The sequence below is a fragment of the Oceanobacillus sp. B139/18 genome, assembly GCF_055524595.1.
Map to the genome: position 1 here is coordinate 57,672 of NZ_JBVFXI010000004.1, position 57,671 is coordinate 115,342.

The following is a 57,671-nucleotide window of genomic DNA, read 5'->3' on the forward strand; positions in this document are numbered from 1 at the left end:
TATACAGAGGTCAGCCGCAGCGAGCGGGAAGCTATTTTTCAATCTGTTCCGGGCCAGGCTTTTGGAGAAATCGTTGTGAAATATTTAGACGGTCCTACGGAAAGACCAGGTCGCGGCAGCGTTCATCATGTAGCGATTCGTGTAAAAAGCCATGAAGAGCTTCAATATTGGGAAGAACAAGTCAAGGAACGCGGATTCCGTTCATCGGGCATCGTGGACCGTTTCTACTTTAAAAGCTTATATTTCCGCGAGTCCAATGGTATTTTATTTGAAATCGCGACAGATGGTCCAGGATTCACTGTTGATGGGGATGTGGAGCATTTGGGGGAAAAACTTGATTTACCGCCATTCTTAGAAGAAAAGCGTGCTGAAATTGAAGCAAATCTAGCTCCGATTGAATAGAAAAAAACAGCAAAGAAGGAAGGTTTCATACGGAACCTTCCTTCTTTGGCTATCCATCATTTAGCAATCGGAATAAGCTCTGTTAAATGATTGATTTCATATGTAGGCTCCATTCCTGTCAAGTTTCCCTTATGGTCGGGATTAAACCAGCATGTATCAATTCCATAGTTTATACCGCCCTGCATATCAGAGGTTAAGGAATCTCCGACCATTAATGCGTTTGCTTTATCGGTGAGTCCAAGCTTGGAAAAAGCATAATCAAATATGCGATAATCCGGTTTTTGAAAACCTGTTTCCTCTGAAATAATTACCGCTTCAAACGTGTTATGAAGCGGTGAATTTCCAATCTTAGGTAATTGCACATGCTTAAACCCGTTCGTGATAATCGCGGAACGCTGTTCAGGAAGCGAATCAAATAAGATGTCAGCACCATCCACCAGGTATATTTCTTTGCTTAAATTTTCAAGGTAAGCATGGTTAAATGCTGTTCCATCCAAAGAAAGACCATGCTTTTCAAATAATCTTCTAAAGCGTTCTGTCCCTAATTTTGTTATCGACAGCTTTCCTTGCTCCAATTCGCCCCAGAGCACATTGCTGATTTCCCGGTAGCTGCTCCGATAGTCTATAAGTCCATTCGGCAATCCAAAGGCTTCAAATGTTTTTTGTAAAGCCCCTTTCTCTGATTTGCCAAAGTCAAATAATGTATCATCCAAATCAAAAAATATTACATCGTATTTCATTGCTTTGTTCCTCTCCCTTTTAAGCATCTTACTTGTTCATTATAGCAATTATGGAGAAAAGTTACAGAGTTTGGCGAGAACAGGAGCGGAAATTAAAAATAAACAAAAACAGCCGAGCCGGTGGTTATCCCTAAAAGTTAGAGTTGTGTTATGCAGCTGATTGGCTGGATTGAGTTCGGTATTCGACTGGACTCAGCCCAGCCAATTTCTCTTTTGCTCGTTCATGATTATATCAGTAGATATATTCTTCAATCTGTTTTTTAATTCTTCATAACTTACCAATTCTTCTCCATGGTACATTTCTTGCTTTAAAATACCGAAGAAATTCTCCATCGAAGCGTTATCTGCACAGGTTGCTTTGCGTGACATGCTTTGGAATACTTTATTTTCTTTTAAAGTCTTCACCCATTGGTTGTGTTGATAATGCCAGCCTTGATCGGAATGAAGCGTGGTACGGTAGGTTGCCCGATTCTTTAGGATCTCCATCGTTTCTTTTAAAGGTTCCATGACAAGATCTAACGTTGGTCACTTCTTGATTTCATACGCAATAATTTCTCCGTTGTAAAGGTCAAGAATCGGATTTAAATATAATTTCTCTTCTCCAAGACATTTGAATTCTGTAATATCTGTTACTAGTTTTTGAAGAGGAATAGGTGTGTCAAAACAGCGGGATATTCGATTTTTCGTCACTTTACCAATCTTTCCCTTATAGGAATTATATTTGCGGGATTTCCGCATAAATTTCACACATTTTAAACCTAATTCTCGCATAATGCGATACACTTTTTTATGATTAATTTCATGCCCTAATTTCTTTAATTCTTTCGTGATACGTTTATAACCATAGCGTTCATGAAACTTTTTAAACAGGAATGTAATGCGTTCTTTTATTGCTGTATCCGTGTCTTCTCTGCCAAAATGCTTTACGTGATAATGGTAGGTTGCTTCAGGAATACCTACAACACAAAGTATATCTTTTAATCGGAATCCTTCTTCTTTGAGTTCGAATGCCACCTTTGCTTGTGCTTTTCGTAGAAGGCATTCGGATCCTCCCGAAAAGCTCTCAACTTTTTTAGGTATGCATTTTCTAGTCGCAATAATTCATTCTCACGTTCTAATTCTTCTTCGCGTGTTAACTTCTTTTCTTCCTTTTTCTTCTGTTTATTCGGTTTTTTAGACATAGAAGGTCGCCCCTTTGGTCTTGGTTTCAGGCCTTCTATTCCTTGTTCACGCAATGATTTCATCCAGCGTACAATTAAGGAATGGTTGTTCAAATGAAATCGAACAGCAGTTTCTTGATAAGAAGCACCTGTTTCTAACATAAATTGTACCGCATCTAATTTAAATTGAACAGAATACTCCTCCTTCGTCTTTCTTCGTTTCAATCCACCCATTCCCTGTGATTTATAGGAGCTTACCCAATTTTTTATTGGACTAGGGCTAGACATATTATATTTTTTTGCCAACGATATATATCCAAGGTTCCCATACAAATACTCAGTGACCAATTTTATTTTAAATTCTTCATTATATTTGGCCATAAAAACACCCCCAAAAATTAGATTTTTCTACTCTAACTTTCGGGGGTCGGTACCGCCTCTTACATGTTAAAAGGAAGCACGGCCGTTTTTAAAAAATTTTTCACTGAGTTTATCGCAGTAATGGGCTCTGTTTGGATTGCCCCTGCAGAACACAGGTCCTCAAGACGTCTGAGACAACGTTTTTCGATAGGACGATTCCTCGCTCCATCGAAAATGTTTATGCGTCAAAAAATGCCCGCTAAAGGAAATTTCCCTTCATTTAAAAGGCTGTAATGCCAAAAAATGGCCGGTCTATACATATTCGTGATATTCGTTGGGATCCTGTCCTTCTACACGGCCGTCTTCCCCTTTATCCAACGAATCAATTGTTTTCATATCCTCAGGAGATAATTCAAAGTTGGTGCTATTGATATTATCTTTTTGATGCATTGGATTGCTTGATTTTGGAATAGTAAATACGCCAGCCTGATAGTTCCAATTCACAATAATTTGTGCCGGAGTTTTATCGTATCTATCCGCAATTTCTTTTATTGTGGCATTTTCCAGCACGTCATTCAGATAACCCCGGCCAAAAGGACTCCAGGCTTCCGTAAGAATGCCCCGTTTTTCATTTTCTTCAACCTTGCGGTTATTATGAAAATACGGATGACGTTCTACCTGATTTGTAGCAGGCGTCACACCTGTTTCTTCGATAATGTTATCTAAATGTTCGGGTTCAAAGTTAGAAACACCGATGGTTCTGATTAATCCTTGTTTCTGAGCATCGACTAAAGCCTTCCAAGCGTCTACATATTTGCCGTCTTTAGGGTTCGGCCAATGAATTAAATACTTGTCAAAATATTCTAGACCCATGCGGCGCAGAGATTCCTGAATAAAGATAAATGCCTTATCGTATTCATGGTGCGAGCCGGGCAATTTCGCACTGATTAAAATTTCTTCTCTTGGGAGTGCAGATCGACGCACGGCTTCCCCGACAATACCTTCATTGTTATAGTTTGTAGAAGTATCGATTAAACGGTATCCCAGGTTCAAGGCGTTTAAAATTTCAAATGTACCCTGATCCCCGTCAATACCAATCGTGCCTAGTCCTACGAAGGGAAGTACGGAACCATCATTTAGAATAAAACCGTTATGACTAACAGTCACAATCTCATCTCCTTTACAAACTTTGTAATGTAAGCTGAGAATGATAGATGTCTGCCATTATGAAAACAACAAGCTGCCTTCAGCAACAGAGCTTCCGGTCAATCATCAAACTCAGGTCACATTACCCGTATTTCATGTTTACATCTCTTGCTAGGATGTCCATAATTACTATACCCAATTTAAAAAAATCCTACACTAATTCGGTACAGATTGTTGGAATGAGGAGATCTTCGTAATCAATCATTATTGTCACTTAGCAAAAATAACAGCCTTCAGTTTTTCCGGATCATCTGACTTAATGGCGATCTTGGAATATTCCTTTTGAATCCCCATAAATAAAGTTGCTTTAACTGGATTTTTCATTTTTAAAATCATATCTGGATAAACCTGCTCAAAATCCTTTGCGATAAAATCAATGGTATCCTTTTCTAATTTACTTTTCAAAACAACAGAATCCTCTACTATGCTCTCAATATCCTGAAAATTAATTTTGACCCGTTTTAATATTCCGAATGATACATAGAGAGCCTTTTCATCTGTATATATTGGATTCAGGCGGATGGATTGAATACTCGCTATCAAAAAAATCACCGAATAGATATTAAGAATCAATAAAATTATAGAAATAACAATAGACTTTTCGTGAAGCCACCAATGAATAGCGAGCGTTTCCACAATAATTGCATGAATCATCATAATCTGAAAGGCGATAAAGTTTGATTTTTTATGGAGTGTTATCCCGTTTGGCGGTGTCTTTTTCCAAGTGAAAAGCGCATAGTAAAAAACCAAAAACTCCGAGCAAATCACATGGATAATCGGGTTATTCTTTACATAATGGTCCACTGCTTTTGGGAATGAAAAAATAACTGGCAATGCGCTTGTTTTCACTTTTTGTATGATGTTAGGAAGGTATCGGAAAAAAGCGATAACAAATAAAAGCTCAAAAAGCACCAATGCTGCTTCTGCACCTATCCCGACCCAAGTAATTGTTGCATAAGGGCCTAACAAGTGAGAGGGAATAAGAAGTCTTGCTATTATACAGCCTGCTGCTGCGAATAAAACAGCTGTCTTGATAGAGAATTTCTTTCTATACAGCATGAAAAATAGTGGCCCGATAATAACTAAATCAATTAACGAACCTAAAACAACCGGATTAGTCTCCGGCGGTAAAACCTCAGCTCCGACCGCTGTTTGATACAGCATATAATTACTGACCAAAATGAGACTGAGTATCAGCAGCCACAGATACTTACCTTTTTGAATCACATTCATCAACTACACCTCTTCTACAATGGTATTTAAATGGCTAAGTATTCGATCTAAATGTTGCAAATCCTCTAAAGGAAGCTGCCCATAAACATGATAATTGATGTCATCGTTAAGCTCTTGCAGTTTATCAAAATACAATTCTGCCTTCGGTGCCAAATTTAAAATGATTTCACGACGGTTCTCTTTATTAATATGACGCGTGATATATTCCTTCGCTTCCAATTTATTCAGCAGCTGGCTAACGGCGCTCATAGAAGTGTTTAAATGCTGGGATAAATCTTTGGTGGAAGCAATTCCGTTTTGAATCAATTCTAATAGTAACACTTGTTTTGCGGTAAGCTGGTTATCGAGTTCATGCTCATATCTGCTGGCGAGTTGGATATTCAGCTGATTTTGTGAAGCATTGATTTTTTGAATAAGCTTTATTTTTGAGTCCACTATAAAACACCTCGCTTTATAATTAAGTTATCTTAACTATAAAGCAATTTAAATAAAAAGTATTTTTAATTTAAGGGCTCATGTGTAATGAAAATAATTTTGAAATTTCATGTAATATATTCTATACTTTGTTAAGTGACTAAATGTGTAGAATACTAATTAGATTAATATATATGTTAGAAATGCTTCACAAAGATATTGGAGGAATAGAAATGATTTTTGGTGTGTTAAAGGATAATAAAATAGGAGAATACCGTGTGGTGTTAACTCCTGTTGAGGCGGCTGCCATTAAAGAAGATGGACATACCGTTTTAGTTCAAAAGGATGCTGGTTTTTCAGCCGGCTTTACGAATGAACAGTATGAGCAAGAAGGTGCGGAGATGGTAGATACAATAGAAGAAATGTACAAGCGCTGTGATTTTCTTGCCAAAGTAAAAGAAATAGAAGAAAGTGAGTATGGATTATTAAGAGAAAACCAGATTGTTTATACATGTATTCATCCGGCGGCGCATCCGGAGCAAGTACAGGCTATTCTCGACAGCAAGAGTGTTGCGTTTACTGCAGAGGATTCCCATCGTTTTGGCTCCGTCAATTGTGAAGCAGCTGGAAAGCAGGGTGCGTTGATGGGGTTAAATGCGATGCTGACAATCAATGGCGGAAAAGGAAAATTTGTCAGCGGTCTAGCTGGCGCTCCCGGCATGAAGGTACTTATCCTGGGAGGCGGACTAGTTGGAAGGTCTTCCCTGCAGGTTCTGCAATCTTTAGGCGCCTGGTGTACAGTGATGGATGTAAATTACGGGGTACTTAGAGATATCGGCAGGACATATAACGAAAAGGTAAATACGCAACTATCCACAAAGCAGAATATTAAAAAACTGCTCCCAGAAATTGATATGGTGATTAACTGTGTGAAGTGGCCGAAAGAAAATAAAGATTATTTAATTGACCGGGAGATGCTTCACTTAATGGAAAAGGGTTCTGTTATTGTAGATATTAGTAATGATGAAGATGGTGCCATTGAATCCTTCCGCGAAACAACACATGAAGATCCGATGTATGTTGAAAATGGTGTGGTGCATTATTGTGTAAGTAATATTCCGGGAGCGATTGCGAATTCTACCTCAGTAGCTTATGCAGCTTCCGTGCTTCCGCATATTCGTTCTATTTTAAACCATGGCGTGAAGGAGGCCTGCATTCGTGACGGCTTTTTGAGAAGAAGCTTAACAGCCTATAAAGGCTACTTAACACATGAAGAAACAAGTGCTATTCAAAATCGGCCATGGGCACGTCCGGAAGATGTACTCCAGCTGCAGGAGGAAGAAATAGACTTTGCGCCGCCGGCAACGCGGACAAGATCAACTAACTTTTTAAAGATTTAATACAACCAAGAAAAGGGGAGACTAGATGACGATAAACACATTATTAGTAGATTTTGCGTGTGCAAGTATTCTTATTTTATTAGGAATGTTTCTGCGCGCAAAATTGAAATTTATTCAACGAAGTTTTATTCCTGCAAGTTTGCTGGCGGGATTTCTGGGTCTGGCATTGGGACCCAGTTTTTTAAATATTTTGCCGCTTTCCGAACATATTGGTTCTTATGCGGGCGTTATTACGATATTAGTATTTGCGGCAGTAGGGATTAATGGTTTTTCCTTTTCACCGGGCAATATGAAAAAGGATCTTAACCGGATGGGCGCCTATGCGATTTATAAGATTTTGGGGATTGCTCTGCAAATCGTTATCCCAATTGTTTTTGCCATTATCGTTATTTCAAAATTTATTCCAGAGATCAATTACGGGTTTGGATTACTATTAGCAGCCGGGTTCTATGGAGGTCATGGAACAGCTGCAGCAATCGGAACAACCTTTGAGAACCTAGGCTGGGAAAATGCAACGGATTTAGGCATGACAGCGGCCACCGGCGGGATGCTTATTGGTATTTTGGGCGGGCTCATTTTTATCAAATGGGCAACACGAAAAGGCTATACGCAATATGTAAAGGATTTCTCTGAAATTTCGGAGGATTTAAAAACAGGATTAGTAAAGCCTGAAAACCGCACCTCGATGGGGAAGGATACCGTATCGCCTATCGCACTTGACCCATTGGCTTTTCATGTCGCGTTATTGGTGGTTCCTGCCGGATTAGGATATTTATTAAATAACTATATTGCAGAGACCTGGAATTTAGAATTTCCGACATTTACGATTGCATTTATTATTGCGTTATTGATGTACCTTGTTTTGGGAAGAGGTAAAAAAGGGATTTATAAATATGTAGACAGTAAAATAGTAGATAGAATCGGAAGCTCTGCAACAGATTATCTTGTATTTTTTGGCGTGGCATCGATTCAGCTTCCGGTTGTGAGAGAGTACTGGCTGCCGTTGACGTTACTAATGCTTTCAGGACTGGTTGTCGTTGTATTGACCCTCGTCGTAATCGGGCCTGGTATGAACTACGAAAGCTGGTTTGAACGATCTATCTTTGTATATGGCTATTCCACCGGTGTTTTTGCTATTGGGCTAACACTGCTACGAGTTATTGATCCAAACAATAAGTCAAAAACATTAACTGATACTGCGATCGTTGGACCGTTAAATACGCCGTTGGAGCTATTTGCCTGGTCGGCGGGTCCGATTATGCTGATGACCGGACAGCATTGGACGTTTGTTGGTATTTATGTAGCTATTTCGATAGCATGTTTTGTTATTGCGAGGATATTTAAATGGTGGTATTGGAAGATTCCGTTGGGAGAAAGGCCGGCTGTTCCTTTGGATAGGGAGGAATGATGTGTTCTGAAATAGAGTAATAAGAGAAGAAGACTGGCTTCGTGAAAGATTCCGGTCTTCTTCTTTAATTGCTTATACCTATTTTATTTCGTGTTAAAAAATAAAATTTAAAAGCAATTCTGCTAAATAAACATTTATCATAATGGTGCTCTCAACTTTTCTTATGAGACAGCACGCTGCTAATTGAAATAATGTAATTTCTAACCTAGTTTCCTAGGGATAAAATGGGAAGAAAATAGGGAGCAATAACATGGAAACAATGATGCCGACTAAAATCATTGGAGAGCCAGCCTTAACGTAATCCATGAATTTATAGCCGCCTACACTGTAAACCATTGTATTTGCAGGCATGCCAATTGGCGTAGCAAATGCTAAAGAGCCTCCGATTACTGTTGCCATCAGTACAGCTCTTGGATCTGCTCCAATAGAAGTTGCAATGGATAAACTTATCGGTACTAATAGAGCAGTGGTTGCTGTGTTGGACATGAAATTTGTCATCACAGCAGAGAGTGCTAAAATCACAAATAATAATAAATAAGGTGATGGTGTATCTCCCAAAAAGTCTACAATAGAATGTGCAATTAATGCTCCCGCTCCGGTAACATCAATAGCTTTTGCCATTGCTAAAGAACCGACAAATAAAAGGATGGTATTCATATCAATCGATTTCATTGCGTCTTTTTCTGAGATAACTCTTGTTGCTACTAAAATTAATGCCCCAGTCCAAGCGGAAACATGCAGCGGTACACCTATGACATCTTCGAGAATCATCGCCGCTACAGTTAATATTAGAACAATAAGAGATAAATATTGTTTCCATTTGGGAACATTTGAATAATCTATTTGTTGATTGAAAATGGAGTCTTCATTCAATGCTTGTTCTTTATTATTTGGTAAAAATCGGTATCCGAAAAAACAAAAATATAAGATACCAATAATTAATATAGGTAATCCAACTTTTGCATACTCAAAAAAACCAAAAGATAAACCTATATCTTGTAAAGCTGATTGGGCAATCATATTCCCTGGGGCGCCAATCAGACTCAAATTTCCTCCCATCGCCGCTGCGAAAATTAGAGGGAGAAGTAATCTGGATCTGGAAAACCCGGATTTAGCTGCTATGCCAATGATAACAGGTATGAATACAGCTGCTGTGCCTGTGTTTGATAATAGACCTGACATAAGGCCAGTAATTACCATGATAACGGCAATTAACATCCGCTCCGTTTTTGCAAATTTGGTTATGATACTCCCAAAGTTTTGTGCCATACCTGTCTCAAAAAATGCTCCACCAACAATAAACATGGCGATAAATAATAAGACATTCGTATTGACGAACCCATCGAAAGCTTCGCCGGGTTCTAATACTCCTGTTAAAATTAATCCCACAGCAACTATCATTGCTGTAATAGATAAAGGGATTTTTTCCCAAGCGAACATTATGATAGCAAATATTAAAAATAGTAACGTAATTATTTCAGGACTCATTTTATTCCCCCTAAAGTTATAACGTTTAAAAGCTAAAACACAAAGACTGCTAAACTACTTTTTTGGCCATGATAGAAAAGTGGCTATTTGCTGTGATATATAGCTTATATTATTCTGAACTTGTGACCTCTCCATTGCTTGTTCTAGTGTTTGAACGCCGGGAATAACGGATAAGCAAACGTTGATACCGCTTTCGTAAAAACGTGTTAATAAAGAACTGTCGATACTGCCGGCGATAGCAATTACGGGTTTATTTAAGCTGCGTGCGTAATTTGCAATACTAATAGGAGCTTTACCTGACAATGTTTGAGAATCTAATTTTCCTTCCCCTGTAATAACAACATCCACTTGATGAATGACTTCTTTTACTTGAAGCGTTTCCATAAACCAGTCAGCACCATCAAATATTTGAGCATCAAGTGCTAAGCATGCAGCACCTAAACCACCTGCTGCACCTGCCCCTGGAGTATCTTGATACTTTTCTAAAATAGGGGTAATGGTACATAAGCGCTGTATTTGTTCCTCGATTTCAACAGCGTCTTCTGGTGTGATTCCTTTTTGCGGGCCGAAAATAAATGTAGCGCCATTCTGACCAAAAAGCGGATTTTGCACATCTGTTATAACAGATAATGTAATATTTTTAATCGCTGTAAAGCATGTTGAAAAATCTATATGTGTAATGTCTTTTAAAGCAGCAGCTCCCAAAGGAACAGGTTGATCAGATTCGTCTGTAATTGTTACGCCAAGGGCTTGAAGCATCCCTATTCCCAAATCATTTGTAGCACTTCCGCCAAGCGTAATGACCACATTATCTGCCCCATGGTTTATTGCATGCATAATCGCTTCGCCTACACCATATGTAGTCGTATGCAACGGATTCCTTTTATTTTCAGGAATCATTGGCAAGCCACAAATTTGAGCAATTTCAATTACCGCCGTGCCATTATTCATCAGAGCATAATAGCTTTGTATTTTTTCTCCCAGACTGCCAATAACCATACAATCTATTTTTTTCGCAACACCCGAATCAATCAATGCATCAATTGTTCCTTCACCACCATCAGCTAAAGGTTTTTGAATAACTTCTAAATTTTTAATCTCTAATTCTTTAGCTATAATGCCATTAATTTCTGAAGAACTGATACTTCCTTTAAATGAGTCTACAGCAGCTAATATCTTCATTTGTCTCCTCCTTATGAAAAAGTAAGGTACTCAGATAAGCCTATCTCAGTACCTTTTATCATTGCACTTTAAAAGAGCATAAAGAACTTTCAGGAATAAAGTATAAGCGCGCGGTTTTGGTAGGGCTGGTAATCGCGGTACCAGTCCCAACTAAGGAAATCCGCGCCTTTCAGGTTTGCCTTGCCAAGTTTTCTTTAAATATTAGAAAAATGTGAAAATAAAGGGTGCGTTAAAGTGTTAGATTTTTGATAATTGCATTTGTAATTTCTTCTGTATTACTAGTTCCCCCAATATCACGAGTGATAATACCTTGTGCAGTTGTTCGGCGGATAGCCTCATGTACTTTATTGGCTTCTTCCTGCAGTCCGAGGTCTTCTAGCATTAATGCAGCACTGGCAATCGTGCCAATTGGATTTGCGACTCCTTTACCAGCAATGTCTGGAGCAGATCCATGGACAGATTCGAACATACTAGGAAACCGCTTGTCGATTTGTAAATTAGCGCTAGAAGCAATACCAAGGCTGCCAGCAAGGGCGCTTCCTAAATCAGATAAAATATCAGCAAATAAGTTAGATGCAACCACTACCTCTAAATCATCTGGATTAAGTACAAATTGGGCAGCCATAGCATCTACTAACCATTGGTCTGTTTCTACGTCTGGATATTCTTTGCTGACACGTTCAAATACTTCATCCCATAAAACCATTCCGTATTGTTGTGCATTACTTTTTGTAACACTAGTTACCTTCTTTCTTTTTCGAGTACGTGCAAGGTCAAACGCAAAACGGATAATACGTTCACAGCCATGTTCTGTAAAAATAGAAGATTGAATGGCTACTTCTCTTTCATCTGGACGAGCGCTAAAGTTTCTTCCGCCAATTCCAGAGTATTCTCCTTCTGAATTTTCACGTACCAATATCCAATTTAAGCTTTCTGGATCTGGATGAGCGATACGATGATTGATACCAGGAAGAAACTCCACAGGTCTGATATTTGCCCACTGATCTAGCCCTTGGCAAATTGCTATACGAAGTCCCCATAAGCTGACATGGTCGGGTACGCGAGGATCACCCACAGCTCCGAAATAAATGGCATCATAATCTTTCAAAGTTTCTACACCATTTTTGGGAATCATACTTCCGTGCTCTAAGTAATAATCACTTCCCCAATTGAAGTAATCGCTTTCAAATTTAAATTTACCGTCTGATTGTTCCTCCAAGTAAGTTAATACTTTCATACCGGCTGCAATTACTTCTTTTCCGATACCGTCTCCTGGAATTACTGCAAGTTTAAACGCTTTTGTCATAACGCTTCCTCCCTTTATTAAGTTATTTATATCTTAAACAACGTATACGTTAAAGTCAATATTTATTTTATTTATTTATTTTTTGTTCATTCAACCCTTTTAATGTATTCATTAAAAAACTAGCAGATAAGATTTTAAGATCTTGTCTGCTAGTTTTCCTTGCGTAGAACATTTAAAATTTCGGTATGAGATCTGTTTCGATGCTCTTGCATAACATACTTTGCAGCTTGCTCATTTTTAGCAATCATACAGGCGATGATAGCTTTGTGTTCTTGAATGGATTGTTTTGGTAAGGGCCTTTCGTGAATCGTAAAGAGTCTTGCTCGATGACACTGATCATCAAATGTTTCATAAGTATTTGATAAACGATGATTATCAGCTAAATCTAAAATTTGGCGGTGGAATAAATCATCCAGCTTGGACCATCGTTCTAAATCTTCATTTCCTAATGCCTCTAGTTGTTCATCAATCATGTTTTGCAGTTGTTGAATATCTTTATCTGAGGCGTTCTGAGTAGCTGCTTCTGCGGCAATTCCATCAAGTGCCACGATAACACTATAAATTTCTTTTAAATCTTCTGGACGTATCGGTTCTACAACAAACCCTTTACGAGGAACTAAACGAATTAAACCTTCCGTTTCCAGGCGTACAAATGCTTCTCTTACGGGTGTTCTGCTCATTTCTAGAAATGCTGTTATTTCACGTTCTAAAAACATACTTCCTGGCGATAAAATTAGTTCGCGAACGGCAGATTTAAGTATCAAATAAGCTTGTTGAGGTAACTTATAATCTTCAATGTGATCAATGTTTTCTTTTATTTTATGTAATGGAAAATCCATAAAAAACCGCTCCTTCTTAAATATCTGATAAAATAAATGGCAGTTGCATTTGTGAAGCATAGATGTTTTTCGTGATCTATTCATATTATACTAAAGATGTTGAAATAAACAGAAGTAAGAGTATATTCTCGGAATTTCCTTTAATGTTTTATTGATTTCTCATAAGCTTAATTATGTGGAGAAATAACTAACAGATTAAGTCTGGTGCTCATATTAAAAAGAAAACTGGCACCTTCGCCAAATAAAATGTGAAAGTGTCAGCTATTTCTTTTTTAAATAAATTATTTCTTCTTTCGCAAATTCCTTTTCTCTTCCCGGCTAAGTCCGACAGTTAACTGTTCAAATAAAGTATCCCATTGATTCTGAAATGATTTATAAATAAGCGGATATTTTTTCTTCAACTGCAGAATTCCTGCCGCATAGCTTTGGTTGTCATTTTCCAGTTGCTGTTTCTGGTAGACAGGTAATTCATTCATTACCGCAATCATTTTTGCAGCAGATACTTTGCCGGTGTAGAACCATTCATATGCTTTGTAGTAAAGCAGCGCATGAGCATGCATATCACGAGACAATCTGCTGATTTCTTTTTGCAAACGTGCCTGCTTTTTGGTTTCATTATGTGCTTTTTTTATGTCACTATTATTCCGGGTAATAGCATCTGCTAAACCGATGTAAATCTCAGCCTCTTGAAATAGTGCTGCTTTATGAAAATACATATATTGTTCCATCAGTTCATTCTGCAGCTCTTTTACATCATCCGTTTCCGAAACATGCTTTAGATGCTTTTTAAATTTGGAGATGATTTTAGATAGCATAGACCAATTTTCTGTCGTAATGATAATATTAATCCAGGATAGATAGAATGCGGTAGTTGTTTTGGTATCTTCATCTTCTGCTGGTTGAGATTGTTCCATGACTTGCATGGATTTATCAAACTGATTTATCTGAGTGTGAAGATGTGCAAGCGCTGGGGCAAACATGGATGTTTGCTCTGGGAACCTCTCCAATAAATCCTCGTAGGTTTCGATAGCCTTGTCAGGATAGCCATTATCTTGGTAGATATCAGCCTTTAACGTATAGATGACCTGCAACTCTTCGTTGCTTGTCGTCAGTGGGATGATTTCTGAAAATATCTTTTCCATCTCATCAACATCGTCATTAAAACTAGCTAGTTTTAATAGCTTAAATTTAATTTCGCCGCTATCTGGTACGAGCTGATTTAATTTTTTATAGATTTCAAAGGCTTTTTGGTTATCTCCACTGTCCATGGCTTTTTTTGCATCAGCAATTAATTGTTCTGCTTCATCAAGCGGTTTGACTTCTTCTGCTTTTGTATTTTCTTCGGGTGTATGCTGTTGGTCAGCCTTCCCGGTTGAAGCAGCGTCTGTTTTTTTCTTGCCGTGTTTACGATTATTATCGTAAGCTGCTCTTTTCTCAGGATCTCTTAAAACCTCAAAAGCTTCCTGTACTTTGGCATAGCCTTCTGGGTCTGTTTCCTGCGGATGTTTTTCCAAAGCCTGCAGATATTTTTCTTCGATTCTTGCTTGACCAATATTAGCAGTGGTGCCAAGAATCTTATAATAGCTTTCATTCTTTATTTTACTCATAGTGATAACTCCTCATTATTTACGGTCGAAAAAGGATAAAGTTTCTGGCTCTATCCTTGTCGTTATATAGACTAATAAAATCCTTCTATTCATGATAGAAGGAGCTTGTTGTTTTATTTAAATAGGCGGAACATAATAATAATGCCAGCCTGAATCTTGTTATATTCCGTTTTTTATTGTAGCTTTTCTTTTCGAATCTCGCAAGGAAAGGGCGAAATTAAGAGGCAGGAATAAATAGAAATACAAAAGCTGGAAAGTTTCTTTAATCTCATGAAGATGCCCTTGACTGCAGGATGCCGGGTTTCTGCAAGGTTTGAGTACCTTATTTAAAAATGGTATATTTAAGTAAGCATTTAAATAAAACAAAAAGCGGAAAGTGGCTGAACAAGTCACTTTTTAATAGTTAAAGAAAGTAAGGAAGTACATATGCACACAGCTGGTGTAACATCGTTAAAAACAAACGGGACATTCTTCCCCCCATTAATTCAGAAAAATAATTATAAAACCGAAGAAATACAGGTGATGCAGAACACTGTTTCAAAGCTATTGGACACTTCTACCACATCAAAAAAGCCGGGCATGCTTTTAGGACATATCCAATCAGGGAAAACACGCTCCTTTCTCGGATCGATGGGGCTAGGCTTTGATAATGGCTTTGAAGTGGTGATTATTCTGACCAAAAATTCGAATGCCCTTGTCAAACAAACCTTTGAAAGGGTGGAGAGTGAATTTACGGGGTGTATTGAAGAAGATGAATTAGCTATTTACGATATTATGAAAATACCCGTAAAGCTGCGTAAATTTGAATTGAAGAAAAAGCTTGTGATTGTTCTGAAAAAAGAAAAGAAAAATATACAGCGTTTAGAAAGACTGCTATTTGACATGTACCCGGTTTTGACTGCTAGGAAAATGTTATTTATTGATGATGAAGCAGATTTTGCTTCTGTCGCGTATGACAATGTCAAAGATAAAAATATAATTGATCTCAAAGTGATTGCCGGACAAATTGATCAGATTCGCGCTCGATTAGAGAATGCTGCTTATCTGCAGGTAACGGCGACTCCATATTCCTTATATCTTCAGCCCGATGATATGAATATTCATGAGCATAAAGCCTTTCAGCCGAAGCGGCCGGCGTTTACCGAATTAGTGCCGGTGCATGATAAATATGTCGGCGGGGAAATGTACTTTGAAAAATCTAAGGAAGAGGCGCACATGGCGAGTTACCTCTACCATGAAATTCAAGAGGAAGAGCTTGAAATCTTAAGGAAAAGTGATAAGCGGAAGGTAAAGGTGAACCATCTGCTTCATAGCGAACGGTATGAAGGGATTCGCAGCGCGCTGATTCATTTTATTGTCGGCAGTAAAATCCGCAATATACAACAGCAAAAAGAAGGAGAGCGCCTTGAAAAGTATGCTTTTATCATGCACACGATCACGACAAAAGCAGCGCATCAGTGGCAAGAAGAAGTCATGCTTCATATGGAAGAACAGCTCCGCGATGCAATGGAGAAAGAAGACCCTATCTTTGATCAGTTAATTCGTACAGCTTATCAGGATTTTGCGCGCTCACAAAGGAAGGATATGTATTTTCCTGCTTTTGATGAAGTGCTTTCCGATGTGCGTGATGCTTTGATAGAGGAAGAGCTGTTAATTGAAATTGTAAACTCAGAGCAGGATGTCGATCATTTATTAGATAAATCAGGAGAGCTAAAATTACGGACGCCGCTTAACTTCTTTATCGGCGGGCAAATCCTTGACCGGGGGATTACAATAAAAAATTTAATTGGCTTCTACTATGGAAGAAATCCGCAGAAATTCCAGCAGGACACGGTCTTACAGCATTCGCGAATGTATGGAGCACGTCCGCTTGCTGACATGGCAGTTACCCGCTTTTATACGACCAGACGAATTTATGATGTTATGGAGCAGATGTATGAATTTGATACAGAGCTGCGCCGGGCTTTTGAATCTGGAGCAAACAGCGGGGAAGTTACTTTTATTCAAAAGGATAGCGATAATACGATATTGCCATGCAATCCAAATAAAATTCTATTATCAAGCGTACAGATGTTAAAGCCGGGAAAACGGATGCTGCCATCTGGTTTTCAAACGATTGCGAAAAGCTACCTGGAGAGGGAAATGAAAAAGATAGATAAGCATGTGGCGACAATGAAGCAGACAGCAAAAGCAATACATCCCAAAGATGACCGCTGCTTTTTGGTTGAAAAGGAAAAAGTCCAAGAGCTATTAGAAATGATTTATCAAACCTACGTATTCAAAGAGGGCTATGAGTGGGATTTAGAAACGTATGGTGCTGTGATGAATTATTTATCCGAGGACACGGACACGAATCGAAAAGGGCATGTCTGGGTCGTTTTGCGTCAGAACCGTAATATGGCGCGTATTCGAAAAAGCACTGGCAGGTTTGAAGATGCACCGGATACCAAACAGGATGAACTGAAAATAGCACGAAACTTAGCGCGAATTATTCCATCACTGATCTTGATAAGACAAAATGGTGCAGAGGAGCAGGGGTGGCGCGGTGGAGCTTTTTATTGGCCGGTGCTGGTTACACCGGAGGAGACGAAAACAACGGTGTTTGCCGGGAGAGGGGTTAAGGAGAGGTAAAAAGAAGGGAAAAAATAGCAAGGTGAGTATATTTTATGTTTAGTAGATTGGGTATAAAATATCCTGTGCTGTTCAAAATATAAAACAGCACAGGCAATATTTTAATAACAATCCCAATTAAAAAGTACTTTACTAAAATCTTTGTTTTTCAAATCCTCTTCAGAGATAAAGAAATTCCCGACACCGGAATCCCCCCATACAATCTTTTCGTCGGCACTGTCTATTTGCAGCAGCAATATATCTGCATCTTGATAATCTCCATAGGCGCGCGGGTCTTCCTGCGTAAAGAAGGGATAGCCGCCAAGCTTATGGCCTGTCCCGTTAAATAGCTGGAAGAATGCTTCCTCTAGCTTTTCATCATGGTTTATTTCATCGAATATAGCTGCATACATTTCATCACTGCGATAATCGCCTCCTGTGAGAGCTTCCAAGTCTGTCTCAAAAGTTAATCCCATTTCCTGCTCGACAGGGAAAAACAGCTCATCATCTGGCATTTTTACAAAAGAAAAGTCTTGGATTAATTGGGATTCATCCTGAATTACTTTTTCATGATAGATTACTCGAAACCCAGATTGATTTTGTCCATCATCAAAATCTACTCCCAGCAAATCATCATTGCCATCAATATAAAATTGCAAAATCCCTTTATGGGGAAAATGCGGTAAATGAACAGGAACGTTTTCAAAATTAATTTGCGCCAATAGTTTTAGAGGAATTCCCTCTTCATTTTTAGGGTATTCCATAGAAGCAGGGAAGTAAGGGTCACCTGCAAATTTGCTTTCGAATAATGAAGTTTTACGCTCCGTAGTAGAAACCTTTACAATTGGTATCAGTGTGTCTTGAATGAGAGAGCGGTATTGCTCGAATGCTTCAGGTAATTGTAATGATGTTTTGTCTGGCATAATAAACCTCCTGAAATTCAGTTTATTCTGTATAGTAGTTACTATAGCAAATCAGGATAATCAAAGAAAATATGAGAGCAAATAATTCATATATTGAAGGTACTCAGGGTTGTAGTAGAGAAACTTGTTGATGAGCGAAATATATTACTGGGGATTTCAGTGATTAGAGTAGAATATATTGACATATTTTTAGAGAGATTATAGATCATTTTAAAAGGTAACTGCAATTATCATGCATATCCAAAAAGAAGTTAACCGTCCTGTATCTTCCGAATATCAGGAAAGCTAACTTCGTAAATCAGATATTTTTTCTTTAATCAGCCGTCTACTACATTATAAACAGTATGTATGTCACTTTATTTGTAATACACAAAATTATCGTTAAGCATTTACCGATATATATAGCATAGTGAATTTTATCGGGATCTCTCCCAAATCGTTCTTCATTTTAGAGACAAATTAGAGCAGGGAAAGTAATTCCTAATTTATTAATGTAAGAAATCCTCGCCCAAAATGATATACTTACTACCTTTTTAACCCATCCAGAACAGTAGAGGTGAATTTATTCATTTCCTCCACGATATCAAATTGTTCTCCGAAAATAATCCAATCATAGATGGTGCCTCGCATACACCTCGTAATTAATACAGATACTTCTTCCGTCGTTAATCCTTCCTTAAATTCTTTATTCTTAATTCCTTCCTGAACAAAAGAGTTAATTACTTGATAAAGATTCCTGTTTGGGTCAGATAAATAATGATTTTTGTTAATGGTTAGCGACATTGCATTCATGTATACAGTTCTGATTAAATCTTTCCCTAACTCGTCACGTAAATAAATCATTTGGGCTTCAAAAAATATAAGAATTTTTTCACTTGCTTTAATGTCATTTGATATTCCTTTCTGAAATTCCGAATAGAAATTATCAATATCTTTAAATTTTTCATTGAAAATATCATATTTACTATTGAAATGCACATAAAAAGCCCCTTTAGATACATTACAGGTTTTTACAATTTCATCCACCGTTACATTATCAAACCCTTTTTTATCAAAAAGTTCTAGCCCAGTTTCCAAGAGTGCTTTTTTGGTCTCTAGGGCTTTTAGCTTTCTTGCTGTTATATGTGTCATAATATAGCCCCCTTTCATTTAGAATAGCATAATATTTTTGAAATGTAGAATCAATATTTTGAAAAGTCTTGACTATTTTTAATTTTACATTTATTATGTTGTTAATACATTTCGGTGACCGCGGTATTTGACTTTAGTATGTGAAATATAAATATAGAAGAAGATATGGAGGTTTAACAATTATCAAACAGTAAAATGACAGCGTTTCCATTCATGAAAATTATTTGAAGGAGGGGTTTGATGGACACAAAGAAAGTTGGTTTTATTGGGTTAGGGAATATGGGTTTTCCAATGGCAAGCAATTTACTAAAAGCGGGTTATACCGTTTATGGAGTAGATGTAAACAAAATGAATGAAAAGAGGTTCGCTGAAATTGGTGGAAATATTGGATTCACATCCGCCACACTGCCAAGTGAAGTAAATCTTATATTTACTAGCTTGCCGACGCCACCCATTGTAGAGAGTGTTTATTTAGGTAACGAGGGTCTTGTAGAGAATGGAAAAACATCATTAACATTGGTTGACTTAAGCACAGTTTCTCCAGAATTAAATAAAACGATTGCAAAAGCTGCCTTACAAAACGGGACTCAATACTTAGGCGCACCAGTAAGTGGAAGTGTAACTGGCGCAGAAGCAGCCAGCTTAAGTGTGATGGTTGGAGGTAACAAAGAAACATATGATTTCGCATTACCATACCTAAAAGCAATCGGCAAAAACATCTTTCATGTAGGAGAAGACCATGGAGTGGGAACTGTTGTTAAATTAATTAATAATTTAATGGCTGGTATCCATACACAGGCTGTTGCAGAAGCTCTATCTATCGCAGATGCAGCAGGGTTAGATCATAATATCGTTTATGAAATCGTAAATGTAAGCTCAGGACAAAGTGATGTATTTAGACGAAACTATAAAAATTTTATAGCTAAAGATGAGTATTATAAAGGAGCATTCACTACGGAACTATTATTAAAAGATTTAAGACTGGCAAATTATGTTTCCAATTCATTTGAAACAAAATTGCCTTTAGGTGAAGCGTTAGTAGACTACTTTGAATCTAATATAAAAGGTTACGAAGATAAAGATATGTCGACAGCATATCTCATGTTAACAGAACAAAAGGTTGAACCTGCTAAGTAGTTTTTAATAATTAATAACATACTATTGATTTTATGAAATAATACTAAATGGGAGGAATTGATGATATGGCTACGGTAACGTTAGATACAGTAACACATTATATCAATGGAGAGAAAGTGAAAGGACAGAATGATAAGTTTGGTTATGTATACACCCCGTCAACTGGTCAGAAAATAGCTGCTGTTCCTTATGCTTCCGATGAAGAAGTAGATGAGACGATACAATTAGCCAAAAAGGCTGCGGCAAAATGGGCAAAAGTTTCTGTGGGTAAAAGAGTTGAAGTTCTTTTTAAGTTCCGTCAATTATTAGTTGAAAATACAGAGGAATTAGCACAGTTAATAGGGAAAGAAAACGGAAAAACAATTTCTGATGCAAAAGGAGAGATAAGCAGGGGGATAGAGTCAGTTGACCTGGCAATTGGAGCGCCGCAAATACTTAAAGGGGAATATTCTGTTAATGTTGGCGGGGAAATAAATGCTTATTCCATGAAACAGCCGCTTGGCGTTGTAACATGTATTTCTCCTTTTAATTTCCCAGTTATGGTACCGCTTGCAATGAGCGTGATGGCGGTAGCAGTAGGAAATGCAATGATATTAAAACCATCCGAAAAAGTTCCATACTCTGCTATATTACTCTCGGAGCTATGGGAAAAGGCTGGTTTACCTGCTGGTGTTTGGAATGTTGTAAATGGGGATAAAAATACGGTCAATGCCATTATTACACATCAAGATATTCAGGCGATAAGCTTTGTAGGGTCTACAAAAGTAGCTGAATTTATTTATGAAACAGGTACGAAGCACCATAAACGTGTCAATGCTTTTGGCGGTGGGAAAAACCATATGGTTATTATGCCAGATGCCGATATTGATAAAGCAGTCGATTCCTTTCTAGGTGCTGCTTACGGTTCAGCATCGCAACGCTGTATGGCCATATCCGTAGCGATGCCAGTAGGGCGAAAGACGGCAGAAGTATTTACAGGGAAGCTAAAAGAAAAAGTGGAGAAGCTGAAAGCTGGATCTTATGATGATGAGACAGCTGACTTTGGTGCAGTAATAAGCGCCGAAGCAAAACAAAGCATTTTAAGTGCTATTGATGAAGCAGTAAAAGAAGGAGCTAATATTGTTGTAGATGGAAGGAACCCTGATGTGGAGAACAAGGAAGGATTTTATCTCGATGCTACGTTATTAGATAATGTTACTTCTGATATGAATATATACAAAGAAGAAGTATTTGGTCCGGTACGTACAATCACTGCAGTCGATTCAATTGATGAAGCCATACAGTTAATCAATAATCATCAATATGGTAATGGTGTGACCGTATTCACCAATAGTGGCCGTGATGCTCGTGAATTTACTCAAGAAATTGAAGTGGGAATGGTTGGCGTAAATGTACCGATTCCAATTCCTGTAGGTTATCATAATTTTGGAGGGTGGAAAGATTCACGATTTGGGGAAGGGCAAATGTTTGGTCCAGATACTGCTCGATTCTTCACTAAAACTAAAACGGTCTCCGAAAGATGGTTTGACCAATCCGCCTCGGATGAAACTAATTTTGATTTTCCTAGCAGTTAATTGAAGGGGCCATTAAAACTGGCCCCTAATCTTTTTAACAAGAAAGCACAGAGTCTCTAATCTGTATTAAGTTTCCTGACAGATAGATTAGTACTTTCATCAACTTTATACGAACAGTAAAATGTAAACCCTTACAAAAGGATGGGGATCAAATGGTAGGGATATTATTAGGCTTAGTCTTGTTAATTGTTCTAGCCTATCGCGGGTGGTCAATTATCTGGATTGCACCGATTTGTGCTGGAGTTGTGGCGGTATTTGGTGGGCTGGATTTGCTTGATGCATATACAAATACATATATGCAAGGGTTTGTCGACTTTACGAAGAATTGGTTTCCTGTGTTTATGTTAGGTGCAATCTTCGGTAAGTTAATGGAATTTAGTGGCATGGCCCAGTCGGTGGCGGAAGGTATAATTAAAGTTTTTGGTGAAAAGCAAGCAATTATTGGTGTAATTATGGCTTCAGCAGTTTTGGCATATGGTGGTATTAGTGTGTTCGTTGTTGTGTTTGCTGTCTATCCACTTGCGGTAAGTATGTTTAGGCAAGCAGATATTCCTAGAAAGCTGATGCCAGCTACAATTATAACTGGGATGATGACATTTGCTATGACGGCACTTCCCGGGACGCCGCAAATTCAGAATTTGATTCCAACTGCTTATTTTAATACAACAGCGGCAGCTGCACCTGTTATGGGACTTGCTGCTTCATTAGTTATGGGCGGAGTCGCTTATTTCTATTTAAAGAAAAGAGAAAAGAATTTAAAAAAGGCTGGCTACGGATTCCATGAATTAGAAAAAGATTCTGAAGCAAAAGGAAAGTTAATTGATAAACCGCCACACATTCTTTTGTCTTTACTGCCTCTAGTGTCAGTAATCATTACGCTTAATATTTTATATTGGGATATTGTTGTTTGTTTATTAGTTGGTATCTTATTAATTATTTTATTCTCATTAAACCAAATTAAAGGTCTGATTCCTTCATTAAATCAAGGAGCTACGGATTCGGTAATGGCGATGATTAATACTTCAGCAGCGGTTGGGTTTGGAACGGTGGTAGGAGTAGTGCCGGGATTCCAAAAATTAAGTGATTATATCTTGGGGATTGAGGCAAATCCGCTTATTTCAATGGCTGTTGCATCCAATTTGATGTCTGGAGCGACTGGTTCAGCTTCTGGAGGCTTAGGTATTACGATGGAAGCTTTAGGTCAAAAATATAATGAAATCGCTGCGACATCTGGTATTGCACCAGAAGCATTTCACCGTATCGCATCCATCGCTTCAGGCGGTTTAGATGCGCTGCCACACAATGGAGCGGTAATAACGATATTGATTGTAACAGGACTAACACATAAAGAGTCATACAAAGATATTGCAGTAGTAGCAATTGTTTTCCCGATATTAGCGCTTATACCAGCTATTTTATTAGCAAGTGTGGGTATTTATTAATGTTTATAAATAGCTCAGCCTGATGAAGAATAGTACTTGACTTTCAAGTAATTAATTCCGAATCCTGCATTTTGAACTATGGGTAATCACTACTCTACCCATAATTCAAAATGCAGGATAAGTTTTTATCATCTTTCTTTATGAGCAAAGGCTGCTATGAGAGGGGACTTTAATTTCGCATTTTTGATATAAAGAAAATGGCAGCAATATATACCTATTCAAACCGAACCCCCTCAGAAATCTCCTCCACCTTATCCCATTGCAAAATTCGTATTTCATCCTTCTCTCGTTCTGCAATTTCTTGATCCGTCCATTGTTTCAAAATCCGGTTGATATGCCTTTTCGTGGTTCCAATTAAAGCAGCAGTTTCTTCCATATTATTTGTTAAAAGATAGGACGCTCTCGAATCTGAATCAGAAGCAATTGTACACAAAAAAGCAGCCAATCGGACATTTGTAGGGGATAGGGCATTTACTCTGGATGAAATAGTGCATGTCCGAAGTTTATAGGCCAGCTCTTTTAATAATATTTGCATAAAGACTGCATCATACTTTAACTCTTTTTCATATATCCATTTCGGAACAAAGACAAATGTACATGGTTCTGCGGCGATGCAATTTGATTGAATCAGACCGCCTTCCAGAATTTCAATATCTCCCATAACAGCAGGGGGCTGGCAATAACGGAGCAGCAGTTCCTTACCCGTGATTTCTTGACTGGAAACAAAGTATCTTCCGTTTATTAAAAAATAAAATCCGTCGATTTCTTCTCCGGCGGTTAATATGTATTCTTGTGATTTATACGTTCGAATGCGGATTTCCTTTCCCAGGTTATTTGAAATGGAATAATTGTAAATGACGGTAAATTGGTTTAATTCCATGTTATTTCCTCCTCGGGACATCTGTCCTTTCGTAATTTTTTATCCATAGTATACTTGAAAAAGAGGTGATTCACATGAATTTTGTTTTTGATATAGACGGAACGGTTTGCTTTGATGGGGAAACAATTGATTCGTCCATTATACAAGCGCTGGAGGAAATAAAGGCAGCAGGGCATCAAGTGATTTTCGCATCGGCAAGGCCAATCCGTGATTTATTGCCGGTCTTGCCGAAATCTTTGCAGCAAGAAAAACTGGTTGGAGGAAATGGAGCATATACTTCAAACGGGGAGAAGATGGATGTTATCCATTTTCAAGATAGTCTGCTTACAAAACTGATTACTTTGGTAGAAGCTCATCAGGTAACTTATTTAGCAGATAGTGACTGGGATTATGCATTTACTGGAGAGGAAACACATCCTATTTATAAAAATATTAATCAGGCTTCCGCACAGAATCGGGAGTTAAGAAGCCTGTCTAAGCTGTGCAAGCTAGTTTTGTTTCAGCCGCCGCAACGTGTGATAGATGAGCTCGCCGACTTGCCTGTAAATATAACCTATTATAAAGGGGAAAATGCGATAGATATCAGCCCGCTTGGAATTAATAAAGTAAGAGGGTTACATAGCTTGCAGGTTCAGGAGTTTATTGCATTTGGAAATGACAGTAATGATCAATGCTTGTTCGAAAATGCTTTGTACAGTGTTTGTGTTGGTGAACATGAAGTGGAACAATATGCATCTATATCGGTAGAGAAGGAAAAGGTAGCAGCAATGATAACCAAAGCATTGCATATGTATGGGAATCAAGAAATGCAAGGAGTATATAGTTAACTAAGTCTCTGAATAAAGGGAGATGTGTAAATGCAAAATGAAAAGTTTTCTATTTTTTTAACCATTGTAAAACAGCTTAATCAGAAAGAAATTACTCCTCTATTAATGGGGTCTGTAGGTTTAGAAATATTTACAGGGGAAAACTGGGAGGCGCAGGACCTGGATATACACGTTCCCGGTGATAAAAGAGGATGGGAGATTCCGCCAGAACAAGCTATCTATGATTGGGACGACATTATGAAGGCCATGCTATCTCTGGGATACAGCTTTGTTGATCTGCATGAGCATGAATTTGAAAAGGATGGGCTGGCTGTTGGGTTCGGTATTATGGACACATTGCCGGACTTTGCGGGGATATCGCTTGAGGAATTAGAACTCCATCAGCAAGGAGATGCGACGTATTATCTTTTAACATCTGAGCAATATTTGAAAGTGTATGAGGCTTCCTTTAAGGACAGCTATCGTGCGAACAAAAATAACCAGAAAGATAAAAAGAAAATAGCTTATCTGCGTGACTTGATTTGAAGAGGATTGCTGTTTCTATTAAAATATAGCTCTATCCCTAACTATATTCTAGGGCCACAAAAAATAATCCCTCGTATGCTTTAGCGGGCGTTTGAGGGATTATTCAATAACTCAGCGCTACTCATTATGATGAAGTAGTCTATTGTAAAAACCGTTCGGTGTACCAGCACCGGACGTATATTCATTTATATTTTAAGAATACGCTATAAATATAAAAATGGAAAGATTAGGAGATGTGTATCTTTAAACACTTTTACATACATTTATGAACGTTCTGTTCATAATAGCCCTTCCTCTTCCTATAAAGTTAACTATATTGTGTCAGTTATCATGTGAATATAGGAAAAAGCATCGCCGTCCCGTATAATACAAGACAAGAAATCCTATTTGGAGCGTGAATTTCATGAAGAAAAAAATAATCCTGGTCTTGTTTGGATTGTTGGTTTTATTAACTGCCTGCAGTGGAGAAGAGGATAACCCCGAAGAAAATACACTGGACGAAACCGGGGATATCAAGGAATTAGTCCATCATTATAGTACAGAAGAAATTGTTGACGAGAATGCATCGATTACTTCCGAGCAGCTGATTGTAACAAATGATGAGGGAGAGGAGGAAGCAGTATATGATTTGCCGGAGGATGAATTTTTTGTTTCGATAGCTCCCTTTGAACAGCAGACGCATCCTTGTGAAATTCATAGTTTAACAGGGTGTCAGGGAGAAATGGTTCAGGAAGAATTCGAGGTTTATATTGAAAACGCAGCGGGCGATGTGGTTATAGATGAACCCATGCAGACAGAAGAAAATGGCTTTATTGATCTATGGCTTCCTCGAGATGAAACCTATACGGTGGAAATCAAACAGGATGGAAAAGAAGTAACATCAGAAATCAGTACATTTCAGGATGATTTCACCTGTATCACAACGATGCAATTAATATAAGTTATTGAGATGAAGGCTGTCTGGAGTATCCAGGCAGCCTGTTTTGATGCCAAGGCAAAATGAGTTTGCAGGTTATTCTACTTTATTTTTTGTTTTTAAATAATGTTTTTGACAATAGCTGATGACAAAGCTGCGAAATGCGCTGGTTGCCGGGGATAGATAATCGTTTTTTCTGGCAGCCATATAGATAAACCGGTGATAAACAGGTTTTTTTATGTTAATGACTTTAACCGGAAAATGAGAAAGCGCCCCAATATTCGGAATCACGGCAATTCCATAATTGGCTGCGACCAGCCCGGCCATGGCATTATCTTCTTCCACTTCACAAATAATTTCAGGAGTTAAATTTACTTTATGAAATAATTCATCAACGATGGGACGCAGCCCGCTGTTTTGGTTGAAATAAACATAGGGATAGCTGGCTGTCTCCTCTAAATCAATACTTTCTCTGCCTGCTAAAGGATGATTTTCTGCAACAATTAATACAAGCTCCTGCTCTGCAACGGGTGTAAATTCAATGTCAGGCTCATTGTATTTCATCGAACAGAAGGCAATATCGTACATATTTTCTTTTAGATTTTGAATTATATTTTTGGTGGTTCCCTGATAAAAAGAAAAAGAGATATTTTTATAGGCACCTTGTTCCGAGAAGTTCTTAATCAATTCTGGAATGAAATAAGGCCCCAGCGTATAAATAAACGCCAGATCAATGACTCCATGAGACGGACTTGTCAGTTCACGCAGCTTTTTTTCTCCTCTTTCCAGTTCAGCCAGTGACCTTTCTACATATTCAAGAAAAAAATGACCGTATTTTGTTAAACGAATATTTCTGCCTTGCTTTTCAAATAAATAGACACCAAGATACTTTTCCAGCTCTGTAATGGCGTAACTTAATGTCGGCTGAGAAATGGAAAGCTTATTCGCTGTGTTGGTAAGGTGTTCACTGTGCGCCAGTTCTCTGAAATAGTGAAGCTGTTTCAAATTCATTTTCATTCCTCCATTCGTTTCGGAGCGTTCTATATATTTATTATGCTATGATTCATAGATAAAATCTATTGATTTGTCGAAAAAACCTATTAGATTTATGAATTAGTATCTAATATAATAAAGGTGTAAAGGAAATCAAGGAACAAAAGGCAAGGTAAAAAATTTTTAAAACAACTTGTGAAATATTTCACAAAATAATAAAATGGAGGTATTATAATGAGTGTATATGAACATATTTTTCAACCGTTAACTGTCAGAAGGATGACGATACCGAACCGAATCATTATGCCGCCGATGGGAACAAATTTCGCCGAAGTAGACGGATCGATGAACGACGAGCATATAACGTATTATGAGCAGAGAGCAAAGGGAGGGACTGGATTAATTATAGTCGAAAATGCTTGTGTATCTTTTCCAATGGGATCGAACGGAACAACACAGCTTCGTATTGACCATGACCAATTTATTCCCAGGTTATATAAATTAACAGAAAAGCTGCATAAACACGGGACACAAGCAGCTATTCAAATCAATCATGCAGGAGCATCTGCTGTGCCGGAAAGAATTGGACATCAGCCGGTATCTGCTTCCAATGTTCCTTCGAAAGCGGGAGGGGCTGTTCCAAGACCGTTGGAAAAAGAAGAAATCCTTGAAATTGTTGAAGACTATGGTAAATCAGCTAAACGTGTGGTTGCTGCCGGATTTGATGCAATTGAAATCCATGCCGGACATTCCTATCTTCTGAATCAATTCTTATCACCAATCTATAATAAACGGACCGATGAATTTGGAGGAAGCTATGAAAATAGAGCACGATTCCCGCGGATGGTCATCGACCGTATTCGTCAGGAGGTCGGTCCGCATTTTCCAATCAGTCTCCGGGTAAGTGCCGATGAATTTGTAGAGGGCGGCAATACATTAGAAGATATCCTGCATATCCTGGAATATTTAGATGATGAAGTAGATATCTTTAACGTATCAGCTGCAGTAAATGATACCATCCAATATCAAATCGACGAAATGAATTTAGCGGATGGCTGGCGTTCTTATATGGCAAAAGCAGTGCGGGAAAAATTCCATAAAACGACGATTACAACAGGAAATGTCCGTCAGCCGCTGACAGCAGAAAAAATTCTGGCAGAAGGCGATGCAGATTTAATTGGAATGGGACGCGGCTTGATTGCAGATCCGAACTGGGTCAATAAAGTAAGAGATAGCCAGGAAGATATGCTTCGAAAATGTATTTCATGTAATATCGGCTGTGCCGGTCATCGTATCGCTCTGAACCGTCCAATAAGATGTACGGTGAACTCGGATTTATTTGGCGGCGATGCGTATAAGGATAGAAAAGTGAAGAAGGACGTAACGGTTGTTGTGATTGGCGGCGGAACAACGGGGCTGGAAGCAGCATGTACAGCAGCGGAAGTGGGATGTAAGACATTTCTTATCGAAGAAAAAGCAGAACTAGGCGGTTTAGCCAGAGAGATTTCGAAGCTTCCTGATAAGAAGCGGATTTTAGATTTTCCTGTATATCTGGAAAAAAGAGCAGAGCAATTAGATAATTTGACAATTTTAACAAATTCAAGAGCAACCATTGCGTTAGTGGAAAGCCTAAACCCCGATATTATTGTTAATGCTACAGGGTCTAAGCCGTTGTTGCCGCCGATTGAAGGTCTCCATGATCGTATTGATAAGGAAAACAGCAGTATTTATTCTATTGCTAAACTGCTTCAGCAGATTGATGAATTTGAAGCACAGCATTTAGAAGGAAAGAAAATCGCTGTAGTTGGCGGCGGTGCTGTCGGTCTGGATGTGGTGGAATTCTTCAGCAAACGAGGCAGCGATGTCAGCATGATAGAAATGATGCCGGCAGTTGGCGCAGGCTTAGACCATATTACAAAAATTTCAATGATGACCATGCTGAAGGATTATGAGGTCGATGTTCGAACCGAAACAGCTTTGACGAAAGTAGAAGATAATTCTTTCCAAATCAAACATCAAGACGAAGAAGAACAAATGGCATTTGATTATGGATTTATCTGTCTGGGAATGCGTCCTGAAAATAAAGAAGTTCCAGAATTACAGCAATATTTCCAGGCAAATCATGTGGAAGTCGTAAATATCGGAGACAGCTGGGGCGCCAGAAAAATTATGGACGGCACACGTGAAGGAAGAAATATTCTTACAACATTAGAGAAAATAGGTGCCTTTGAAGAACCAGAGAAGAAAGAAGCGATTCCTTTTTAAAGGATTCCTAATTATTCATCCCAAGGAGGAGAAAAAATGATCAAAGCCGTGGAAGTAAAAAATATTCGTATCGGTGAAGGGATGCCAAAGATTTGCATCCCGATGGTTGGCAAAACGGTTGACCAGTTGATAGAAGAAGCAGATTTTCTAAAAAGCCTGGAATGTGATGTAGTCGAATGGCGTGTTGATTTTTTTGAACAGGTTGAGGATATCGAAAAAGTAAAAGAAGCCCTTACGGAGATACGCAAGGTGCTTCCGGAGATGCCTCTGATATTTACTTTCCGCAGCTTCAATGAAGGAGGAGAAAAAGAGGTTTCTGTTAATTATTATTTACAACTGAACCGTGAAATATCCGCAACAGGGCAGGTTGATATCGTTGATGTCGAACTTTTCAATCAACCCGAAGATGTAAAACAAATCATCGAAACCGCGCATGAACATGGTGTATTTGTTATCATATCAAACCATGATTTTAACAAGACGCCAGATAAGAAAGAAATCATAACCAGACTTTGCCGGGCTCAAGAGCTGGACGGCGATTTACCGAAGATTGCTGTTATGCCGGAAACAACGGCAGACGTACTGACATTATTGGATGCTACGAGAGAAATGAAGGAGAAATTTGCTGACAGGCCGATTATTACAATGTCGATGGCAGGACAGGGCGTTATTAGCCGTCTCGCTGGGGAAGTATTTGGCTCTGCATTAACATTTGGTGCGGCAAATAAAGCATCAGCGCCCGGACAGGTTGCAGCGGCGGAATTAAAACAGACGTTGCATCTGCTGCATCAGAGTTTATAAAATAAAAACCCAGTTAACCAGGATAAGATGCTTCCTAATAAAAAAATGGGATTATTGCAGTTATTCATGTGAAATATTTCACAAATGTAGTGGGGCATTAGAGTGTAGTGTATAGGTAAAATAGAAAAAATCAATGGTATGTTATCAAAAATTCAGGAGGGAATTAACATGACAGATCAAGGCAGAATCGACGGAAGAACAAAATTGATTGGACTGACAGCAACACCTATTGGACATTCTTTATCTCCGGCAATGCATAATATGTCATTTCGGGAACTGGGACTAAATTATGTCTATATGGCATTTGAGGTAGATAACAAGCAGCTGGAGGATGTTGTCACCGGGTTCCGGGCCTTAAACCTGCGTGGATTTAATGTTTCCATGCCGAACAAAACAAAAATACTTCCATTACTGGATGAATTAACAGATGGAGCGCGTTTTGCTGGTGCTGTGAATACCGTATTAAATGATAATGGCAAATTAATAGGTTATAACACAGATGGGATCGGCTATTTTCGCAGCTTGAAAGAAAATCATATCGATGTAAAAGGAAAGAAAATCACCCTTTTGGGAGCCGGTGGGGCGGCAACGGCAATTGCTATCCAGGCAGCTCTGGAAGGAGTAAAAGAAATTTCCATTTTTAATCGAGACGATGAATATTTTAACCGGGCGGAAAATAATACGGTGATTATCAATGAAAAAATGGAAGGGGACTGTATAGCAAATGTGTATCGGTTAGAAGATAAAAAAACGTTGAAAGAAGAAATTGCAGCAAGCGATATTTTAACAAATGCAACAGGTGTTGGAATGAAACCGCTTGAAGGGCAAGCCTTAGTTCCCGACCCTTCTTGGCTGCGTCCGGAATTGATTGTTTCCGATGTGGTCTATATCCCTAGAAAAACAAAGCTGTTGGAGATGGCAGAGACCGTTGGCTGCCAGGCAATCAATGGTCTTGGGATGATGCTTTGGCAGGGCGCTGCCGCATTCGAATTGTGGACAGGTCAGGAAATGCCGGTGGAATATGTGAAAAATCAGATGTTTTGATTACGCTGTACTGATTTGGAAGGGTAAGTCATCGAAATGCCGTATTAATCCTATTCTGTGAGAGGAGAGCGTAAACCAATGTTGTCAGGTTAATGAATTTTCTTAAATATGATGTTTGTTACAACTAGATAGCAAAAAACTATTTAGCGTAGTGTTTTTCGCAGCAGTCACACTAACCTGAAAACATTGGAGCGTAAACTCCCACAGAATGATGAATCATTTTATATCCAGTAGAAAATAAAAAGTCCTTCAAATGAGAGGAGAAAAAAATCATGAATACGAAAAGATATTATCCAGCTGCATTGGCACTCTATATTACTTTTATTATCCATGGTATTGGAGTATCTATTCTGGCACAATATAAAGATGAGCTGGCAGAGCTGTGGGGAGCAGCAACCTTGCCCAATGGCGCGTTGGATGTAAGTATCGTTTTTACCGTTATTGCTGCATTAGGGCTGGGGCGTCTGATTACGCTGCCAATCTCAGGACCTGTTTCCGATAAATTTGGCAGAAGAGTTTCCAGTCTGATTGGTGTCGGTTTATATGTATTATTCTTTGTTGGAATCATTTTTGCTCCGAATTTCTATGTTGCTTTTGTCTTTGCCTTATTAGGAGGAGCTGCCAATTCCTTTTTGGATACCGGGGTTATTCCATCCCTTATGGAGATTTTCGGTAAAAAGGGCAGTATAGCGAATATGTTCACTAAGTTCTCTATATCTATCGGACAGTTTGCATTACCTTTTATGATAGGGTTTGTGGCTGCCAGCCAAATGTCATTCCAAACCGTTTTTTACTTTGTAGCGATTCTGCTCGCTATAGACGGTGTGTTGCTGGCTTTTGTGCCATTACCGCCAAATAGCAGTACCCAAAAGACTGATAAGAACCAGAAGAAAGAAAAAATGAAATTCACAGCGACAAGCGTGGTCATTATTCTTATTGCATTTACATGTACTTCTACATTCCAGCTCTGGCTTAATGCCAACCAGGAATTAGGAACATTATATGGTATGGAAAATCCAAGCACCATTCAGTCCTATTATGCCATCGGATCTATTGTTGCTGTATTATTAACGGCTGTTTTCATCAATAAAAAATGGCTCAAACCAGTTCAAGTGCTTATTTTATATCCAGCGATATCAGCGGTTATGCTGCTTATTATTTACTTTATAGAAACGCCGGCTATTTTACTGATCGGCGGGTTTATTCTCGGATTCGCTGCAGCTGGCGGAGTATTACAGTTAGTAACATCCACAGCAAATGAACTGTTTCCAAAGCATAAAGGAAAAATCACGTCCATTGTTATGATTTCATCCAGTCTGGCTAACTATATTATTTTAAGTGCAGCTGGTGTGATTACAAGAGTTGGCGGTGTAGACGGACCAAAATATGTTTTATTGTTTAACTTTGCCATAACAGCTATAGGTGTGTTGCTTGCAATTTACGTCAATAAAAGATATAAGAAAGAGAATGAAGGTATGGTAGAAGCCGCGTAAAGCGTGTTACAGTGATTTAAGCACGGTTTATTTCAAATCGAATGGAATGGCATAGGAAGCACCATACAGTGGGAGAGGGCAGTCTCTCCCGCTGGTAAAATGACAGACCCCCAGGGTTGTTCCAAAGGGGATAATTACTTTGATGGTGAATGAATGGATACTAGCTGAAAAAGGTGATGCAAAATGAAAGAGAAGAAAAAATTCCATTATGCTTGGGTGGTCTTAATTGTCTGCTGTATGATCAATTTTGCCGGCTTAGGTACAATTTTCAACACATCGGGTATATTCTTTCCTTCTGTTACAAAGGAATTGGGGATTGGCACAGGAGATATGTCTTTATACATGACTTTTCTATGCTTGGCAATGTTTGTGGCTTCTCCTTTAGTGGCAAAATTATTACCTAAAATCGATGTCCGCATTACATTATCTGTTGCCTTTGTGGTAGCTCTTTCGGCTATTGCTGCCATGTCGTTATATACAGAAATATGGCAATGGTACCTTTCTGGTATCGTTATCGGATTTGCCGGAGCATTTATTTTTTATATTCCTATTCCGGTTATTGTTCAAAATTGGTTTCACAAAAAAACGGGAATGGCTTTGGGAATCATCGGTGCTTTTACAGGTATTGGAGGAGCAATTATGAATCCGGTGATTGCTTCTTTCATCGACAGCTTTGGCTGGAGAACTGCATATGTGATCACCGCGATTATTATCGGAGTGATTGTCCTGCCTTTCACCATTTTTGTTTTACGCTTTAAACCGGAGGATAAAGGGTACAAACCATATGGCTATGCAGAAACCTTAGAAGATCAAGAAACCTTTAAAAAAGAAAATGAAAAGGGCGTACCTGTGAAAGTTGCGATAACGAGTTTAGCTTTTTTCTGTGTAATTATCATTGCTTCATTTTCCGGGTTGATCAGCGGATTAAACCAGCTGTTAACCTCCTACGGTGATACTGTCGGATTAACCACTACAGCCGCTGCCACATTAGTTTCGGCTTCGATGATATCGAACCTGCTTACCAAATTTCTCTTTGGAGCAGCCAGTGATAAATTTGGTGTGAAAATGACGTTGATTGTCAGTGTGCTGTTGATTGCATTTGGCTTCAGTCTATTTTTCATATCTCATGGAACCTATGCTACCGTGTTTACTGCTTCCCTTCTGTACGGTATTCATGCATCGGTTATTATCGTCGGGCTGCCATTGATTACAAAAGAATTATTTGGAAAGAAACATTTTGTTGAAATTTTCTCTTATGTAACGATGGGACAGGCGTTAGTAAAGTCTTTCGGATTTGCGGTCTTCGGTTATATGTATGACCTTTCCAACAGCTATGAACCAGCTTTCATGTTAGGAATCATTATCTGTGTGCTGATGGCTGTGTTGACAGTCGGGGCGTTTCGGAGCAGGAGAAAAATGGAGATTGTTATGAAGAAAGAGATTGGGGAAAGTATGCAGTGAAATGCTTTTCTAAAAATCACGTACAAGGATATTAGTATAATTATAAAAACAGTATATTGAGCGGAGTTTGTCTGCTTTCTCTCAGGAGACTGAGATTCCTTGTAAGCAGGCTTTTAGACGGTGGGAAAATAGCATCGAAAAAAGAAGTTTTCACCGTGGAACTGACAGTATGTTGCAATCATCTTTAATCTGTAATTAGATTCCTTCCAGCTTTCATAATTGATTCTCCTTGTACATACGCTAAAGCAAGGAGGATGATAGGATGGATAAAACAGATGAGCCAATGAAAAGAATGGCTAATTTGCGATTATCACATGCGGGATTTGCCCAGTATTATAAGGAATTATTGAGCAGAAATCATCATCTATTTAAGGGAAGCCGAAAAAATAAATCTCATCAGCATTTTTTTCAGAAGGCTCATCGGGCGAATTCTTTTGATATTACATAGGATTTGCTTGAGCGCAATGTAGAACGAAATCTCATTCAATGAGAGGATTACGGACAATTCTCCGTGATACATCAGCTTCAATATTGCTCTGACCGTTTGGTATACTTAGATATCAAGCGGTTTTTTATGATGGTTAAGAACGGTTTTAATCTACATTTGAAAACAGGAAATGCGTTTGCGTTATCGATAAAGGGTAAATACGTAACGATAAAGACATCTTCTCTTTTTATCGTGCGGGAAACAATGCTACAATAATATAATGTCATACATTCTGCTGAAGCGGAATGTAATTTTGAATAGAGATGAGGCAGCTGGTAAAAAAAATTGCTGTCTGTGATCGATAAAAAAGACAATTTTACATGTTTGATATAGAGCAGCAGGAGGAGAAATCATGGTACGGACGAAACAGGACGTAGAACGGTTAGAAGCGGATCTGAACCGGATATACGACAGCATCGATATGAACTCGGAGGAGTTATTTAACAATCGAATCAAAGGAATATGGCAGAGGCTGAAAACAAGCTCAGGAAATGAACAATTAAAGACGATGCCTTTAGATACAATGTTAACAGTGAATAAAGAGCTCCCTGTAAACACTTTGAAGCATAATGGGCTGAAAACAATGAAAGATATAGCGGATAAACCAGCTCAGGACCTGGCGCAGCTGGATGGGATGGATGAAAAAACGGCAGAGCACATTTATCAGGCAGTTTCTAAAATAAAAGAAGCAGTATATAAACAGGCAACGCCGCGTGTGAATCCGGATGATATTTCTGATGAAGATGTTCATTTGCTGGAATCGATTTATAAAAAATGGCATTTGTTAAACATTCTTAAAGAGATGCAGGAGAAATTTCAGGAGTATTATGATGAAACGATATCTGATATTGAAATGGCCAAGAAACAGAAAGGATTTTTTGGCGGTTTGTTTCAGCCGAAAGAGGAGAAGGAAAAAATACGGTCTGCTTTTGCCAATCTAAATAAAAACAAGCATCAAAAGGAATTAAAACAGATAAAGAAAAGATTAGATTATATGCTTGATTTTGAAGTGAGTAAAGAAGAGCTCAAAAAGCATTTTGAAAGAGAAAATGCCTTTTACTATACAGAAATTGAAAAAGCAACGGACTTTGACTCGAAGAATATTTCCGAAAGTCTGCCAGAAGAAGTGGTAGGAGCAGTAAATAACCATCCGCTTGATACGAATGGACTGCATATTACCTTAAGAAATTATCAAATTTTTGGTGCGAAGTATGCTTTGCTTTATAAAAAGACGCTGCTGGGGGATGAGATGGGCTTAGGAAAGACGGTTCAAGCGCTTGCTATTCTCAATCATCTCAGGCAAAACCATCAGGGACATGCTGTCATTGTTTGTCCACTAAGCGTAATCGCCCACTGGAAAAGAGAGATGGAACAGCGGTCTGCTTTACAGGCATTTATCTTTCACGGCAGCAATCGTGAAGAACAATTTCAGGCCTGGCAAGAAGGTACGGGTATTTTAATAACCACTTTTGAATTGGCGGGAACTCTGCCATTGGAAGGCAGTCATCATTTTGATGCGTTGGTTGTTGATGAGGCGCATTATGTGAAGAATCCGAATACAAAGCGCTCGCAAAATGTTTATCATTTGGCAGACGAAGCGGAGTATGTCTTATTTATGAGCGGAACTCCACTCGAGAACACGGTAGAGGAAATGATGCAATTGGTCTCTGTCCTGCAGCCGGGAATTGCGGATGACTTATCAGAAGAGATGCTGTTGCGTAATCCGCAAGCATTCCGTGAAGCCATTGCTCCAGTTTATTTAAGGAGGAATCGGAAGGACGTATTACATGAGCTTCCGGATTTGGAGATTATTCCAGAATGGGTTCCGTTTGGTGAAGAAGAGAAGAAGTTCTATCAGCAGGCAGTGAAAGAGGAACAGGTCATGGCCATGCGCCGTGCAGGCTGGCAGGGCGGATCTCAGAGTAAGTCACCGAAGCTTGAGAAGCTGCTTGAAATCTGTGAAAATGCAAAAGAAAACGGGCATAAAGTGCTGGTATTTTCTTATTTTAAAGATGTTATCCAGACAATCAGCAGTAATTTAGAAAACGAGGCACATCGCGTCATTACTGGGGATGTTTCGAATCATAAAAGACAGGAAATCATTGATGCCTTCACAGCGGATGAAGCTGGTTCCGTTCTGGTCAGCCAGATTACTGCCGGCGGTGTCGGGGTGAATATTCAGGCTGCCAATGTGGTTGTTTTATGCGAACCGCAATGGAAGCCGACAATGGAAGAACAGGCGATCAGCCGTGCTTATCGAATGGGACAATCTCGAAACGTTGTCGTTTATCGCTTATTAACGGAAGAGAGTATTGATGTGACAATGCTTGACGTATTAGGAGAAAAAGCGAATCTTTTTAACCTGTTTGTAAAAGAATCTGACACAGCATCACGCATTTTAGATGAGCAGGAGCAGGAAGAAGAAGAAGCTTCTATTCAGAAAAAAGTATTGAAGCTGGAGAAAGAGCGGTTTATGGAGACTGTGCGTTAAAAGACTTTTTGAATTGCATACACGGAAGAATTATCATATTTCTTATGTGATGTATTATGGAGCATGTTTCATCTGCAAGAAAGCCGGGAAAACCTTCTATAACGAAAAAGGAGGATGCCATGACATCATTTAAAGAAAGAGCCAGATATGCACGTTTTAAAAAGGTTCTGGGAGCTATTCTTGTCATGCCTATCATTGCTGTACTTGGATTTTTAGATGTCATTTCGGTATCCAATGCAGTTTCATGGTTGGCCTTAGCAGCTTTTATTGTGAGTTTAATTGTATTTTTCGTTTCATTTAAAGGAAAGAAGCCGCAAGTTTAAGGGGAGAATAATGAAAAAGATTAGTTTAGCAGTTCTTATAAGGGAGAGGAGAGCATGGTCTGTGACGATGCTCTTTTCTTATAGGGAAGTAGTATTAGTTTTTTCGAAGCAGGAATGAAAAAACTATAATTGTTTTATTTCAGAATAATTGCTAAAATAAATATAATTTAAAAGAAAGGAAGTGCTCTATTGTTTACAGTCCCCGTTATACTAGAAGAAAAAGCAGATTACATGAAACATGATCGGCTGACGAAAAAGCTGATACAAGAGTTTTTCGAGGAATTTATCGAAGGCTTCTTCCCCGACCTTCATCCCTACATTGATTTCTCCAACGTCACATTTCTTGAACAGGAAGTCTACCTGGATTATCTTGAAGGCTCCAAAAAGGAAATTGACGTGCTCGTCGAAGTAAAGTTGCATCACGAGGATAAAATTCTCCATATCCACACCGAAGCACAATCCACCCATGAGGCAGATTTCCCCGAAAGAATGTTTCTCTACTTCAGTTATCTTTACGCTAAACACCGCAAACCAATTCAACCTATCGCCGTTTTGAGTTATAATAGGAAACAAGAAGAACCCACGAAATTCAAAGTCGATACACCTACCCAAGAAGTACTTCAATTTAACTTTTTACAATTACAATTAAGAAAGAAAAACTGGAAAGAATATATTCAATCAGACAACCCGGCCGCAGCCGCATTGCTTAGTCAGATGGGCTATGAAGAACATGAGCGTGTCCAAGTAAAGTTGGAATTTCTGCGTATGATTACCCGGATGAAAATCAATCCGGCGCAAATGGAGTTTCTTTATGGTTATTTCGAAACTTATTTAAAACTAAATAAAGAGGAGGAAGAACAGATGATGGAGAAAATGGAAAACTTGCCGGAAGAGGAAAAAGAAATAGTCATGCAGCTGCCGAATTCTTATTTTGAGAGAGGAAAGCAAGAAGGAATAGAAGAAGGGATAAAAAAGCGGAACCAGGAATTAGCTTTGAAACTGATAGCAAGAGATATGTCAATCAGTGACATTGCAGAGATCACAGACTTAAGTGAAGCAGAAATTAAAAGGCTTGCTAGTGAGTAAATAAATAAAATAGATTATCTGTTTCTATAAACAAACAAAGTGAGCTGGTTTCATTGTAAATTGGCTCACTTTGTTTATATGAAGCAAAACTTATTTAAAACTAAATAAAGAGGAGTAAGCGCAAATGATGGAGAAAATGGAAAACTTGCCGGTAAATGATGTTGTGGGAAAAGTAATTTTATATCAGTAGCCTAAAAGGGAGCGGTTATGAAACCTGCCCCTTGTCATGTGGAAGTTACGATTGAATCCAAATAAACATATAGAAGAAAACATAAATTAGTAAAAGAATGCTAACAAATAGAATCGTTTGCCACCTGGCAAAAAGAAAAGCAGCGCTCGTGTCACCAAAGGGAGTTTGTTTCCAAATAGAAAATAAAGCATCTCCGAAAATATATACAGCATTGAAAAATAAAAAAGATGCTCGCTGCCAGGCTGAAAAAAATAACTGAAATAGGGAGTGTAAACTAAACTGTGTAAGTAAGAGAGCGTACGGCTCTTACTACGCAGTTTAGTTTTTTATTGTTAGAATAAGTATATAACGATTGGGAGGTTATTCTATTGTCTAAGTCAAAGCGAGAAGAGAAATCAGCTGAATTAGCCAAACAAATTCTAGAAAACTACCAACCAGAGAACGTAGAAGACATGCAAAATGCATTGAAAGACATATTTGGACCGATGTTTGAGTCTATGTTGAAAGGTGAAATGAATCATCATTTAGGTTATGAATCCAATGATAAAGCAGAAAAAACAACGGAGAATAGACGAAATGGTTATGGTAAAAAGACCATTAAAACAAGCTCAGGAGAAGTAGATATCAAGGTACCAAGAGATCGAGACGGCTCCTATAAACCGGAACTGATACCGAAACGAAAAAAAGATGTATCAGCCATTGAAAATAAAGTGGTTTCCATGTACGCACGAGGCATGTCCCAGCGAGATATTTCCTCCACCATTGAGGACATTTATGGCTTTTCTGTCTCTCATGAAATGGTATCGGACATTACCGACCAAGTTCTTCCTGATTTGGAAGAATGGCAAGATCGCCCCTTGAGTAACTGTTATGCCTTTGTTTTTGTCGATTGTATGTATACCACCATCCGCAACCAATATGAAACAAGGAAATATGCAGTCTATACCATTCTGGGCTACACCATCGAAGGAGAGAAAGAAATACTTGGATTATGGTTAAACGAGACAGAAAGCAAGCATAAGTGGATGCAGATTTTTGATGAAATCAAAGCGAGAGGTGTAGAAGATATTTTCTTTCTATCGATAGACGGAGTGAGTGGCTTAGAAGAAGGTGCACGAGCTATTTTCCCTGAAGTCATTGTGCAGCGTTGTATGGTTCATTTAATTCGTAACTCGATCAGATACGTGCCAAGCAAAGATTACAAGGCTTTCACCAAAGCTTTAAGAAAAGTGTATGGAGCACCAAGTCTCAAGGCTTGTTTAAGTGCCTTTGAATCCTTTAAACAACAATGGGCGGCTTACCAGGGCGAGATTGATGTATGGACAAGGAATTTTAGTCATGTAGAGCAGCTTTATGATTATGGAAGTGCCATCCGGAAAGTCATGTACACCACAAACGCTGTAGAAAGCATCCATTCCAGTTTTAGAAAAGTAACGAAAAAAGGAGCATTCCCTAACGAGAACGCTCTGTTAAAAGTGTTATTTTTACGGATCAGAGAACTGGAATCTAAGTGGGAAGGCGGTCATATCCAAAACTGGGCAATGGTCATGAACCAACTTCTACTTCATGATGAACTGAAAGATAGAGTGTTAAAGTACCTTGAGTGAATGGGAACTTACACACTTTATTTGACAAACCCCTGAAATAAAACCCGCCATTATGTATAAAAAAGACCATTTACCCTGCGGATCATATTTTAAATAGCTCTCTATATAATTTCCGTCTTTGTCATTCGGTGCCACCCATTGCTCATCTTTCCCTTTCAACGCAACATGAAGGGGATATTCAAAAGTTTTATCTGGATATTGTCTTTATGGATTTCTACAATAAAACGGCCGGCAAGGTAATGCCCCAGCTCATGAAACCATACATGTAAGAGAAGGAGAAGGTATCCAAAGATAAGTCAAGATACTACCTGCATGAATTTACGAACCTCCCATTATTCCAGGTTATAAAACCATCCCCTAATCTAGAATCTGTAAAACTGTAGTTAAGGAAGTTGGGCAGAATTTAGTAATAGAAAGTTGCTTTACTCGCATTTTATTGTTTACATATGAATCCATAATTGAATTACACTCATCCCAACCCCTAAAGCTAAAGGAACCATTCTTGTTAAATTTAACCCGGTTAAGGTGACGGTTGCTTTTTCTAAAGGATCTTTGGCAGGGGAAGCTAAATAATGGATAAATCGCTGCCAGGCTGTTTGTTTTTGCCTGCGTTTCTGCTCAGGGACGATTACCTGAAATCGGTCCAGCTCTTCCTTTAGTTTATCTTCTTCATTAAATTCATCTTTCAGCATGAAAATCCTCCTCCAGGTTGTTTTTTAATGTATTCATTGCCGTATGTAGCCTCGATTTAACGGTACCTATCGGAATATCTAATATCGATGCAATTTCATTTTGCGGCAGGTCTTCATAATAAACCAGTAAAATAATCGCCCGCTGCTTATCAGGCAAGTCGGCAATGGCCTGCTGAACCCATAATTTTTCATCCATGCTTATCGAGTGATTAGACTGTGGTGCTAAAAAAGGCAGCAGAGAGCGCCATTTCTTTCTTCGATTTAATTTATTTATTAGTAAGCGGTAAGCAATTTGAAATAAATAAGCTTTGACTGTTCCTTTCGCAGGATTGAATGCCTGCTTTTTCTTCTGCAGGATTTCAAACGTATCATGAATAATATCGATACTGAGCTGTTCTTCTTGCGTGTAACGGTAGAGAAAACAGTAAAGCGGTTCGTACAGGCGTTCATATAATTGTGTGAAGCCTGCTTTGTTCCCATTTTTGTAAATTTCCATCCACTCTTCGTTACGCTTCATCTTCTTTATCCCCTAGGTGAGCTTTGATGGATTTTAATGTCATCGAAATACGGGAAACAAAATAACTCACAATAACAATAACCCAAGTTTGCGTTTGATTGGATAGAAATTGCACCCATGCATTTTCAACGGTTTTTCCAGCTGCAATGAAGAAAAATAAGGCTTGTGCACAGAGAATGACATAAATGGCAAGGCATAACGTGACTGTATCAAATACGTTCCACCTTAAATAAATCGTTGTTTTTTTATAATTTATTTTTCCATTTTCTTTAACAACATATTTATGATTAAATGATCTGATGATAGCAGGAATCAATATTGATAATACCCCTGCCACAATTAAAGAAATAATATATCCTTTCCCCATAATTCCCTTCCTATCTATTATATATTTTCTTTGATCAAATTCCGAGTATGACATGATGGCCAGCCAAATAAACGGACATGGATAAGGTTTGAACTATATCTCGTCAATAAGAGTTACTGTACAGGCATTATATCAAAGAAGTAAAAACATTGGATTTTATATTTTATTTTACAAGTTTCTTTTTTTCAGCATGTTTCTGATTAAATTTTTGTATATGCTTATTGTTTTTAGCGGTAAATGCAAACATGATATTAATGAATACAGGGTATAAGCTTCCTAAAAAGAATCTCCAATCATTTGTGATGAAAGAAATGATTGCGAAGAAAATAAGTACACCAGTTGTAATATAAATGGTTCGTTTTTGATATGCATTGATTTTCATTCCCTCCCCCTTGTTTACTGACTATACAAACAAACAAAGCAAAAAGTTCATAAAAAATAAAAGAAATATCATAAACTCTGTTAGGATAAAGAGAATAAATTAAATTTTTCAAAAAGAGAGGATTATTGAAGAAGATGAATAAAATAATTTACATCATCCGGCATTGTGAAGCAACAGGTCAAGCTCCTGATGCCTCCTTGACGGAAAAAGGAAAAGAGCAGGCGAAGAAGCTGGCTGTATTCCTTTCCGGCAAAAAAGTTGATCGCATCATTTCCAGCCCGTTTCTACGCGCGATACTAACGGTAGAGCCTTTTGCTGAAAAGAACAATTTAAAAATAGAGACAGATAGCCGTTTGAAAGAGAGGGTGCTCAGTACGGTTTCGATGCCAGATTGGATGGATAAACTTGAAGCAACGTATACGGATTTCTATTTAAAATATGAAGGCGGCGAAAGCAGTAAGGAAGCAACCAGGAGAATAATGCATGTAGTGAATGATTTGCGAGAAAGCGATGCGAAGAGCAGCATAATGGTGGCCCATGGAGGAATCATCTCTCTGCTTTTGCATTATTACGATAAAAGTACGGGATTTGAGGCGTGGAGAAAACTTAGTAATCCCGATATTTATAAGCTGCAGATTTCAGAAGATCATCACCAGCTTGAGCGGATATGGTTAGAAGCGTAAAGAACGAAAGATATGCAATTAATTATCCAATAATCAGTTTAACAGGTCATGAATCGCCGAAAAACGTATTTAAAAATGCAGCAACTGTCATTCAACTGGCGGTTGCTGCATTTTTAAATACTTGCTGATAAACTTCGTATTTCCTTTTCCATTCACTTCAAAAATTAGTCATCCCACCAGCTTGTTTCCATATCAATCAGCCAATGATTTTTTAATGTCAAAGCACGTTCAATAGCTGCGATGCCCCCGGCGATGAGAAGTGTCGTATTTAGCCAAGAAGGAAGAATGATTGGCGAATCAAAGGAACCAAACCGCTCTGCAATAAAGGGAATCTCCGAAATAAGCGAAGCCAGCTGCGGAAGTCCTAGTATTAAAGAAACCAGCAGAATAAAAATGGCAAACTTTCCGATAATGGCGCTGATTTCAGGGAATTTGGCATCGAAACGCATGCGCAGCCCTTCCGCTGAACGGCGATCTGGGGAGAGTACAAACTCGCGTTCATCTTCCGTAATATAATGAATTCGTTTTAAACCATATGTCGTTGCTGCAGCTTCAATAACCCCTCCAGGAACCGGAAAGACAGCTGGAGTAGAGGCTTTTGCATGGTGCTTTCCATCACGGTATAAATCGATGGACTCATTTTCATCAAAGTAATTAATATGGACTGCATAAGTATGCTTTTCTTTATCATCTTCATGAAGGTTTATATAAAAAAGGGAACGATAAAATATTTCATAAAAACGAAAGGGTTTTAACGCATGTCCATCCCCACTCTTTACTTTTTTTGCTGCTCTTTCTCTGCGCTTGCTTTTAAAACGAAACATGCTATCCTGCCTCCGAATCGTGTTCTTTTAATAGATAATACGAGAAAAGGGGGGAAAAGGTTTCTTATAATTTACACATTAGTACGGTAAACCCTCTGTAAACTTCCGGGTGAATAAAGTTTCGGTGTAGAACCACCTGTTTAAAAAATTAGAAAGAACAGAGCTGCGGATTTTTTGTATGAAAAAGTGCTTCCTTGCTCATAACTAAAAGATAAGATAAGAGAAAGGATGCGGACAATGGATTTCATCAATCAGATAGAAGATTTGAAACAGAAGAATAAAGATTTGCAAATGAAGTCCGTCATTATTAAAGGTATTCCTTACGATGTGGTTGGGTTTGAAAGTTTGGTGGATTTTTCGGCTACGTGGGAAATGGTGGAGACATTAGTTCGGCACGAAGAAGAAAAATCATCAGAGCCAAACAGCCTTCATTCTAAAGAAACATATTGGAAGAAAATGGAATTTAATAAACAAATCAAAACACTCTATGAAGGAAAAGTAATTATTTGGAATCGTGAGAAAGAAATGTCATTAATTATTGATCCTGTTTCACAACCTCTATACAGAAGTATTGAAGTTCCTGTCAATGAAACCACTATTTACGGGGCAAAGGATGCATTTACAGAGAATAGTCAACAAAATATAGGGCTGTTGCGAAGTAAATATCAATCAAAAGATGTGGAAGTAATCACAACACAGCATGGAAAAAGAAACCGCCGCTTTTCTTTTCTTATTTTAAAAGGGACGACAGAGGAACACATGGTAGAGATGATTAAAAAGAAAATCGAGGATTATCCAAATGAAATCAAACAAGTCAAAGACATTCATGTTGCATTTGGTTTTTCTAAATTTTCATTAATTACCAGAGTAAATTCTACAGAGCTACCTGAAAACGCCATGGAATACATAGAGCAGGGGAAGATTGTATTCTTTATGGATGGTTATCCGTTTGCACTGGTATTGTTTAATACGGTTTTTGATGTGTTCAAACAGCCAAGTGACAGTAACTATCTGAGTGCATTTGTGTATTCTTTATATCTTCTGCGTATTGTTGGAATTATGATTGCTGTATTGCTGCCCGGCTTATATGTCGCGCTGATTACAATAAATCCGGAAATGTTAAAAGTCCAGCTGGCCTTGTCGATAACGGAGAGCCGTCAATTTGTGCCTTATCCTGCCTTTATTGAGATCATCATTATGCTTCTTTTGATTGAATTGATTACGGAAGCTGCCGTTCGGCTGCCTCTCTCGATATCCAATACGATTGGAGTAGTAGGCGGTATTATTTTGGGACAGGCGATTGTGGAAGCCAGCCTTGTGAGTGGGGTATTGATTATTATCATTGCTGCGACGACAATTGCAAATGGAATTATCGTTAACTTTGAAAATGGGATTACGCTGCGCTTGATGAAATATATTATTGTCGTTTTCTCCGCTATGTTTGGAATTCTGGGACATGTCATCGGTCTGCTGGTTTTATGCTCCTATATTGCCCGAATCACGAGTTTTGGAGTTCCATATGTCCGATGGAAAAAGGAAGGGATTCAAAGTGAAAATCAATAATTTATTGATTATAATCTTTTTTTTAGTCACAAATATCGGAGTGATGTTTCTGCTGTATCCTAGCCTTATCCTGGATACAGTAGATAATGGACATTGGCTAATTGTTCTTATACATGGATTTTCACATATCGCTCTTTTTGGTCTGCTGTTATTTGGTGTATCCAAGTTAAAGGAACCTAATATTTTAAAAAATTTGCCCAAAAAACGTTGGGCTGTATCCCTTACTTTACTTGTGCCCATCAGCCTTTTTATTATTGGAACAGTGATTGTTGCCATCCGTACTTATGCAGAGTTTACTACAGTATTATTCTTGAATCAGACACCCATGTTTTATGTGATGGTCATCTTCATTACAACGGCTGGTTATATTGGTCTTGGTTCGATGGAAAGTATCTTCCGGACAACCTTTTTAATAGCAGCTACTTCTTCCTATGTCATAGTCGTTATTTTCATATTATCCTTTTTCAATGCGGAATGGTATAACTTCTTTCCGGCGAAGGTAAGTAACTTCGATTTTTTATTGGAGATGCCTTTTATTACAGGTTTTTTAATATTATCTCCAACCTTTTTATTTATCGCTTTTTTACCAAAAGGAAAAAAATTCAATTATAAAACGGTTTTCTGGTTTTCGTGGCTTTTGATTCTATTTATATTTATGGCTGCTTACTCACCCATGCTGGTATTTGGAAATGAAATAGCACGGAATTTCACTTTTCCATATATCGAAATGCTAGCTACGGTTGATATTGACTGGTCTATCTTTGAAACATTGACAAGCCTCTTTGGTCTAAGTCTTCTTATCTACGCAACGTTATTTTTAGGGATGCTATTGCATATTTTGCGGACGTTATATCAAAGCATCTTCCAGACGAGCAAGCTTCATGCATCGATTGCAATGGTTATTATAGTTATCTTCATTACAGCTGTAGCAAATATGATTTCTACGTGGGAGCAAGTACAATCCCATATCATTTGGATTGTGCCGCTTCGTTTTTACACCTTCATCAGTCTGCTGATCTTCATTTTTTGGATAGGAAGAAGGGATAAACATGAAACGTAATTATTGGATAAAGATAATCATTTCTTTCGTATTGCTGGCTTTATTAAGTGGATGCTGGGATTCCAGAGACATTAATTACCGTTCCACGCCTATTTTAATGGGGGTAACAAAGGATGAAGATTTGTATCATGTGTATTTAATCATACCGGTCTCTGTGGTATCTGAGCAGAGGAATTTGGCAAAGGTGGACGGCAAAGGTGCTACAATTGTTGACGCCATTGAACAAATTAAGAAAAAAATTGAAACAACCATTGATTTAGAACATATTGGTTTTGTTGTGTTAGGTGAAGAACTGGGAAGGGAAGGGATTGGAAAAATCATTAATACCTTCATGCGCATGAGAGATATGCCGGCAACACCAACTGTGGCATTTACCCAAGAAGATATGGATTCCTATATCGATCAGATGATTGAAACATTTCAAAAAGTAGGTGTACCTATATTTGGATTTTTAGAAAAGCAGGCTGGCTGGGAAATTTATAATCCGGAAGTAAGTCTATGGCAGGTATACAGAGGCATTCATTCGTATACCTCAGATATTGCTATTCCAATTATTAGCTCCAATGAAAATTTGGAAATGGATTACTTTGGCGCATCCGTGCTAAAGAATGGAAAGATCGTTGAAACATTAGATGCTTTAGAAGTGCTGCTGATGAATTTATTAAATAATGAAGAAAACGTTATTAAAACGTTTATAACGATTGATGAGACAACTGATGTAGAGCTTGTTGAAAGAGATGTAGAGTACGATTACAAATACAATGGCGATCAAATCGACCTGACCATCAAGCTGGAATTTGTGATGATTGTTGCTGAAGCAGAAGATCATTTAAACGATGAAGATATTCAGAAGAAGTTTGAAGAAAAAGTGGAAAAGGATACACTTCAGCTCGTTAAAAAGCTGCAGGATAAACATGCAGATGTTCTTGGAATCAGTAATCGAATCAGGAAAAACTATACCCATAATGAACTGAAAAACTTTCTCAATGAAACGTATCCGAATATAAATGTAAAGGTAGAAGTAGAAGCGGTTATCGAGAATAATGGTAAAATACGAAATTTAAATAATGATGATTTTGAAGACTGGGATAAACAAAAACAGGATTAGTTGGAGAAAAGGGCTCCAGGTATCGTAAATATGGTATCTGGAGTTTTTTATTACATTTTGAAGCCATTTAAACCAATTTATTGTTTTTATCTATCAGGCAGGGCTAATAGTGGTAAATAGGGGGAGAAAGTAAGTATACAGATGAAATGGCTTCATTTATTATAAAGAAGAGAGGTGTATAAATGAGAAGAAGAAGTGCTGCAGTGATTATCGAAAACCGGAAAGTTGCGCTGATAAAAAGAACTCGTGAACAAAGAAGGTATTATGTATTTCCAGGAGGCGGCATAGAAGACGGAGAAAATCCAGAACAAGCAGCTGTTCGGGAAGTATATGAAGAACTCGGTGTTCATGTAAGAATCATCAAACTTTTTGATACCATAAATTTTGATGGTAAACAATATTATTTTGCCGCAGAGATAATAAGTGGTGAATTTGCGACAGGACTTGGAGAGGAGTATACGAATTCTAGTAGAAATAGGGGGACTTACCAGCCAGTGTGGATAGGACTGGATGAGCTTATTTATTTGGATGTTCGGCCAGGAGAAATCGTGGAGAAGCTGATAGATAAGCAAAGTTGATTACATGTTGGGCTCTAGCAGGCTTATTAAAGTAATTCTTCGGAACATATGATAAAATCAATGTATATCAATTTTGGAGGGATAGCTATGTTTGGGAAGCTTTTTAAAAAGAAAGAAAAACAGGAAATTGAATTATTCGCCCCCGTCGACGGGGATGTAATTCCTTTGGAAGAAGTACCTGATCCGGTATTTGCTGAAAAAATGATGGGGGACGGAATTGCGATTAAACCATCTAACGGTAAAGTCGTATCACCTGTTGACGGAGATATTGTACAAGCATTCCCGACAAAGCATGCTGTAGGGATTAAAGCTGACAATGGTGCCGAAATTCTAATTCATATTGGATTAGAAACGGTTTCCTTGGATGGAGAAGGATTTACCATCCATGTAAAAGAAGGAGATAAAGTGAAAAAAGGCGATGCCCTTGTTGATGTGGATCTAGATGTGGTAAGTGAAAAAGCTGCAGATACGGTCACACCAATGCTTATTACGAATATGAGTGATATCGAAGCATTAAATAAACAAGATGTGAACCAAGTACGTGCAAGTGAAGACGTTGTGATTACTGTTAAATAATGTGGTAAAGAATTAAATTGGTGGTTTTTCGCTTTATGGCGGGAAATCACTTTTTATTTAAAAACTTCGTTGAGTACAGGCGTGAATAACATTGCTTCTGTATGAAGTATTCAAAGGGAACATTTAAAATAATAAATGCATAGGCTGCACAGTAGGGAATTTACCTAAAATGATTCCATTTATAAGTGAGGCGGCTAATATGTCTAATCCATATAATCCAAATCAGCATATGGCGTTTTTTAATCAGCAACAACCTCGGAATTTTCAGCAGCAGCCGAATATGGGACAACATTCGATGGAGCAGCAGGTGTTGTCTGCGATGTCTCCAGTAATCAACCACGGGATGCGGGAAGCGCAACATCTCGGTTATCCGCATGCATTAAGAGAGGCCATAGCAATTGCATATTTGATGGGGCAGGGACAGGATTTTCATTCAGCGTGGCAAATGGTAGAGTCTTGGTGGAGACCGCAAACTCTTCAACAGCCTGGGACTTTTTATTAAAAAATACAATAAATCAAGATAAAAATGCCGGTTTCTAATCGGTATTTTTTATTGGTTACAATATGACATTTTTCGAAGAGAATAAATAACACAGATTTATCCTGTACAAAGAAAATTACCTTTAAATGAAGTTTTTACATGTACAGCTAATATTAAACTAATCAAAATTCTAAAAATATAAACTAAAATAAAAAGTACAGGATAGTCTTCTCCCTCGTCCATCATCTAGCTGTTATAAATTAATTTGTCTTTTTTTGTTGAATTAAAAAATATTGTCGAAAATTTTTCGTATAATTGTATACAATTATACGAAACTATGATATGATATCGAAAAGTTTTAATTTATATAATTCAGAAAAGGGGGAATAAATAATTTTGCAAGCGGTTTCTTTTTAAAATAAGAGGAGGGAAAAAATGAAGAAGTTTCAAATAGCAAAACTACTTATTGCACTATTAATTTTAGGGATTACTTTAGTAGGATGTTCTAACGATGGGGCGAATAACGAGGCAAACTCAGAAGGAGATGTAGAATGGCCACATAATACTACGACGCTTATTCTTCCGTTTGATGCCGGAGGGAGCTTGGATAGTATGATGCGAGTTATTGCTCAGCAGTTAGAAGAGGAATTAGATACAAAAATACAAATTGATAATCGTCCTGGGGCAGCTACACAGGTTGGAACTACCGTTTTTCAGAATGGGAAAGATGATGGATCTGTTATATTTGGTGGTACGCAATTATACTTAAGTGCTAGTATTCTGCTACAAGATGCAGATTATGACATTGATGATTTTTCAATGGTAAATATTGAACAATTTGATCCAATCACAATAACTGTGCATAAAAATTCGCCTTTTGAAACATTTGAAGAGTTAATTGAGTATGCAGAAGAAAATCCTGGAGAGCTTAGCTATTCTACGGTAAGCGGTGGGCCATTACATCTTACCGGAGTACTGTTGGAAGAAGAGTTAGGAATTGAATTTAAACCAGTTTTTTATGATGGCGGAGGGGAAATGCGTAACGCTCTTTTAGGAGAGCACGTTGATTTCATGATTGGTAATGCTTTGGGGGATAGCGCAATTGAAGACAACATTAAAGTTCTATCTGTAGCTTCAGAAGAAAAAATGGATTTATGGCCAGATGCAGAACCTATAAATGATGTATTAGCAAATTATGATGTAGAAGTCCCTTTAGTAGGGTCTGTTCGGTTCTTAGCTACACATGATTCTTTTAAAGAAAATAATCCAGAATTGTTTGAATTACTTACAGAAGCATATCAAAATGTATTCGAAAGTGAAGAATATCAAGGTTACATCAAAGATAACAACGCAGAGGAAGTAAGTGAATTTCGTGGCCCTGAGGAAAGTGATGAATTAAATCACTCTCTACATGACTTATTAGATGAATATAAAGACAAACTTAAAGAAGAATAATACAACATTAGAAGAAATTAAACTAGAAAACTATATTGGTTCCACTCGAATATTTTATTAGTCATGAACCTTTTATTTAAAATTCATGACTTTATTTTTTTCTAAATTTTATTATAAGGAGGGGTAATGTGGGAGGATTAGGAAAATTTTTTAATACATTTGTCCATCGCGTTATTGTAGCCACAGGTATCCTTATTTTTTCAGTAGTATATTTAGTAGATATTAGTTCACTAAACAGCGCACAGGATAAACTTATGGTCAATCCGATTATTTGGATTATCATTCTACTTTATCCACTAATCATATGGAAAGAATGGAAAGAAGTAAAACAATCCACTAACACAGATGAAAAAGATTCCGATGAAGCAGATGAATCATCTGCTAGATTAAGCAAAAAAGTATTTTTGTTTATGCTGTCAACATTAATTTATTTAGTATTAATGAATTATCTCGGTTTTTTAATAATGACAATTATTTATATGCCAATCTTGATGAGAATATTAGGAACAAGTTCGAAAAAAGTTCTAGTTATTTTGCCAATAGTATTTACACTGCTTCTTTTCTATCTATTTAATAACCTTTTGGGAATACCTATTCCATCAGGAATACTATTAGAGGGGGTATTGTAGATGATTGAATGGCAGTCACTAATGGATGGAATAGTCATGTTTATGAACTGGTTTAATTTCCTTTTAATTATATTAGGGCTACTTTTAGGGGTTATACTCGGGGCTATACCAGGTCTCACAGGATCATTGGGTATTGCGTTGATGCTTCCAGTTACATTTACGATGGAACCATTATCCGGACTTGTGTTTTTAATTGCAATCTATACAGGAGGTTTGTTTGGGGGAGCAATAACAGCGGTTTTGATTAACACTCCTGGATCACCAGCAGCAGTCGCAACTACCTTAGACGGTTATCCAATGACAAAGCAGGGTCAGCCAGGAAAAGCTCTAGGTCTAGCGGTAGGGTCCTCTGCTATAGGGGGAATGATTGGAGGATTTGTGCTCCTATTAATTATTCAACCTCTTGCCTCCTTTGCATTAAAGTTTGGTCCCACGGAAATGTTTCTTGTAGCAGTATTTGGTTTAACAATTATATCTTCAATACAAGAAGGAGGCTTTGTTAAATCAATTTTTGGAGGGTTGTTCGGTGTTTTATTAGGTACTATCGGCATGACAGATACTGGAGCGGTACGAGGTACTTTTGATAATGTTTATTTATTGGATGGAATCCCAATGATTCCTGCATTAATCGGTTTATTTGCAGTATCTGAACTCTTTTTTCTTGCAGATAAACAATTTGTGTCTAAGCAATCAGCAAATCAAAATTTAACTTCTCAAATTTTAAAAGGTATCAAATCAATCTTTAGATATCCGTTTAATTTAATCAGATCAAGTGCGATTGGAGTTTTTGTTGGTGCCTTGCCAGCAGCAGGTTCTACGATTGCCAGTTTACTGAGCTATAATGAGGCGAAACGATTTTCCAAGTCTAAAGATAAATTTGGTAAAGGGAATGAAGAAGGAATTGTAGCAGCGGAATCCGCTAATAACGCTTCTGAGGGAGGGGCACTTGCTACGATGCTTGTTTTAGGTATTCCAGGAAGCGCATCAACGGCAATGTTGCTTGGAGCTATTATTATGCAAGGATGGGTTCCGGGACCAAGATTATTTATTGAACAAAGTACAATATTATATGGTGTTATTTTTTCAATGGTTGTAGGTTTGTTCTTTTTGATTTTTGTTGGAGGAGCAGTATCTTTAGGGGCAGGCCGTGTTATAAATATTCCTACTAGAATTCTTATTCCCATCATCATAGTATTTGCTTTAATTGGTGCATTTGCTACACGAAATTTATTATTTGATGCCTTTTTAGTATTTATTTTTGGAATTATTGGTTGGTATTTACGAAGGAATAAATATCCTGTCATTGCGGTCGTACTTGGCTTGATTCTTGGTCCAATTGCGGATTCAGAATTATTGAAAAGTGTACAGCTTCATGGTAGTGAAACGATTAATGCCTTTTTAACTCGCCCTGTAAGTATCATTCTAATTATCATTACTATCTTAGGTGTATTCTTGCCAATTATTCTTGATAAATTAAACAAAAAGAGTAAAGTTTCCTAATAAATAGGGATAATAAAATGAATGCTATTGTTTTTTTATTTCTTGCATATTTAGGAGGCATAATTGGCGTTAAATTAAAAATACCTGCTGGTGCACTTTTAGGGTCTATGTTAATGGTCGGGGTTTTTAGCATTGTCGGCATGATTGACTCCCAGGAGATACCGCCTTTGATTCGGAATTTATCTAAAGTTGCTTTAGGAACAATGATAGGCTTAATGTTTACTAAAAATATACTTTATCTCCCATTTAAAAAATTAATCAGTTTTATAATACTTGGTTTTGGAAGTGTAATATCAGCTGTTGTTGTTGCTATGATTCTTAAAGGAATGGGAATGACTCCATTTGTTATGACTTTAGTATCTGTTTCACCAGGTGGAATTGCTGAAATGCTGACTTTGGCAGATTCTATACATACGGATACACAAGTTGTAGCAATAATGCATTTAATTCGGTTTGTAACATTAATGCTACTTTTAAGATGGATTCTTAAAACGTTTAATAAACAAGGTGAAAAGACATGAATCAATCTTTAAAGAAATTTGTGATTGTAGTCAGCATAGCAAGCGTAGGAGGATATATTGGGCATATTTTAAATTTGCCAATTGGCATTTTAATGGGGAGTTTTATTACTGTAGCAATCGCGAAAATTAGTGGTTTGAAAGTACCTCCATTAAAGAAAAAGTATAAGCAGATGATACAAATGCTAGTTGGTGGATTAATAGGATTGAATTTACAGCCGGATATCGTATCGTTATTTTTTAATCATATAGTTCCTGGTCTTATAGCAACCGTTTTTCATCTTTTATTTGCATTCTTAATTGCCTATATATTTACTAAGCTGTTCCGTTTTAAATGGTTAACTGCGTTAAGTGGAAGTTTACCTGCGGGAATGAGTGAAATCTCGATTGTAGCCGATGAAATAGATGTTGATGTGGAAGTAGTAATGTTAATGCATTTGTTTCGTATATCTCTTTTAATTTTAATATTACCCGTAATAATCAAATTATTACTGTTGTGAGGATAGGAGTGAGAAAATGGAACAATTAACGGTGCCATGTGTTGTTTATAGAGGCGGTACAAGCAGAGGATTATTTTTCCACGAAAAAGATTTACCTAAAGAAAAAGAATTAAGAGAAAAAATATTTTTAAAAGGTATTGGAGCGGAAGATGTATCTCATGTAAATGGCCTTGGAGGAGGAACCTCTCATACTAGTAAAGTTGTAATCATTAATAAAAGCGTAAAAAAAGATGCAGATATAGACTACACTTTTGTTCAATTAGGAATTGGAAGTGAAGTAATAGATTACGAAGGAACTTGTGGGAATCTTATGGCTGCAACGGGAGCTTTTGCAGTGGATGAGGGGATGATAAACGTATCAAAAGACATGGAATCCACCCTTGTTACGGTTTGGAACGTTAATATTAAAAAATATCTTAAGATAACAGTTCCACTGGAAAATGGAAAGGCAAAGGTAGATGGCAGTTTTGAAATACCAGGTGTTAAAGACCCTGGCGCTAAATTCCTTGTTGATATTAAAGATCCTGGCGGGGCAAAAACAAAGAAGACATTACCGTTGTCTGCAAAGTCTATACTGACTATTAGCAAAAAAAAATATGCTTACTCATTTTGCGATATTGTTAATCCATTTGTATATCTAGATGCAGAATCCCTTTCTCTAACAGGTGCTGAGCAAAATGAAGAAATTATGAAAGACCCACTTATTATGAAAACATTAGAAGATATGAGAGGACATATAGCCGTTAAAAGTGGGTTAACTCCCAGTTTGATAGAAGCAGAAGAAAAATATCTTGCTTTACCAAAGGTTTCTTTTGTCAGTAGACCTATAGATTATTTAACGTCTACTGGGAAGCGAATAAAAAAGAATGATTATGATATTCTAGCTCGTATGGTATCTATGAAGAAGATGCATCGGACCTTTGCAGTAAGTGGCTTACTAAACTTAGCAGGAGCATGTCTTTTAGATGGCACGATTCCTAACCAAGTTTCTAAGATAAAGCCATTGGAAAATGGACAAATGGTAAGGATTGGACATCCAGAAGGAATAATTTCTATTAGAGTTCAAAAAAGTCAATTAGAAGAAAGAATTAATTATGTTGGTTTGGAAAGAACAGCACGTAGAATTATGTCTGGTAAATTATATATACCGCAAAATTAAGTTGAATTAGGAGTGTTAAAATGAGCTGGTTAGTACGAAATAATTATGAACATCCGATTAAAGTGATGAGGAGAGAATTAAATACCAAAGGAATTATTAAAATGCCAGGTGCACACGACGCAATGGCAGCTTTGCTAGCCCAAAAAGCTGGATTTTCAACTATATATTTATCTGGAGCAGCTTTAACCGCAAGTTTAGGCATACCAGATTTAGGGGTGCTCACATTAACAGAATTAACAAATCGTACAAGAGAAATTGTTCGTGCTACAGGAATGCCGCTCCTTGTTGATATTGATACGGGTTATGGAAGTATATTAAATGTAACAAGAACTGTATTTGAAATGATAGACGCCGGGGCTGCAGCCATTCAATTAGAAGATCAAGAACTTCCTAAAAAATGTGGCCATTTAAACGGAAAAGTACTAGTAACCAAAGAAGAAATGGTGAGAAAAATTCGAGCAGCTAGAGAAGCAGATCCTGATATCGTTATTATAGCAAGAACAGATTCTTTCGCCCAAGAAGGGTTAGAAAATGCTGTTGATCGTGCAAAAGCATATTTTGGTGCTGGGGCAGATATTATCTTTCCAGAAGCATTGCAAAGTAAAGAAGACTTTGAACGATTTGCTAGAAGAGTTGATTTTCCGCTTTTAGCTAACATGACAGAATTTGGACGAACGCCGATGTTTACAGCAGAACAATTTGAAGAGATGGGGTATAAAATCGTAATATATCCAGTTACATCTTTGCGTATAGCAAGTAAAGCGGTAGAGCTTATGTATAAAGAAATAGCTGAGACAGGTACACAAAGTAATTTATTAAACAAGATGCAGACAAGGCAAGAATTATATGATGTTCTTTTATATGAAAAGTATGAATTATTAGATGAAAGTATTGCGAAAACAAATATGGAGGAATTGATTAAGTAATTAGTTTTATTTATTGCAATATCTTCTTGATATAAAAAACCACAGAAATGCTGAATTACAGTAGTTTCTGTGTTTTTTTCTACATTTAATAAGTAATTACTTATTAATATTTTAATGGTTTAATTATATTTGAAATATTATAATTAAATAATTCGTAAAAAATAAAGTATATTAATTGAGTTTGAACCATATACATGCTTTTTAACTGTCACGCTTCCTAATTATATGATATTCTTTTATATAAGGTATTTCTAAAATCCCATGGAGAAAAGAATTAATTAGGTGACATCTAACTTAATACTATATTAAGGATGGATCTATATTGGATAAAACAAAAAGATTATCAACAACTGATTATATTTATGAACAAATAAAAAAAGATATTATCGAGTTTACTTATGAACCCAATGGCCGTTTAGTTGAAGATTCGTTAGCTAAAAAAATGGAGATAAGCAGAACTCCATTGCGTCAAGCATTATATCGATTAGAATTGGAAGGTTTAATAGTAAAAAAAGCTAATGGGAGAATGGCTGTTGCTCCAATGTCTATGAAAGAAGCGAAAGAACTTTTTATGGTTAGAGAGGTAATGGAAGGACTCATTGCCAGAGAGGCTACACTGAACATTGCTCAATCTAATGATTTTGATGGAATCATTAATAAGTTTGAAGACATTACATTTTTAATGCGAAATTCTGCAGAAAATGAACGTAAAATGGATGTAGTATCTTATGGAAGTGATTTTCATAGTTTATTAGGTGAGTACAGTAACAATGCCACGGCAGTAAATTTACTAGAACAGATAAATAACCGGGTATCTAGGTATAGACGATTAGGTGTTTATAAGGATCCTGAATATCCACGTACTTTACCAGTCGAAGAACATGAAGAAGTATTGAAACATATGAAAGCTAAAAGTGAACATGCAGCTGAAGCAGCAATGCGTGCACATATTAAACGTAGCTTGAAAAATACGATACATGGGTTGTCTTATCTGTCTTTATAAAAAGTAAGTAAAGCAGCTTAATATTCAAATAATATATTAGTAAACCAGCACCTTCTTTTTGTGGGAATTTAAGTTAAAGGAGGTGCTTTTGTTATGCCGTGGAGTCATTAACATTCTTAAGCAATAAAACTTTTCAATGTCCTTTGTAATTTTTACTTCTTTATAAAGCGTAAAAGAATTTGTTTGCTGTTTTTTCAAT

General features: G+C 37.7%; 56 protein-coding genes and 1 pseudogene (1 of these 57 only partly in view). 35 read left to right on the forward strand and 22 right to left on the reverse strand.

The genetic code is table 11. The features are described 5' to 3' along the window. Positions 1-402, forward strand: partial view of a ring-cleaving dioxygenase gene (locus ACZSMY_RS12990; protein WP_042531262.1) — the end only. The gene continues 537 nt to the left of window position 1, outside the view; the window shows 402 of its 939 coding nt (coding positions 538-939); its start codon lies off the left edge, out of view; it ends in the stop codon at positions 400-402. A gap of 56 nt (positions 403-458) precedes the next feature. On the opposite strand, the gene ACZSMY_RS12995 is transcribed toward ACZSMY_RS12990, so the two are convergent. The 8 genes and pseudogenes from ACZSMY_RS12995 to ACZSMY_RS13030 form a co-directional block, all read right to left on the reverse strand. Then, positions 459-1,142 (reverse strand): YjjG family noncanonical pyrimidine nucleotidase, encoded by a 684-nt coding sequence (locus ACZSMY_RS12995; RefSeq protein ID WP_042531264.1) that lies wholly within the window; start codon positions 1,140-1,142, stop codon positions 459-461. A gap of 148 nt (positions 1,143-1,290) precedes the next feature. After that, positions 1,291-1,350, reverse strand: a pseudogene (locus ACZSMY_RS13000) (hypothetical protein); the annotation flags it as partial. Beyond that, positions 1,335-1,649 (reverse strand): IS3 family transposase, encoded by a 315-nt coding sequence (locus tag ACZSMY_RS13005; RefSeq protein WP_465147860.1) that lies wholly within the window; start codon positions 1,647-1,649, stop codon positions 1,335-1,337. The gene ACZSMY_RS13005 and the pseudogene ACZSMY_RS13000, both read right to left, overlap by 16 nt. A gap of 18 nt (positions 1,650-1,667) precedes the next feature. Then, positions 1,668-2,156 carry an IS3 family transposase gene (locus ACZSMY_RS13010; RefSeq protein WP_465147861.1) on the reverse strand — a complete coding sequence of 163 codons (489 nt, stop codon included), beginning with the start codon at positions 2,154-2,156 and terminating at the stop codon, positions 1,668-1,670. Beyond that, a complete protein-coding gene (locus ACZSMY_RS13015; protein ID WP_465147862.1) occupies positions 2,120-2,527 on the reverse strand; it encodes a helix-turn-helix domain-containing protein in 408 nt (135 codons plus the stop codon). The genes ACZSMY_RS13010 and ACZSMY_RS13015 overlap by 37 nt, the downstream gene beginning before the upstream one ends. Before the next feature lie 447 nt (positions 2,528-2,974). Next, on the reverse strand, positions 2,975-3,829 hold the full coding sequence (locus ACZSMY_RS13020) for an aldo/keto reductase (protein WP_465147863.1): 855 nt from the start codon (positions 3,827-3,829) through the stop codon (positions 2,975-2,977). Positions 3,830-4,078: 249 nt separating this feature from the next. Continuing rightward, positions 4,079-5,101, reverse strand: a complete 1,023-nt coding sequence (locus tag ACZSMY_RS13025; RefSeq protein ID WP_465147864.1) for a beta-carotene 15,15'-monooxygenase — start codon at positions 5,099-5,101, stop codon at positions 4,079-4,081. Positions 5,102-5,104: 3 nt separating this feature from the next. Then, entirely contained in the window at positions 5,105-5,536 is a 432-nt protein-coding gene (locus tag ACZSMY_RS13030; protein WP_244882355.1) for a MarR family winged helix-turn-helix transcriptional regulator, read from the reverse strand. A 212-nt stretch (positions 5,537-5,748) separates the two neighbouring features. Between ACZSMY_RS13030 and ACZSMY_RS13035 the strand changes: the two genes are divergently transcribed. Both ACZSMY_RS13035 and ACZSMY_RS13040 read left to right on the forward strand, forming a co-directional pair. Beyond that, entirely contained in the window at positions 5,749-6,915 is a 1,167-nt protein-coding gene (locus tag ACZSMY_RS13035) for an alanine dehydrogenase (protein WP_193062583.1), read from the forward strand. A 25-nt stretch (positions 6,916-6,940) separates the two neighbouring features. Further along, complete coding sequence (locus ACZSMY_RS13040; RefSeq protein WP_042531272.1) at positions 6,941-8,323, forward strand: sodium/glutamate symporter; 1,383 nt, start codon at positions 6,941-6,943, stop codon at positions 8,321-8,323. A 213-nt stretch (positions 8,324-8,536) separates the two neighbouring features. Here the strand turns inward: ACZSMY_RS13040 and ACZSMY_RS13045 are convergent, their stop codons facing one another. The 5 genes from ACZSMY_RS13045 to ACZSMY_RS13065 all read right to left on the reverse strand — a co-directional run bounded on the left by ACZSMY_RS13045 (position 8,537) and on the right by ACZSMY_RS13065 (position 14,745). Further along, a complete protein-coding gene (locus ACZSMY_RS13045; RefSeq protein WP_193062585.1) occupies positions 8,537-9,811 on the reverse strand; it encodes an SLC13 family permease in 1,275 nt (424 codons plus the stop codon). A 54-nt stretch (positions 9,812-9,865) separates the two neighbouring features. Further along, a complete protein-coding gene (locus tag ACZSMY_RS13050; protein WP_368901306.1) occupies positions 9,866-10,993 on the reverse strand; it encodes a glycerate kinase in 1,128 nt (375 codons plus the stop codon). A gap of 229 nt (positions 10,994-11,222) precedes the next feature. Then, positions 11,223-12,299, reverse strand: coding sequence for a tartrate dehydrogenase (locus ACZSMY_RS13055; RefSeq protein ID WP_193062588.1), 1,077 nt, complete (start codon positions 12,297-12,299; stop codon positions 11,223-11,225). 149 nt (positions 12,300-12,448) lie between these two features. After that, positions 12,449-13,138, reverse strand: coding sequence for a GntR family transcriptional regulator (locus tag ACZSMY_RS13060; protein ID WP_256705571.1), 690 nt, complete (start codon positions 13,136-13,138; stop codon positions 12,449-12,451). A 281-nt stretch (positions 13,139-13,419) separates the two neighbouring features. Continuing rightward, on the reverse strand, positions 13,420-14,745 hold the full coding sequence (locus tag ACZSMY_RS13065; protein WP_455725349.1) for a tetratricopeptide repeat protein: 1,326 nt from the start codon (positions 14,743-14,745) through the stop codon (positions 13,420-13,422). Between the two features lie 426 nt (positions 14,746-15,171). Here ACZSMY_RS13065 and ACZSMY_RS13070 point away from each other — a divergent pair, with 426 nt between their 5' ends. Further along, positions 15,172-17,376 (forward strand): Z1 domain-containing protein, encoded by a 2,205-nt coding sequence (locus ACZSMY_RS13070; RefSeq protein ID WP_465147865.1) that lies wholly within the window; start codon positions 15,172-15,174, stop codon positions 17,374-17,376. Between the two features lie 101 nt (positions 17,377-17,477). Here ACZSMY_RS13070 and ACZSMY_RS13075 read toward each other — a convergent pair whose 3' ends face one another. Both ACZSMY_RS13075 and ACZSMY_RS13080 read right to left on the reverse strand, forming a co-directional pair. Next, entirely contained in the window at positions 17,478-18,278 is an 801-nt protein-coding gene (locus ACZSMY_RS13075; protein ID WP_465147866.1) for a YwqG family protein, read from the reverse strand. Positions 18,279-18,803: 525 nt separating this feature from the next. Continuing rightward, positions 18,804-19,409 (reverse strand): TetR/AcrR family transcriptional regulator, encoded by a 606-nt coding sequence (locus ACZSMY_RS13080; protein ID WP_042531286.1) that lies wholly within the window; start codon positions 19,407-19,409, stop codon positions 18,804-18,806. 240 nt (positions 19,410-19,649) lie between these two features. On the opposite strand from ACZSMY_RS13080, the gene ACZSMY_RS13085 reads away from it, so the two are divergent. From ACZSMY_RS13085 to ACZSMY_RS13095, 3 genes are all read left to right on the forward strand, one after another. After that, complete coding sequence (locus tag ACZSMY_RS13085) at positions 19,650-20,546, forward strand: NAD(P)-dependent oxidoreductase (RefSeq protein ID WP_465147867.1); 897 nt, start codon at positions 19,650-19,652, stop codon at positions 20,544-20,546. 65 nt (positions 20,547-20,611) lie between these two features. Then, a complete protein-coding gene (locus ACZSMY_RS13090; RefSeq protein ID WP_289584685.1) occupies positions 20,612-22,120 on the forward strand; it encodes a CoA-acylating methylmalonate-semialdehyde dehydrogenase in 1,509 nt (502 codons plus the stop codon). Between the two features lie 152 nt (positions 22,121-22,272). Next, positions 22,273-23,562 carry a GntP family permease gene (locus ACZSMY_RS13095; protein ID WP_042531291.1) on the forward strand — a complete coding sequence of 430 codons (1,290 nt, stop codon included), beginning with the start codon at positions 22,273-22,275 and terminating at the stop codon, positions 23,560-23,562. 214 nt (positions 23,563-23,776) lie between these two features. Here ACZSMY_RS13095 and ACZSMY_RS13100 read toward each other — a convergent pair whose 3' ends face one another. Next, positions 23,777-24,442, reverse strand: a complete 666-nt coding sequence (locus ACZSMY_RS13100; RefSeq protein ID WP_193062601.1) for a Crp/Fnr family transcriptional regulator — start codon at positions 24,440-24,442, stop codon at positions 23,777-23,779. A 74-nt stretch (positions 24,443-24,516) separates the two neighbouring features. On the opposite strand from ACZSMY_RS13100, the gene ACZSMY_RS13105 reads away from it, so the two are divergent. From ACZSMY_RS13105 to ACZSMY_RS13115, 3 genes are all read left to right on the forward strand, one after another. Then, entirely contained in the window at positions 24,517-25,269 is a 753-nt protein-coding gene (locus ACZSMY_RS13105) for an HAD-IIB family hydrolase (RefSeq protein WP_042531295.1), read from the forward strand. A 30-nt stretch (positions 25,270-25,299) separates the two neighbouring features. Beyond that, positions 25,300-25,794 (forward strand): phosphoribosylanthranilate isomerase, encoded by a 495-nt coding sequence (locus tag ACZSMY_RS13110; protein ID WP_465147868.1) that lies wholly within the window; start codon positions 25,300-25,302, stop codon positions 25,792-25,794. Positions 25,795-26,197: 403 nt separating this feature from the next. Further along, positions 26,198-26,734, forward strand: coding sequence for a CueP family metal-binding protein (locus tag ACZSMY_RS13115; RefSeq protein WP_042531297.1), 537 nt, complete (start codon positions 26,198-26,200; stop codon positions 26,732-26,734). A 72-nt stretch (positions 26,735-26,806) separates the two neighbouring features. Here ACZSMY_RS13115 and ACZSMY_RS13120 read toward each other — a convergent pair whose 3' ends face one another. Continuing rightward, complete coding sequence (locus ACZSMY_RS13120; RefSeq protein WP_042531299.1) at positions 26,807-27,721, reverse strand: LysR family transcriptional regulator; 915 nt, start codon at positions 27,719-27,721, stop codon at positions 26,807-26,809. A gap of 216 nt (positions 27,722-27,937) precedes the next feature. On the opposite strand from ACZSMY_RS13120, the gene ACZSMY_RS13125 reads away from it, so the two are divergent. The 10 genes from ACZSMY_RS13125 (at position 27,938) to ACZSMY_RS13170 (ending at position 40,951) form a co-directional block, all read left to right on the forward strand. Further along, on the forward strand, positions 27,938-29,968 hold the full coding sequence (locus tag ACZSMY_RS13125; RefSeq protein ID WP_465147869.1) for an oxidoreductase: 2,031 nt from the start codon (positions 27,938-27,940) through the stop codon (positions 29,966-29,968). Positions 29,969-30,004: 36 nt separating this feature from the next. Next, entirely contained in the window at positions 30,005-30,769 is a 765-nt protein-coding gene (aroD, locus tag ACZSMY_RS13130) for a type I 3-dehydroquinate dehydratase (protein WP_465147870.1), read from the forward strand. Positions 30,770-30,937: 168 nt separating this feature from the next. Further along, positions 30,938-31,813 carry a shikimate dehydrogenase gene (locus ACZSMY_RS13135; RefSeq protein WP_289584691.1) on the forward strand — a complete coding sequence of 292 codons (876 nt, stop codon included), beginning with the start codon at positions 30,938-30,940 and terminating at the stop codon, positions 31,811-31,813. Positions 31,814-32,085: 272 nt separating this feature from the next. Continuing rightward, a complete protein-coding gene (locus ACZSMY_RS13140; RefSeq protein WP_212928571.1) occupies positions 32,086-33,306 on the forward strand; it encodes an MFS transporter in 1,221 nt (406 codons plus the stop codon). 183 nt (positions 33,307-33,489) lie between these two features. After that, on the forward strand, positions 33,490-34,767 hold the full coding sequence (locus ACZSMY_RS13145) for an MFS transporter (protein WP_341172429.1): 1,278 nt from the start codon (positions 33,490-33,492) through the stop codon (positions 34,765-34,767). Between the two features lie 262 nt (positions 34,768-35,029). Beyond that, positions 35,030-35,215 carry a hypothetical protein gene (locus ACZSMY_RS13150; RefSeq protein ID WP_341172430.1) on the forward strand — a complete coding sequence of 62 codons (186 nt, stop codon included), beginning with the start codon at positions 35,030-35,032 and terminating at the stop codon, positions 35,213-35,215. A gap of 391 nt (positions 35,216-35,606) precedes the next feature. Beyond that, complete coding sequence (locus ACZSMY_RS13155) at positions 35,607-37,745, forward strand: DEAD/DEAH box helicase (RefSeq protein ID WP_465147871.1); 2,139 nt, start codon at positions 35,607-35,609, stop codon at positions 37,743-37,745. A gap of 119 nt (positions 37,746-37,864) precedes the next feature. Then, positions 37,865-38,068 (forward strand): hypothetical protein, encoded by a 204-nt coding sequence (locus tag ACZSMY_RS13160; protein WP_139089045.1) that lies wholly within the window; start codon positions 37,865-37,867, stop codon positions 38,066-38,068. A gap of 189 nt (positions 38,069-38,257) precedes the next feature. Beyond that, a complete protein-coding gene (locus ACZSMY_RS13165) occupies positions 38,258-39,154 on the forward strand; it encodes an Rpn family recombination-promoting nuclease/putative transposase (protein ID WP_052484954.1) in 897 nt (298 codons plus the stop codon). 558 nt (positions 39,155-39,712) lie between these two features. After that, positions 39,713-40,951, forward strand: coding sequence for an IS256 family transposase (locus ACZSMY_RS13170; RefSeq protein ID WP_465147872.1), 1,239 nt, complete (start codon positions 39,713-39,715; stop codon positions 40,949-40,951). 440 nt (positions 40,952-41,391) lie between these two features. Here ACZSMY_RS13170 and ACZSMY_RS13175 read toward each other — a convergent pair whose 3' ends face one another. From ACZSMY_RS13175 to ACZSMY_RS13190, 4 genes are all read right to left on the reverse strand, one after another. Then, positions 41,392-41,643: a hypothetical protein gene (locus ACZSMY_RS13175; protein ID WP_042531315.1), complete on the reverse strand. Its 252-nt coding sequence runs from the start codon at positions 41,641-41,643 to the stop codon at positions 41,392-41,394. Then, positions 41,630-42,169 carry an RNA polymerase sigma factor gene (locus tag ACZSMY_RS13180; RefSeq protein WP_465147933.1) on the reverse strand — a complete coding sequence of 180 codons (540 nt, stop codon included), beginning with the start codon at positions 42,167-42,169 and terminating at the stop codon, positions 41,630-41,632. The genes ACZSMY_RS13175 and ACZSMY_RS13180 overlap by 14 nt, the downstream gene beginning before the upstream one ends. Further along, on the reverse strand, positions 42,150-42,527 hold the full coding sequence (locus ACZSMY_RS13185) for a group-specific protein (RefSeq protein ID WP_193062614.1): 378 nt from the start codon (positions 42,525-42,527) through the stop codon (positions 42,150-42,152). The genes ACZSMY_RS13180 and ACZSMY_RS13185 overlap by 20 nt, the downstream gene beginning before the upstream one ends. Positions 42,528-42,690: 163 nt before the next feature. Then, complete coding sequence (locus ACZSMY_RS13190; RefSeq protein WP_193062616.1) at positions 42,691-42,909, reverse strand: hypothetical protein; 219 nt, start codon at positions 42,907-42,909, stop codon at positions 42,691-42,693. 134 nt (positions 42,910-43,043) lie between these two features. On the opposite strand from ACZSMY_RS13190, the gene ACZSMY_RS13195 reads away from it, so the two are divergent. Then, positions 43,044-43,592 carry a histidine phosphatase family protein gene (locus tag ACZSMY_RS13195; protein WP_465147873.1) on the forward strand — a complete coding sequence of 183 codons (549 nt, stop codon included), beginning with the start codon at positions 43,044-43,046 and terminating at the stop codon, positions 43,590-43,592. Positions 43,593-43,756: 164 nt separating this feature from the next. Here the strand turns inward: ACZSMY_RS13195 and ACZSMY_RS13200 are convergent, their stop codons facing one another. Continuing rightward, entirely contained in the window at positions 43,757-44,416 is a 660-nt protein-coding gene (locus ACZSMY_RS13200; protein WP_042531323.1) for a hypothetical protein, read from the reverse strand. Positions 44,417-44,653: 237 nt separating this feature from the next. Between ACZSMY_RS13200 and ACZSMY_RS13205 the strand changes: the two genes are divergently transcribed. The 14 genes from ACZSMY_RS13205 (at position 44,654) to ACZSMY_RS13270 (ending at position 57,472) form a co-directional block, all read left to right on the forward strand. Continuing rightward, positions 44,654-45,979 (forward strand): spore germination protein, encoded by a 1,326-nt coding sequence (locus ACZSMY_RS13205; RefSeq protein ID WP_246528983.1) that lies wholly within the window; start codon positions 44,654-44,656, stop codon positions 45,977-45,979. After that, entirely contained in the window at positions 45,966-47,039 is a 1,074-nt protein-coding gene (locus ACZSMY_RS13210) for a GerAB/ArcD/ProY family transporter (protein WP_042531327.1), read from the forward strand. The genes ACZSMY_RS13205 and ACZSMY_RS13210 overlap by 14 nt, the downstream gene beginning before the upstream one ends. After that, positions 47,029-48,147, forward strand: coding sequence for a Ger(x)C family spore germination protein (locus ACZSMY_RS13215; RefSeq protein WP_042531329.1), 1,119 nt, complete (start codon positions 47,029-47,031; stop codon positions 48,145-48,147). The genes ACZSMY_RS13210 and ACZSMY_RS13215 overlap by 11 nt, the downstream gene beginning before the upstream one ends. A gap of 182 nt (positions 48,148-48,329) precedes the next feature. After that, positions 48,330-48,725 (forward strand): NUDIX hydrolase, encoded by a 396-nt coding sequence (locus tag ACZSMY_RS13220; RefSeq protein ID WP_042531331.1) that lies wholly within the window; start codon positions 48,330-48,332, stop codon positions 48,723-48,725. An 87-nt stretch (positions 48,726-48,812) separates the two neighbouring features. Beyond that, positions 48,813-49,301, forward strand: coding sequence for a PTS sugar transporter subunit IIA (locus ACZSMY_RS13225; RefSeq protein WP_042531333.1), 489 nt, complete (start codon positions 48,813-48,815; stop codon positions 49,299-49,301). A 169-nt stretch (positions 49,302-49,470) separates the two neighbouring features. Further along, a complete protein-coding gene (locus ACZSMY_RS13230; RefSeq protein WP_246528982.1) occupies positions 49,471-49,803 on the forward strand; it encodes a hypothetical protein in 333 nt (110 codons plus the stop codon). A 414-nt stretch (positions 49,804-50,217) separates the two neighbouring features. After that, a complete protein-coding gene (locus ACZSMY_RS13235; RefSeq protein ID WP_193062620.1) occupies positions 50,218-51,237 on the forward strand; it encodes a tripartite tricarboxylate transporter substrate binding protein in 1,020 nt (339 codons plus the stop codon). 128 nt (positions 51,238-51,365) lie between these two features. Beyond that, a complete protein-coding gene (locus ACZSMY_RS13240; RefSeq protein ID WP_052484958.1) occupies positions 51,366-51,866 on the forward strand; it encodes a tripartite tricarboxylate transporter TctB family protein in 501 nt (166 codons plus the stop codon). After that, the gene (locus tag ACZSMY_RS13245; RefSeq protein ID WP_193062622.1) at positions 51,867-53,366 is read left to right on the forward strand and encodes a tripartite tricarboxylate transporter permease; all 1,500 of its coding nucleotides are present in this window, start codon (positions 51,867-51,869) and stop codon (positions 53,364-53,366) included. A 17-nt stretch (positions 53,367-53,383) separates the two neighbouring features. Continuing rightward, entirely contained in the window at positions 53,384-53,887 is a 504-nt protein-coding gene (locus ACZSMY_RS13250; RefSeq protein WP_042531337.1) for an AbrB family transcriptional regulator, read from the forward strand. Continuing rightward, positions 53,884-54,384 carry an AbrB family transcriptional regulator gene (locus ACZSMY_RS13255; protein ID WP_042531338.1) on the forward strand — a complete coding sequence of 167 codons (501 nt, stop codon included), beginning with the start codon at positions 53,884-53,886 and terminating at the stop codon, positions 54,382-54,384. The genes ACZSMY_RS13250 and ACZSMY_RS13255 overlap by 4 nt, the downstream gene beginning before the upstream one ends. A 16-nt stretch (positions 54,385-54,400) precedes the next feature. Continuing rightward, a complete protein-coding gene (locus ACZSMY_RS13260; RefSeq protein ID WP_042531340.1) occupies positions 54,401-55,543 on the forward strand; it encodes a PrpF domain-containing protein in 1,143 nt (380 codons plus the stop codon). Positions 55,544-55,563: 20 nt separating this feature from the next. Further along, complete coding sequence (prpB, locus tag ACZSMY_RS13265; protein WP_042531342.1) at positions 55,564-56,469, forward strand: methylisocitrate lyase; 906 nt, start codon at positions 55,564-55,566, stop codon at positions 56,467-56,469. A gap of 322 nt (positions 56,470-56,791) precedes the next feature. Further along, complete coding sequence (locus ACZSMY_RS13270; protein ID WP_226894739.1) at positions 56,792-57,472, forward strand: GntR family transcriptional regulator; 681 nt, start codon at positions 56,792-56,794, stop codon at positions 57,470-57,472. Positions 57,473-57,671 lie beyond the last annotated feature (199 nt).

Bases quoted from the DNA above. Each gene is read 5' to 3' on its own strand.
- ACZSMY_RS12995 (WP_042531264.1), bottom strand. From the start codon at position 1,142: ATGAAATACGATGTAATATTTTTTGATTTGGATGATACATTATTTGAC.
- ACZSMY_RS13005 (WP_465147860.1), bottom strand. From the start codon at position 1,649: ATGGAACCTTTAAAAGAAACGATGGAGATCCTAAAGAATCGGGCAACC.
- ACZSMY_RS13025 (WP_465147864.1), bottom strand. From the start codon at position 5,101: ATGAATGTGATTCAAAAAGGTAAGTATCTGTGGCTGCTGATACTCAGT.
- ACZSMY_RS13035 (WP_193062583.1), top strand. From the start codon at position 5,749: ATGATTTTTGGTGTGTTAAAGGATAATAAAATAGGAGAATACCGTGTG.
- ACZSMY_RS13040 (WP_042531272.1), top strand. From the start codon at position 6,941: ATGACGATAAACACATTATTAGTAGATTTTGCGTGTGCAAGTATTCTT.
- ACZSMY_RS13045 (WP_193062585.1), bottom strand. From the start codon at position 9,811: ATGAGTCCTGAAATAATTACGTTACTATTTTTAATATTTGCTATCATA.
- ACZSMY_RS13050 (WP_368901306.1), bottom strand. From the start codon at position 10,993: ATGAAGATATTAGCTGCTGTAGACTCATTTAAAGGAAGTATCAGTTCT.
- ACZSMY_RS13055 (WP_193062588.1), bottom strand. From the start codon at position 12,299: ATGACAAAAGCGTTTAAACTTGCAGTAATTCCAGGAGACGGTATCGGA.
- ACZSMY_RS13060 (WP_256705571.1), bottom strand. From the start codon at position 13,138: ATGGATTTTCCATTACATAAAATAAAAGAAAACATTGATCACATTGAA.
- ACZSMY_RS13065 (WP_455725349.1), bottom strand. From the start codon at position 14,745: ATGAGTAAAATAAAGAATGAAAGCTATTATAAGATTCTTGGCACCACT.
- ACZSMY_RS13070 (WP_465147865.1), top strand. From the start codon at position 15,172: ATGCACACAGCTGGTGTAACATCGTTAAAAACAAACGGGACATTCTTC.
- ACZSMY_RS13075 (WP_465147866.1), bottom strand. From the start codon at position 18,278: ATGCCAGACAAAACATCATTACAATTACCTGAAGCATTCGAGCAATAC.
- ACZSMY_RS13080 (WP_042531286.1), bottom strand. From the start codon at position 19,409: ATGACACATATAACAGCAAGAAAGCTAAAAGCCCTAGAGACCAAAAAA.
- ACZSMY_RS13085 (WP_465147867.1), top strand. From the start codon at position 19,650: ATGGACACAAAGAAAGTTGGTTTTATTGGGTTAGGGAATATGGGTTTT.
- ACZSMY_RS13090 (WP_289584685.1), top strand. From the start codon at position 20,612: ATGGCTACGGTAACGTTAGATACAGTAACACATTATATCAATGGAGAG.
- ACZSMY_RS13095 (WP_042531291.1), top strand. From the start codon at position 22,273: ATGGTAGGGATATTATTAGGCTTAGTCTTGTTAATTGTTCTAGCCTAT.
- ACZSMY_RS13100 (WP_193062601.1), bottom strand. From the start codon at position 24,442: ATGGAATTAAACCAATTTACCGTCATTTACAATTATTCCATTTCAAAT.
- ACZSMY_RS13105 (WP_042531295.1), top strand. From the start codon at position 24,517: ATGAATTTTGTTTTTGATATAGACGGAACGGTTTGCTTTGATGGGGAA.
- ACZSMY_RS13110 (WP_465147868.1), top strand. From the start codon at position 25,300: ATGCAAAATGAAAAGTTTTCTATTTTTTTAACCATTGTAAAACAGCTT.
- ACZSMY_RS13115 (WP_042531297.1), top strand. From the start codon at position 26,198: ATGAAGAAAAAAATAATCCTGGTCTTGTTTGGATTGTTGGTTTTATTA.
- ACZSMY_RS13120 (WP_042531299.1), bottom strand. From the start codon at position 27,721: ATGAATTTGAAACAGCTTCACTATTTCAGAGAACTGGCGCACAGTGAA.
- ACZSMY_RS13125 (WP_465147869.1), top strand. From the start codon at position 27,938: ATGAGTGTATATGAACATATTTTTCAACCGTTAACTGTCAGAAGGATG.
- aroD (WP_465147870.1), top strand. From the start codon at position 30,005: ATGATCAAAGCCGTGGAAGTAAAAAATATTCGTATCGGTGAAGGGATG.
- ACZSMY_RS13135 (WP_289584691.1), top strand. From the start codon at position 30,938: ATGACAGATCAAGGCAGAATCGACGGAAGAACAAAATTGATTGGACTG.
- ACZSMY_RS13140 (WP_212928571.1), top strand. From the start codon at position 32,086: ATGAATACGAAAAGATATTATCCAGCTGCATTGGCACTCTATATTACT.
- ACZSMY_RS13145 (WP_341172429.1), top strand. From the start codon at position 33,490: ATGAAAGAGAAGAAAAAATTCCATTATGCTTGGGTGGTCTTAATTGTC.
- ACZSMY_RS13150 (WP_341172430.1), top strand. From the start codon at position 35,030: ATGGATAAAACAGATGAGCCAATGAAAAGAATGGCTAATTTGCGATTA.
- ACZSMY_RS13155 (WP_465147871.1), top strand. From the start codon at position 35,607: ATGGTACGGACGAAACAGGACGTAGAACGGTTAGAAGCGGATCTGAAC.
- ACZSMY_RS13160 (WP_139089045.1), top strand. From the start codon at position 37,865: ATGACATCATTTAAAGAAAGAGCCAGATATGCACGTTTTAAAAAGGTT.
- ACZSMY_RS13175 (WP_042531315.1), bottom strand. From the start codon at position 41,643: ATGCTGAAAGATGAATTTAATGAAGAAGATAAACTAAAGGAAGAGCTG.
- ACZSMY_RS13185 (WP_193062614.1), bottom strand. From the start codon at position 42,527: ATGGGGAAAGGATATATTATTTCTTTAATTGTGGCAGGGGTATTATCA.
- ACZSMY_RS13190 (WP_193062616.1), bottom strand. From the start codon at position 42,909: ATGAAAATCAATGCATATCAAAAACGAACCATTTATATTACAACTGGT.
- ACZSMY_RS13195 (WP_465147873.1), top strand. From the start codon at position 43,044: ATGAATAAAATAATTTACATCATCCGGCATTGTGAAGCAACAGGTCAA.
- ACZSMY_RS13200 (WP_042531323.1), bottom strand. From the start codon at position 44,416: ATGTTTCGTTTTAAAAGCAAGCGCAGAGAAAGAGCAGCAAAAAAAGTA.
- ACZSMY_RS13205 (WP_246528983.1), top strand. From the start codon at position 44,654: ATGGATTTCATCAATCAGATAGAAGATTTGAAACAGAAGAATAAAGAT.
- ACZSMY_RS13215 (WP_042531329.1), top strand. From the start codon at position 47,029: ATGAAACGTAATTATTGGATAAAGATAATCATTTCTTTCGTATTGCTG.
- ACZSMY_RS13220 (WP_042531331.1), top strand. From the start codon at position 48,330: ATGAGAAGAAGAAGTGCTGCAGTGATTATCGAAAACCGGAAAGTTGCG.
- ACZSMY_RS13225 (WP_042531333.1), top strand. From the start codon at position 48,813: ATGTTTGGGAAGCTTTTTAAAAAGAAAGAAAAACAGGAAATTGAATTA.
- ACZSMY_RS13230 (WP_246528982.1), top strand. From the start codon at position 49,471: ATGATTCCATTTATAAGTGAGGCGGCTAATATGTCTAATCCATATAAT.
- ACZSMY_RS13235 (WP_193062620.1), top strand. From the start codon at position 50,218: ATGAAGAAGTTTCAAATAGCAAAACTACTTATTGCACTATTAATTTTA.
- ACZSMY_RS13245 (WP_193062622.1), top strand. From the start codon at position 51,867: ATGATTGAATGGCAGTCACTAATGGATGGAATAGTCATGTTTATGAAC.
- ACZSMY_RS13250 (WP_042531337.1), top strand. From the start codon at position 53,384: ATGAATGCTATTGTTTTTTTATTTCTTGCATATTTAGGAGGCATAATT.
- ACZSMY_RS13255 (WP_042531338.1), top strand. From the start codon at position 53,884: ATGAATCAATCTTTAAAGAAATTTGTGATTGTAGTCAGCATAGCAAGC.
- ACZSMY_RS13260 (WP_042531340.1), top strand. From the start codon at position 54,401: ATGGAACAATTAACGGTGCCATGTGTTGTTTATAGAGGCGGTACAAGC.
- prpB (WP_042531342.1), top strand. From the start codon at position 55,564: ATGAGCTGGTTAGTACGAAATAATTATGAACATCCGATTAAAGTGATG.